Below are 56,097 nucleotides of genomic sequence, written 5' to 3' on the forward strand. Positions count from 1 at the left end.
GTGGCCCGAATCTGACTGGCGTGGGCATGCCAGCCGTGGGCCTGGTACAAGAAGCTACGCACGTAGACCGCACAGAGGGAAGGGGTGCGGACGCTGCCGTTGGTCTAGCCCTGCGAAATACTGACCAAGCTGCGGCGATGGTGTGCGCCTGGCGGAAACTTTCAGGATCGGGAAACCGGATCAGGGGACTGACGTGCACGAGGACGCGAACGGCGCGGAGCATCGGGGCGAACCCGAGGCGATGCCGAGTGGTGTGGACCAGGAGTTCCTGGCGCTGGAACGCGAGCTGACCGTTTTCCTGCGCCGGGCCCGCGCCAGCCAGGGCGAGATGGCCCGCGAGGTCCACCCGGACCTGGAGTCGGCCGCCTACGGCCTGCTGGTCCGGCTGGACGAGTGCGGCCGGCAGCGCGCCACCGAACTGGCCGCCTACATCGGCGTCGGCAAGGCCACCATGTCCCGCCAGCTGCGGGCCCTGGAGGAGCTGGGCCTGGTGGCGCGCGAGCCCGACCCGGCCGACGGCCGCGCGTGGCTGGTCCACCTCACCGAGGAGGGCCACCGCCGGGTGAGCAGCGTCCGCGACGCCCGCCGCGCCCGCTACGTCAGCAAGCTCGCCCACTGGAACCGCCGCGAGGTGGCCGAACTGGCCCGGCTGCTGCACCAGTTGAACCGCGGCATGGAGAAGTGACGGCCACCCCCTCCTAGGTCGCCGGCGGCGCGGCCGTGGGTCACCACTCCGCGTAGACCACCGTCGCGTCGTCGTGGGTCTTGTTGCGGCCCAGACGGGCGCGGGCCTGCGCGTCCGCGCGTTCCAGGGACCGGACGCGGGCCACCAGGGCCTGCGCGCCCTCCTTCTGGATCAGCCGGAGGCAGTCCGCCCAGTCGCCCTCGCCGAACTTCTCCACCCAGCGCGTCGCCCCGTCCGTCAGCGCGGCCAGCGCGGTCACCTCCTCGCGCGGCAGGGAGCCGGTGACCGCCCGGCCGGCGACCGAGGGGTCGGCCGCCGCCGTGAAGAAGCCGCCCTCCTTGTTGCGCAGGTGCGCGTCGATCATCTCGTCCGTGGCCAGCGCGGCCCGCGGCAGCCGGGCCAGCCGGTCGTCGAGGACCGCTGTCACCGCACCCGCCGGGGACTGCACCAGCAGGGCGGAATCGGACAGCACCAGGTACTCGACGACGGCTGCGGACCACCGCGCCACCACCACGGTTGCCTGGGGGGTACGCGGGTGAGAAAGGTCACAGGTCCGGGCGTGTGTGGCGGAGGCGCGCGCGATGGCGCGGGCAAGGACTTCCGCCAGGGGAACATCCGGGAGCGAAACGGTCAGTTCGGTCAGCGCTCCGCCGAGGCGAGCCGTGTACCAGGGGACGGAATGCAGACATCCCGTGTCCCCGTTGCGGGGCGGGGTCACCCCGTCCAGGACGACCAGCGACCCGCCCTGTCCGGAAGCGGGTACTCCGATGGCGGCGAAGTCCTCGTTGGGGCGGATCGGATCACCGGGTTCAGAGACGAGTTCCGTACGCATCCAGCCAGTCTGCACGAGCCCTTCACATGCTCCGCGAACGGCTGGCAACCGTCGCGGATTCACCGTACCCGCGCCCCCGCGCCGCCGGTTTTGGGGTGGAATGCTTCACTCCGCCGAGGCGTGGCGGCGAATCCTGCCAAAGCGCGCCGCCGACGTCCAACCGGCCCGCCGCGCAAGGGCGCTGCACGCGCCAGAGGAACTTGCCCGCCAACTCATCCCCGATGTTCACTCCTTCGGGTGGCGGGGCAGGTGATGCCCGCCCGCTGCCCACCGGCACTGGGAGGGTCGGGAACCGTACCGGACGTACGCGCCGATTGACGGGGTGTCATCCGGTCCCATGGCTACACGAGTACAGGAATGCGAGCACCGGTGCAGAAGATGCGGCCTCGGCGCACAGGCAGGCAGTCGGCCCCCGAAGGGGGCGCGCAGCCCCCCGTCGTCGGCAAGGGCCGCCCCACCCACGTCCGCAATCGGCTGATCGTCGCCGTCGCGGTGGTGGCAGCCGCCATCGCGGGCGCCGGCGCCCCGTCCGTCATCGCCGCCTCCGGGCAGCTGAAGGACACCCAGGACCTGGTCACCCTCGCCGGGCAGACCCAGCAGGCGCTGACCCTTGCCCACGCCCTCGCCGACGAACGCGACGACGTCACCTCGTACGTCGCCGCCGGCCGGCCCAAGTCCAAGGCGCCCGACGAGCAGCGCAGCGCCCGCGTCGACCGGCAGGTCGCGGAACTGCGCGCCGACACCGACCTGCCCGCCGCCCTGCGCACCGACCTCGACGGCATCGCAGCCGTCCGCCGGGCCGCGCTGACCGGGCAGAGCGGCGCCCTCGAGGCCCACCAGGCGTACTCGGCCGCGATCACCGAGCTGCACCGGCTCACCGAGCAGCTCGCCCAGCAGAGCCCGCCGCGCGCGGGTTCCGGTGCCTACGCCCTCGCCGAGCTGGACTCCGCCGTCCAGCAGGCCGCCGCCACCCGCGGCCTGCTGCTCGCCGCGCTGAACGTCCCCGGCGGCACCCAGAACACCATCGACCCGGTCACCGGCCTGCCCGAGACCGGCTCGGACTCCTCCTCGTCCGCCGCCAAGCAGCGCGACGCGCTCACCGCCGCCGCCCAGCAGGCCCGGCTGCGCTCCGACGCCGCCCTCGCCGGCTTCCACGAGACGGCGCCCCGGCAGGCGGTGACGTCGTACGACTCCACCGTCACCGGACCGGAGACCACCACCGCCGAGAAGTACCTCGCCCGCCTCACCGACCAGCCCGCCCTGGACGACAGCGAGCTCGACACCAGCACGCGCAAGCTCGACGCGGCCCTGTCCGCGCGGATCGAGCTGATGCGCGGCGCGGAGTCAGCGCTCTACGAGCACCGCACCAAGGCCCTGGAACAGCTGCGCGACGACGACGTCACCGCGCTGGAGATCCGCATCGCGATCCTCGGTGCGCTGATCCTGCTCGCCGTCGGCATCGCCACCGCCATGGCCCGCAGCCTCACCCGCCCCCTGTCGGTGCTGCGGCGCGGCTCCGCCCGGCTGGCCGAGGCCGAGGACCCGGCCACGCAGGAACCGGTGACGTTCACCGGCCGCAACGACGAGTTCGCCCAGGTCGTCCGCTCCGTCAACGCCCTGCACGCGCACGCCGCCGCCCTCGCCGAACGCGTCGCCACCCTGGAGTCCGACCGCAAGCACCTGGTCGGCCAGCGGCAGAAGATGGCCGACGCCCGCGAGGAACTGCGCGCCGAACTCGCCGAGTCCGCCGCCCAGCTGGACCGGCTGCGCACCAGCATCGGCTCCACCTTCGTCAACCTCGCCCTGCGCACCCTCGGCCTGGTCGAGCGTCAGCTCGCCGTCATCGAGGGCCTGGAGGAGCGCGAGCAGGACCCCGACCGCCTGGCCACCCTGTTCAAGCTCGACCACTTCGCCACGGTCATGCGCCGGCACAGCGAGAACCTCCTCGTCCTCGCCGGCACCGAGCACGTCCAGCAGCACGCGGGCCCGGTCCCGCTGGTCGACGTCGTCCGCGCCGCCGTCAGCGAGATCGAGCGCTACGAGCGCGTCCGCATCGCGGCCCTCCCGCCGCACGCGCACGTCGCCGGGTTCGCCGCCGACGACCTCTCCCACCTGCTGGCCGAACTCATGGAGAACGCCACTGCGTTCTCCCCGCCCGACGTGCCCGTCGAGGTCTCCGGCTGGCTGCTGGAGAGCGGCGAGGTCATGCTCTCCGTCCAGGACGAGGGCATCGGCATGACGGACGAGCGGATGGAGCGGCTCAACGCCCGCCTCACCGCCTTCGACCCGAACACGCCGTACGACCAGGAGGGCGAGGAGGGCCTCGGCCTCGGCCTCTACGTCGTGGCCCGCCTCGCCCACCGGCACGGCGTGCGGGTGCGGCTGCGCGAGCAGAAGCAGGGCGGTACGGCCGCGGTCGTCGTCCTGCCGCAGGCGCTGCTGGCCGCCGCCCCGCCGGCCGCGGTCGCTCCGCCCGCGCACACCGCGAGCACCACCCAGACGTTCTCCCTGCCGGGCGCCGACGCCGAGGCCAACTCCAACGTCCTCCACGGCCGCACCGGCGACGGCGACCTTCTGGTCGCGCTCGCGGAGAAGGCGGTGGCCGAGAAGGCGGTGGCGGAGAAGGCGGTACGGGAGCAGGGGCAGGCGCAGGCCGACGAGCGCGAGCCCGGGCAGGACACCGCCCGGCAGCCGGCGCCCGCCGACGGACAGGCGCCGGAGCAGCCCGCGGAGCCGACGCCGGCCGAGAGGCCCGTGGCGCACCCCGCGCCGCCGGTGGAGTCCCCGGCCGAGATGACGATGGAGCTGCTGATCCCGTCCCCGAAGACGGACGAAAACGCTCCCGAGCCCGCGCCGGAGCCCGTGTCCGAGCCCACGCCGGCCCCCGAGGCCGAGGCCGAGGCAGTGGGCGAGGCGGAGGCGGAACACGAGCGCATCGCGGACGAGGAAGACCAGTACACCGCGAAGGGCCTGCCCAAGCGCACCCCCAAGATCACCGCCCCCGCCCAGTCGGAGCGCCCCCGCACCAAGTCCGTGGACGCCGAAGCCCTGCGCAGGCGGCTCGGCGGCTTCCGCCAGGGTGCCACCGCCGGCTACCGCGACGCCCAGGCGGAGATCGCCGAGCAGACCGGGCAGACCAGGACACCCGCGGCGCAGCCCGCGGAGCGACGACCTACACCAGACGCCACGGGGGGCACAGTCGAGGAGGCAAGCAGTTGACCGCGCCCAGTACCTTCGGTCTGAGCAGTGAAGCCCGCAACCTGCACTGGCTGTTGAGCAACCTCGTCGAGGAGGTCCCCGGCATCCTCTCGGTCGCCGTGGTCTCCTCCGACGGCCTGCTGCTGCTCTCCTCCGACCAGGAGCGCAACGTCGAGGCCCGGCAGGCCCGGCGGACGACCCGGTCCGCCGGCCCCCGCGGTTCCGCCGCCGACCTCGCCACCATCGTCTCCGGCATCGGCAGCCTCACCATCGGCGCGGCCAAGCTGATGGACGGCGGCGCGGTCAAGCACACGATGGTCGCCATGGAGGAGGGCAGCCTGTTCGTGATGTCGATCAGCGACGGCTCGCTGCTCGGCGTACACGGCTCGGCGGAGTGCGACATGAGCGTCGTGGCGTACCACATGGCCCTCTTCGTCGGCCGCGCCGGACACGTGCTGACCCCCGAACTCCGCAGCGAACTGCGCAAATCCCTGGAGTCCTCCTCGACCGGGAGTGAGCGATGAGCAGCATGTCCCACGCCGCCAAGACGCAGCTGCCGGTGCGCGGCGGCGACCGCAAACCGGCCCGCGTGCGCCCCTACTCGCTCACCGGCGGCCGCACCCGCTTCGGTCACGTCCTGCTCGTCGAGACGTTCGTGGCCGCGCTGGACGCCCCGGAGGAGCGCAAGGAGCTGACGGGGGGTACGCTCGCCACCCGCGTGATGCCGGAGATGCGGGCCATCGTCGAACTGTGCCGCCGTATGCGCACGGTGGCCGAGATCGCCGCGCTGCTGAAGATGCCGCTCGGTGTGGTCCGCGTCCTGCTGAGCGACCTCGCGGACCAGGGAAAGATCCGCGTGTACGGAACGGGCACCGGCCACGGCACGGGCCGGCCGGAGCGCGCACTGCTGGAAAGGGTGCTGAGTGGACTCCGTCGTCTCTGACGCCGCTCGTGGCGTCTCCCCGTTCGCCGAGGCGGCCCGCGCCGCCGAGCCCGACGAGGAGCTGAAGTCCTGGCAGACGGACCGCACCCGTGCCCCCATCGCCACGAAGATCGTGGTGGCGGGCGGCTTCGGCGTCGGCAAGACCACGCTGGTCACCTCCGTCTCGGAGATCACACCTCTGCAGACCGAGGCGCTGATGACCGAGGCGAGCCAGGAGACCGACGACCTCACGGCCACACCGGGCAAGCTGACCACCACCGTGGCCATGGACTTCGGCCGGATCACGCTCGACGACGACCTGGTGCTGTACCTGTTCGGCACGCCGGGGCAGCAGCGGTTCTGGTTCATGTGGGACGACCTGGTGCGCGGCGCGATCGGCGCCGTCGTGCTGGCCGACACCCGGCGGCTGAAGGACTGTTTCCCGGCGCTGGACTACTTCGAGAGCTGCGGGCTGCCGTACGTCGTCGCGGTCAACCACTTCGACGGCACCGAGCGGTTCGAGCCCGAGGACGTGCGCGAGGCCCTCACGATTCCTCCGCACATACCTGTCATGATCATGGACGCGCGGCGCCGGATCTCGGTCATCGAGACGCTCCTCGCCCTCGTGGCCCACGCGCTCGAGGAAACCCCCGAGTAGTCCCACCGGTACCGACGGGTCCACCCCGACCCGAGAAGTCCATCTAGGAGAGACGTCCCCGCATGCGGAAGATACTCGTCGTAGGGGCCGGACAGTCCGGCCTCCAGCTCGCCCTCGGCCTGCAGGCGCACGGCTACGAGGTCACCCTGATGTCGAACCGGACCGCGGACGAGATCCGCTCCGGCCGGGTCATGTCGACGCAGTGCATGTTCCACACGGCACTCCAGCACGAGCGTGACCTGCAGCTGAACTTCTGGGAGTCCCAGGCCCCGAAGATCGAAGGACTCGGCGTCTCGGTGGCGGCCCCCGGCTCGTGGGACGAGGGCCCGGCGGCCCGCGCCATCGACTGGGTCGGCCGGCTCGACGGATTCGCGCAGTCGGTGGACCAGCGGGTGAAGATGGCCGGCTGGATGGAGACGTTCGCGCAGCGCGGCGGCCAGCTCGTCATCCACGGCGCGGCGGTCTCCGACCTCGACTACTTCTCCCGCGCCTACGACCTCGTCCTGGTCTCCGCCGGCAAGGGCGAACTGGTGTCGATGTTCGAGCGGGACGCCTCCCGCTCCCCGTACAGCGAGCCCCAGCGCGCGCTGGCGGTCGCGTACGTGCACGGCCTCGGCCCGCGCCCGGAACACCCGGACATCGACGCGGTCCGCTGCAACCTGGTGCCCGGCGTCGGCGAGCTGTTCATCATGCCGACGTACACCACCTCCGGCCGCGCCGACATCCTGTTCTGGGAAGGCATACCCGGCGGCCCGCTCGACGTCTTCAAGGGCGTCAAGGACCCGGCGGAGCACCTCTCCCTGACCCTGGAACTCATGGAGCGGTACACGCCCTGGGAGTACGCGCGGGCCACGAAGGTCGAGCTGACCGACGCGGGCGGCACACTGGCCGGCCGCTACGCGCCGACCGTGCGCAAGCCGATCGGGCACCTGCCCGGTGGCGGCGCGGTGCTCGGCGTCGCCGACGTGGTCGTCGCCAACGACCCGATCACCGGGCAGGGCTCCAACTCGGCGTCCAAGTGCGCGGCCGCCTACCTGGCGGCGATCCTCGAGCACGGCGACAAGCCGTTCGACGAGGACTTCATGCAGCAGGCGTTCGACCGCTACTGGCAGACCGCGCAGCACGTCGTGAAGTGGACCAACGCGATGCTGGCGCCGCCGCCGGAGCACGTGCTGAACCTCATCGGCGCGGCGGGCCAGCTCCAGCCGGCGGCCGACCGCTTCGCGAACGCGTTCAACGACCCGGCCGACTTCGAGAACTTCTTCTACGAGCCGGAGAAGACGGCCGCGTACCTGGCCTCGATCTCTGGAGCCTGACGGCCCTCTGGCCTGGGCTCCGGCCGTCGTCGACTGTCGTTACCGGTCGACGTCGGCCACCCTCGCACGGCCCAGAGACGGCCCCGGACGAACTGGGGCCGTCCTAGGTTGGCAGACAGTGCACGCGGTGGCGGTTGGCCTGGTGAGGGAGTGACTTGCGGTTTCAGGGCCGGAGTTGAGCCACGCCGCTTGTGCCGTCTGTTCGGGCGGGGGAGGGGCACGTTAGAGAAGCCTGATGATCAGTGGCGTGCACGCTGTCACTAGTGCTGCCACAGCGGTGATCAACGCCACCACATTGCTCGGCCTCCTCCACTCACTGCGGTTGTGTCGTCCGACATAACTCCGGTAGCCTCCCGGTAAGGCATTGCTATGCAATGCATTACGCGGCACGGTGGGTTGTTCCTGGGGTTCTTCTGGCAAGTTGACCTCCATGCAGTCTCCGAACCACGTCGCAGCCGTGAAGCGCCGAACTTGGTAGGGGACGCGCGGCACGGCTGGTTCGCGTTGCCTCACGGCAACTGCGCGGAAGCCTAGCGCAGTTGATGCTGCCAATACTCCGCCAGGCAGCCAGTGTGTGAGGTCAAGCACATTCAGGCTGGACCCGCGCACACTGTGCACGGGTCCAGTGGGTTGGTCATGCCGCCGGTAGCATGGAGCCTCCGAGCCGGTCCGTGAGCCAGTCCAGGCCCTTCGGTGTGAAGAAGGTCTGCTCCACCCAGCGACCGTTGGGCGTGGGTACGAATTTCACCTCGGCTCGGCCAGCCTTGGTGTGACACTCGTACGGCACGCGCGGGTTCTGGCGTTGCAGAAAGCGGATGTCGTCGCGGCGCAGCAACTCCATGAACTTCGTGCGCCCGAGGCCGCCTGTGAACTTGCTTAGAGCCTTCGCCGCAGCAGCCATGTCTATGAGCCCGTCAGAGTCGCAGAAGGCATCCCACTTGCCGGCCTTCGGCGCAGCGATCGCGAGTTCCTTCTTCGTGTAGACCAGTTCGCGTGCGGCTTCGAGGTACCTTTCGGCGAGCGCCAGGACGCCTTCCGGGTTGGAGACGTCGGCAGACTGTTGCGTAGCCTCCGCTTCCCGAGTCCTAACGGCGAAGTACGTCTGCGCCGACGCGATCTCAGGCTTGCGCGGGTCACCGTTCATGGCGATCAAGTAGCAGGCGTAGCGGGTGAGACGGTAGTCAGAAACCGTCTGTCTGCCCCACCGGCCGCCGTTGATAGCTTTCGAGGCGCCCCGGAAGTGATCAAGCGGGTTGAGCCCGCTGTTCTCGGCTGCGGCGATGGCCCGATTGATAGCCACCTCGAAACGTTCCCATCTCTCGTAGCCCATGGGCGCGTGAAGGTCGCGAGCTGACCAACACTCCTGGCCGTTGTGATCCAGGAGCATGAGTCTGTCGAAAAGGCTGCCCTGAGGGTTACCTCTTGCTGGTGGCACGGTAGGGTCCACGTTGGACAAGGTTGAACTCCCTTGAACTCCGGGCTCTCGGCGGCTCCACCCGCACGTGAGCTGTCCTGGCCGCCTTCACTTCGAAGGCGGCCATGTGACGTTCAGGTTACGGGACTCTCCTGACAGAGAGTCATCCTTTCGGCAGACACTCCGTGCCTCTCACGTCTGCCGGAGCCCTTGATTCCGTGGCGATGTCGCTGCTCGATGTCACGTCACGGCGTGCCAAGGCGGCCTAGGTCACTGTCTGCGTCCCGTGCTGCTGTGATGGAAGTCTCCCGTGGGTCGGTGAACCTACGCGCGTAACCTGCGTTCAAAAAGAGGCCGCTCACCCCGCAGTACTGATTACTTGATGTAGTGGGCAGGGTGTCGGCGCCAAGTTCGGCGAAGGCGGGGCCGAGGTGATCTGTTGCGGGGGCCTTCGTTTCGAAGGTCGGATGAGCCTGGTGCCTTGCCGTTAGCTCAGCCCACCACCCTCCCCAGCTCCCATCCCGTCCGCCGTCGACCCACACACCGTGGAGCGGGCGTGGTCCATGGCGTCCAGGTGGAGCGCGCCACTGTACGAACGACCTGGACGCCATGGGCCGCGTCTGCTCGGCTCTGCCTGGGTCGACGGTGGACGGGATGGGAGCTCCCCGCGCACGCCACAACGGAGCCGCAGTCGGCGACGGCGCCCCCTCCATCCCGGTGCCGGCCGATCCCCCGCCGGAGGCATTGTTCTGACCTGGACCGCGCATGCGGTGATCGACCCATGGCCGTAGGCCCTATCCACACGTGGGCGCGCGTCGGCGCAGCGCGGGCGGAGCGGGCCGGAGGCAGGAGCGGCGCCCGCAGCGGAGCCGGGAAGCGCGCCCGGCGGAGCGGAGCGCAGCCGGGTGCCTTGATGAGGTAGAGAAACCTGTAACAGCTTGCTGGCCCGGAGTCCGGAAACGGCTAGGCCGCCGGCGTCGCGGGGACTTCGCCGTGCTCGAGGTAGATGGGTGCAGCCTCTTCGCGAGCTTGAGCGGCGCTCCGGATACGGCGGGCTAGTCGGGGAATCGTCCGCTTCTCGATGTCCGCCAGAGATACGAAGTGGAAGGCGCGAAGCTCGTCGGCCCCCAGCTTGACCTGGTCGATCAGTTCCGGTGCGAGCTGCCCGCCGTCGAACAGGTACAGGACCTTGTCGCCCTCCGCGTCGTTGGGCGCCCAGTCGACCGCCAGCAGCCGCCCCAGCGAAACGGAGATCCCCAGCTCCTCCCACACCTCGCGAACGGCGGCCTGCAACGGTGATTCCCCTACTTCCACGTAGCCGCCCGGCACGTCCCAGTAGTCCTTGTAGGTGGGCTCGACCATCAGCACTCGGCCGTGGGGGTCAAAGAAAAGCGCACCCGCGGCCATACGCGGATGCGCCATCTTTGCTTCATGCTCGCTCGGTGCCATGGGGCCGAGCGTACCCAGCTCACACGACGTGCAGGCGGTCGGCCAGCTCCGCAAGAGTCCGGCTCGGCCGGCCGCGCTGGTTCCGCACCCACATCAGCACCAGCTCGCGGGCCATGTAGTGGCTTCGTACCTGCTCCGGTGCCCATTGCTCGGCTTCGAGGATCAAGGACAGAGAGTCGTCCATCCGGTTGTGAGCACTGAGGGCGCGGGCCACTTCGAGGTTGTGCCGCGTCCGCCGCTCAGTGGGCAGATTCTGGGTGTCGATCTGCGGGCCGAGGTCTACGGCGACCTGCATGTCCCCCAGCTCAGCCGCCGTGGCCACCCGGTGAATAGCGACGTTGGTCGGGCCGAACGCGGTCCACATGTGATTCGCATCGTGCCCGAGCTGCTGTGCTGCATGATCAGCTTCGGCGAGGAATGCGCGGGTCGTCGCCCGGTCGTCCGCGCGCGCGGCCGCCATCGATCCGGCGAGAAACAGTGTTCCGTAGATAGACAGGAACTCGGGGCCGGCGTCCCGGAGGCCGGGCCGAAGGTAGTCCGCAGCGTCGCTGACGAGCTGCACCGCGGCGTCGAACCGGCCGTTCGACAGAAGGCAGTGGGCCACAGATCGGAAGAGCGAGCCAGTCACCGCCGCGTTGTCGGACTGCTGGGCTGCGGCGAGCCCGCGGTCTGCCGCGATCCACGCAAGGTCCGTTTCCCCGACCTTGGTCAACACCATGGCCGCGCCCTGGTAGGTCATCGCCATCAGCTCATGCGCCCGCTCACGGTCCCGCCCGTCGTAGGCCTGGGCGGCGATCAAGGCGTCGGCGAGCACAAGGGGCAGGCGGCGGGTCGCGAACCCGTACCGCGAATCTTGGTAGGCGCTCCATACCTCCGCCACGCTGTTCTTCAGCTCGTCCAGCGGCGTCGCTTCTCCCTCGGTTGGGACGCCAAGCAGCGGGGTGAGCTGCCGGTAGTTCATCAGCGCGGAACGCAGGGCCGGAACGGTTCGCGTGCCACTGTCCGCCGTCCAGTCCATCAGCGTCGGCTCGGCGAGGAGATCCCCGAGCGTCACGTCCAGGGCGTCGGCCAGCGACTTGATCACCGACAGCCGGTCCAGCTCCAGCCGGTTGTTCTCGGCCTTGCTCAACCAGTCCACGGTCCGACCGACGAGTCCGGCCAGCACTTCCTGGGACATGCCGCGCCGGCGGCGGTACCAGGCGACGCGCTCACCGATCGTCAGGTTCGTTGTCATTCCTCGCATGGGAACAGCGTCTCCCCGTTCCTTCGCGCGACCCCGGAGAGATTTTCCGGGGTGGTGGATCGGACCGGATCTAGCGTTGCTGGCAGTTCATGGAGCTGTCAGACGGAAGTGCAACGAGGGGGCCGTGATGGGGCTGACCCCGGAAGAACGGCGGGAACTTGTGGATCAGATGGAGTCGCTGGCCAGCGAGGTGGGGCAGCTGGCGCGTCGTGCTGACGGGCTCGTCACCGCTCTTGGGCTTGCTGACGAACCAGCTCTTCCAACTGGTCCATCCGCTCGGCGAGACGGCGCACGTCCTGGCGAACCTCCGACAGGTACTCCGTGATCTGCTCGAACTCCGGGCTGCGCTTCACGGGGTGGTCCTTGCTGGGCAGCGAGGCGAAGCTTCCCTTCCCCTGGTGGGAGATCGCATACCCGTCCTCGCGAAGCCGGGAGATCGCCTGGCGGGCCACGGTACGAGACACACCGTGCTGAGACATCAGCTCAGCCTCGGAAGGGAGCTTCTCCCCTGGAGGAGTCTTCCCTGAACGGATCTGCTCTTTCAGCCCGTCAGCGATCTGTAGGTATGCCGCCCGTCCCGTGAACTCGGCCATAGCCCCTCTCCGTGGTTGTCGTACCAAGTGCACCACACAGGGGCGGTCGAGTCGAGAAGCTACTTGACACACTTGGCATGACAAGTGCACTCTCGAAACCGAACCCGACCTGACGTACTAAGTACGACAGGAGTCATCCGACATGACTAGGAGACGCAATGCCGTCCTTCAAGATCGACCTTCAGACTGCCGTCGTGTTCGTGGCCACCGCTCCGGTGCCGAAGCTGGCGAACGCCAAGACCGGTGAGCGGGCGATGGACCGGGAGACCGGGGCGCCGCTGTCGACCGTGGGCCTGCTGGTTTCCGACGAGGGCGAGGGCAACCTGTACCAGGTGACCATCCCGGAGACGGGCTACCCGGAGGGTCTGGCGCCGGGCATGCCGGTCAAGGTGATCGGACTGAAGGCGCGGGACTGGGAGAACGAGTTCAACGGCCAGAAGCGGCACGGGATCTCGTTCCGCGCGGTCGCGATCACCCCGGCGGCCTGACATGGCCGACGTGACGACGTGGTTGGAAACCACGGGAGCCTTAGCCGGTGCCGGTGGGCTCGGCTATGCCAAGGTCCGCGCCCCGCGGGTCTACTGGTCGCTGGTCGGGGCACCGCTCACCTGGAGCCGATTTACCTTCTCGTACCGCTCCACGATGGACGTGTGCGGGCTGACGGTTCAGCCGTCCGGCCTGCGGGCGTTCTTCACCCGGAACGTCGCTCGCCGGGAGGTGCAGCCGGTCCCGCCGAAGATCCGCCGGGTCCGGGTCACGTCAACCGGCTTGCGGGTCACCCTGCGCCTGCCCGCCGGCCTCGAACCGGCGGACGTGAAGGCGTCGTCCGAGCGGCTGCGTCACGCCTGGGGCGTGCACTCAGTGACCGTGGTGGAGACCCGGCCCGGATACGTCGAGCTGCGCATGACCGGCTATGACGTGCTCGGCCGGGTGAGGATGCCGCGCACGGCACGGCCGCGCGACATGGTGGTGCCGGTCGCGCTGCGGGAGGACGGGACCGCATTCGAGCGGGACTACCGCAAGGCGCCCATGGCGCTCACCCTCGGCGCGAACCACTCGGGCAAGTCGATGTACCAGCGCAACCTGATCAAGGGCCTGGCTCAGCTTCCGGTCGCGCTGGTCGGGATCGACTGCAAGCGCGGGGTGGAACAGTCCGCCTTCGCACCCCGCCTCTCGGCGCTGGTCACCACCCCGGACGATGCCGCGTCGCTGCTGGACGTGCTGGTGGCGGAGATGGAAGACCGTTTCGACCTGCTGAGCCTGCACGGTGCCTCCGACATCTGGGACCTGCCTGACGCGGTGCGGCCGGTGCCCGTCGTCGTCCTGGTCGACGAGGTGGCCGAGCTGTTCCTGATCTCCTCGCGCAAGGACGAGGAACGCCGGGAGCGGATCGTCACCGCGCTGATCCGGCTGGCGCAGATGGCCCGCGCAGTCGGCATCTACCTGGAGATCTGCGCTCAGCGCTTCGGCTCCGAGCTGGGCAAGGGCGCCACCATGCTTCGCGCCCAGCTCACCGGCCGCGTGGTGCACCGGGTCAACGACAAGCAAACCGCCGAGATGGGCCTCAGCGACGTCGTCCCGGACGCGGTCCCGGTCGCCAGCCTGATCCCGATGGAGCGCCCCGGTACCGCCGTGGCGGCGGACTCCACGGGCGGCTGGTCAAAGATCCGCACCCCGCACACCGCCCGGGATGAAGTGGTCGCCGTCTGCCGGGAGTTCGCCCACCTGGCCCCGGACTTCCCCGCGCTGGAGCCCTTCCGCCCGTTCGTGCCCGCCGAGACGCCGGCGCCCGGCCCGTCGCTGGCCAAGCCCCGCCCGGTCACCGACTGACGCCCGAAGGGAGGTGTCATGCCTCGCTCGATTCGCCCTGACGCCGTGCTCGTCCAGGCCGTCATCGCAGGAGCTCTGTCCTTCGCCCACCTCCACGACCTCGCCGCAGCCGCGGGCCAGTCCGGCTGGAAGGCCTGGGCCTACCCGGTCTCGGTCGACCTGCTGTTGGTCGCCGCCTGGCGTCGGCTGCGCACGGCCCGCCGTGACCGTTCGGCCTGGACCTGGTTCGTCATCGCCCTGGCGGCCTCACTCGGCGCGAACGTCGCCACTGCCGGGCTGCTCAACCTGGACCAGATTCCGGCCTGGCTGCGCATCCTCGTCGCCGGGTGGCCGGCACTGGCCTTCCTCGGCGGAACGCTCCTCGTCCATACACCGGCCGTGCCTGTACAGCCTGTCGACGACGAACCGGCTGTGCCAGAAGTCGCCATGGACCGCGCCGACACCCCGGAACCGACCCCGGCTCCGGACCCGGCCCCGGAGGTTCCCCAGCTGACTCCGGCCCGGCCTGCGTCGGCCGCTCCCGAGCCTGCGCCTGCCGCTCCTCAGGTCCCGGCCGCGCTGCTGGACCACGCCCGGAAGCTCGCCGACGCGCACCAGGCGTCCACCGGCTCTCCGATGCCCGCCGACGCGCTGTCGGCCCGGCTCGGCCTGCCCGCGCCGATGGTCGACGCCATCGCCGCCCAACTCCAACTCGCCTAACCCCGGAAGGGACATCGCTCGTGGCCGTGTACCGCAACTTCCGCGACCGCATCCGCATCGGCCCCGTTCAGGTCGCCACCTACTACGACGGCCGGGGCCGCGACAAGCACACCGCCGCCTGCACCGCCCCCGGCTGCGGCTTCTCCGCCGACTACCCCGACCGCTCCGCCGCCGAACTCGCCGCCCGCACCCACCGCTGCAAGGCATAGGAGAGACCGCATGGACGTCCCGCTCTGGCTCGCCCTCCTCGTCGTCGGCTACCTCGGCATCAAGCTCATCCGCCCGCCCTGGTGGCTCGTGATCGTGCTCCTCCTCGGCGGCTACCTCGTCGCCGACAGCTTTCTCAGCCCCGTCATCGGCACCGCCCTCCACAAGTGACCTGAAGGGAGAACCACCGTGCTCACCCCGAAATACCCGCCCCAGGACACCGCCCCGCCCACGGCCGACCCCGCGCCGCACACCCCCACCCCGGCGCCCGCCGTCCCGGCCCCGGCCGTTCCGGCTGCGGTGTCGAACCGGCCCACGGTGCAGCTCACCCCGGGCAGCGCGCTCGCCTTCGCCGCCGGCGGTGGTGCCGTCGTCCTGGTCGTCGGCGCGGTCCTGGTCTCCATGCTCCTCGCGGTCGCCATCACCGGCGTATCCGTCGCCGTGGTCGCCGTCGTCCTCCGCCTGCTCGTCAAGGACCTGCAGAGGGGGCGGTGACCAGCATGGACACCCACGTCATAGCCGCTGGGTTACCGGCCCTGGGCTGGGCCCTGCACGGCGGACTGCTCACCCGCCGCCTCTCGACCGCGCGCCGCGACCCGCTCACCGGCCTGCACACCCGCGCCGGATGGACCACCCGCGCCGAACACCTGATGGCCAAGCACCCGAACGCCCTCGTGGTCCTGGTCGACCTGGACGACTTCAAGGCCATCAACGACACCCACGGCCACGCCGCCGGCGACACCGCACTGACCGCGACCGCCCGCCGCGTCGCCGACTGGTGCGGCCGCCACGGCATCGCCGCCCGCCTCGGTGGAGACGAATTCGCCGCCATCGTCACCGCCCCCGACCGTACCCCCGGCCTCCACGCGCTCCAGCTCGCCCTGGACCAGCCGGTGACACACAACGGGCACGTCCTGCCCGTGGCGGCCTCGGTCGGCCACTGCCACCGCGCCCATCTACCGGTGCCGACTCTCACCGACGCTCTATCCGCCGCCGACGCTGCGATGTACGCGGCCAAGGGCCATGGCAGGCGCAACACACGCTGAGCGGCCCCCGGAGCGGCCTCGGTCGCCAAACTTCGTCCGCTCCGGGCGCCTGAACCCCTTCCGAACCCAACGGATCCGAAAAGGGAGCCCCATCATGCCCCAGCACACCTTGAACCGGCGGATCTGCCGCGACTGCGACGGCTTCGCCGCCGCCGCCATCACCACCGGCACCCGCCACCCGGATGGCACCCGCGCCACCCTCCGCGTCACCTGCCCCAGCTGCAAGGGCACCGGCCACCAGCTCGCCGCCGCAACGGTTGCCCGCGCCGGGAGGTGACCAATTGACCGACACCGCCACCATGGCGGGCCTGGACCCGGCCACCCTCGCCGACGTACTGAGGCTGGCCGGGTCTGACGGCTTCGACCGCATCCAGGACCAGATTCGCCGCACCGGCGGCTGCTCCCACCCCATTCACCTGCAAGGCTCCGTCGTCGTCCGCGACGCCCAGACCCGGCACGTCCTGCACCGCTACTCCACCGACACCGAGCCTGGTGGACGGCTCCGCATCGCGTGCGGCAACCGGCGTGCCTCCCGCTGCCCCGCCTGCGCCTGGACCTACGCGGGCGATACCTACCACCTCATCCGCGCCGGCCTCGTCGGCGACCCCGCCAAGGGCACCCCCGACACCATCCGTGATCACCCGCGGGTCTTCGCCACCCTCACCGCCCCCTCCTTCGGCCCGGTCCACAACCGGCCCGGCAACCGGCCCTGCGCCTGCGGCACCCGCCACGCCGAAGACGCCCCCGAGCTGGGCACCCCGCTCGACCCCGACGCGTACGACTACGCGGGTGCGGTGCTGTGGAACAACCACGCCTCCGACCTGTGGCGCTACTTCACGATCTACCTGCGCCGCGAGATTGCCCGCCGCGCCGGCCTCACCCAGAAGGCGGCCCACGAGCAGTCCCGGGTCTCGTTCGGCAAGGTCGCCGAGTATCAGAAGCGCGGAGCGGTCCACTTCCACGCCGTGATCCGCTTCGACGGCCCCGAGGGACCCGACACCCCGCCCCCGGCCTGGGCCACCCTCGACCTGCTCACCGACGCCATCCGCGCCGCCGCCGCCCGCGTTGCGGTCGACGTGCCTCCGGCTCGGTATCAGCCGGACCCCGATCAACCGGCAAGGACCGCGCCTGCCCGCACGCTGCGCTGGGGCACACAGCTCGACGTCCGCCCGATCAAGGCCTTCGGCGACGGCCAGGACATCACCGAACAGGCCGTCGCGTCCTACGTCGCCAAGTACGCCACCAAGGCCGCCGAGACCACCGGCACCGTCGACCGCCGCATCGGCAACAAAGAGGCCCTGGCCCTCCTCGGCGTCCCCGACCACCCGGCCCGGCTCATCGCCGCCTGCCTCGACCTACACCCGCTCTACCCCGACCGCAAGCTCCGCGACTGGGCCCACATGCTCGGCTTCCGCGGCCACTTCTCCACCAAGTCCCGCCGCTACTCCACCACCCTCGGCGCCCTGCGCCAGGTCCGCGCCGACTACCGCGCCGCACAGCAACGCGAAGCCCTCGGCCTGCCCGACCCCGACGACCAGGAGGCAACGACCCTGACCCTCGCCCACTGGACCTACGCCGGCCACGGTCACACCCCCGGCGAGTCCTGGCTCGCCGCCAACATCCGCCGCGACATCGAGCACAACCGCGAGATCGCCCGCGAGGAACTGCCGAACCTGCTCTCCGACGAAAGGAACTGCTGACCATGGCCTCAGAGCTGCCGAACCGGTTCCTGACTCCTGAGGACCTGGTCGAGATGTTCGAGCTGCCCAGTGTTGAGACGGTCTACCAGTGGCGCCGCAAGCACACTGGTCCCCGAGGCTTCCGCGTTGGCCGGCACCTGCGCTTCGACCCGTGCGACGTGCGGGCCTGGGTGGACTCCCAGCTTGGGGAGGCTGCCTGATGGCCGGCCACATTCAGGACCGCTGGTACAAGACCGAGACCGGGCCGGATGGCAAACCGGTGCGGGTCAAGACCGAGCGTTACGGCACTGGCATGCGCTACCGGGCTCGATACGTCGGCCCCGACGGCACTGAGAAGTCCAAGAGCTTCCCCGACCGCAAGAAGCGGGAGGCTGAACGGTGGCTGGACCGCACCGCAGCGGACATGGCGACCGGTCACTACGTCGACCCGGGTGCGGCCAAGGTGACCTTCCAGGAGTACACCGAGAAGTGGCTCACGACACTCGGAGCTGACCCGAACACGATCGAGTCCATGAACTCGCAACTGCGGCTCCATGCCTTCCCGTACATCGGGACCCGCCCGCTCGGATCGTTCAAGCCGGAGCACATCCGAGAGTGGGTAGCGGCTCTCGAATCTAGGGTGCCGGGCTCATACGGGCGGATCATCTATGCCAACGTGCGAGCGGCCCTGAGCGCTGCTGTTGATGATGGATACCTGAGCCGCAACCCGGTCTCCGCTCGATCCGTGAAGCCGCCGGCGCTTGAGCCGAAGCGCGTGGTGCCCTGGTCGGCTGAGCGAGTGTTCGCCGTACAGGCAGCGATGCCGGAACGGTACCGAGCCATGGTCGACCTGGGCGCGGGTTGCGGCATGCGCCAGGGGGAGATCCTGGGAATCGCCGTGGATGCCATCGACTTCGAGTCCGACACGCTGCACGTGGTGCAGCAGCTCAAGCTCAGCCGGAGCAAGCCCGTGTTCGCGCTGCCCAAGGGCGGCAAGACCAGGGACGTACCGCTTCCCGGTCCCGTCGCCGATGCGCTCAGGGCCCACATGAAGCAGTTCCCGCCGGTTGAGATCACGCTGCCCTGGAAGACACCGGACGGGCCGAAGGTGACCCGGCAGCTCATCTTCATGGCGCCTGGGGGCAACCACGTGTGGCGCACATCCCTGAACGAGGAAGCGTGGAAGCCTGCGCTCGTCGCGGCCGGCGTCATCCCCGCGCCGAAGACCAAGGCGGCTGGCTACGCGGCGGCCCGCGAGCACGGCATGCACGCGCTGAGGCACTTCTACGCGTCCGCTCTCCTGGACGGCGGTGAGAGCATCAAGGCGGTGAGCGAGTACCTCGGGCACAGCAACGCCGCCCTGACGCTACGGATCTACGCCCACCTCATGCCGAGCAGCCAGGAGCGAACCCGTACGGCAATCGCCACGGTCTACGCCAAGGCACAACGTCCAGTCTGACGGCCCACAGACGGCCCACGGCCCCGCGAAGGCTGATCAGTTCGGTGGAAACCGCTGGTAGAAGCCTTGCGGGGCCGTCGGTTTACTTCTCCGAGCCGGAGAAGACGGCCGCGTACCTCGGGTCGCTGACGGGCGGACCGGCCGACGGGCCGACGGGCTGACGGGCTCGGCTAGAGGGCGATCGGCTTTTCCTGGAGCACGAGGGGTGCCGGTGCCGGGCTCGTCGGAGCCGGGGGTGCCGGGTTCTTCGGGGCCGGGGGTGTCTGCTCCTTCGGGAGCGGGTGGGCCGGGGGTGCGGGGAGCGGGCGGGCCGGGGTCTTCGGGTCCGGGCGTACCGCTCCCAGGATCGGGTGGGCCGCGATCGGGGAGAGTTTGATCTTCTCGCCGGTGCGCGGTGCCTCGACCACCTTGCCGCCGCCCACGTACAGCGCCACATGCGTGGCCTGCGGGAAGTAGACCACCAGATCCCCGGGGCGCAGCGCGCGCAGCGGAACGTGCCGCAGCCGCGCCCACTGCTCCTGGCTGGTGCGCGGGATCGTCGTACCGGCCGCCTGCCAGGCCTGCGAGGTCAGGCCGGAGCAGTCGTACGACGCCGGGCCCTCGGCACCCCACGCGTACGGCTTGCCGATCTGCCGCTCGGCGTACCGGACGGCGCGCTCGCCCCCGGTGGACGACGGCTTGTCGTCGCCGTCCAGCGCGCCGGACGCGACCAGGCTGCGCTGCGCCTGCGCGGCACCGGTGCGCTCCAGCGCCGTCAGGGCGCTCAGCTGCTCGGCGGTGAGCGAGGCCAGGAGCCTCTCGACGTCGGACAGCCGGCGGCGTACGTCGTCGCGCTGCTTCTTCTGCCGTTCGGTGAGCGTCAGCTGCTCGTCGAGGGCGGTACGGGCGCGGCGGGCGAGGTCCGCGGCCTTGCGTTCGCTGCCGGTGAGGCGGCCGATGGTCTGCGCTCGCTCGCGCGCGAGCCGGCCGATCACATGGCCCTCGTCGAGGGCGTGCTCGGGGTCGGACGCGAGCAGCAGGCGCAGGTACGGGGAGAGGTCGCTGCTGTTCTGGTACTGCTGCCGGGCGAGCCGGCCGGCGGCGCCGCGGCCGTTGTGCAGGGACAGCCGGGCCTCGGCCAGCTCGGCGTCCAGCCGTGCCACCTCGGCGCGCTTCTTCCTCAGCGCCTCCTGTGTGGCGTTGTAGGCCTCGGTGGCCTGCTCCGCCTGCTGGTACAGCGTCTGAAGCTGCGTCAGGAGGGCGGGCAGGGACTTCGGGGCGTCGGTGGGCGCGTCGGTGGCTGCGTCCGAGGGTGCGTCTGGGGATGCGTCCTGGGGTGTGTCCGCGGGTGCGTCCGTGGGTTGTTGTTGTTGTTGTGCGTCCGCGGGTGGTTGTGGCTGGGGGTCGGGTACGGCTGCGGCATGCGTGGGCGCGAGCGCTAGTTGCGCCGCCGCCATCGTCGTACCGACGAGACGCAGCAGCTTTCCTGACACGTCATCACCTCCGGTGCGGGGCAGCCCCTCTGCTCCGCACCGTGAGCTTGGGACCGGTCCGCGAGGTGCGCGCGCGGGGGTGCGCGGACCGGCGCAAGGGTGTCACTCGTCCGGGTCGTGCGGTTTGCCGTCCGGCGTGGTGTCTGGCGTTGCGTCGGGTGTGGTGTCTCGCGTGGCGTCCGGTGTGGTGTCCGGTGTGGTGGCCTGAGTGCGGTGGGGGCCGGGGGCCGGTTTCGACCAGTGCCAGCGCGGGCGGCCGGTGCCGGTGTCGCCCGCCGGGTCGAAGGTGTACTTCCAGCCCTGGACGAGGTTCAGGCGCTTGCTGTGGCCGCGCGGGACCCGGCGGTAGACCAGCACGGTGGGCGGGCCGCCGGCGGCGTCCGGGACCGGGATGCGGTACGTCTTCGGGGGGTGGCCGGTCGGGCCGACGAGCACGGGGAGGACCCGGCCGTCCATGGGGCCGCCCTCGAAGGGGGTGTCTTCGCTCTTCACGCCACCAGTCTCAGACATCCCCGGAGAGCGCGGCGAGCACGTCCGCGGTCTGCGGGTCGCGTCCCGCGGTCACGCCGAGCGCGGCGACGAACTGCTCCACGAGCCAGTCGCGCAGCTCGGCCGCGGGGGGCTGCTTGTCGTCGTCCAGCCACATGAGGGAGGCCGCCTCGACTGCGGTGATCCACATGCGGACGGTCATGCGCAGGCGGGGGCCGGGGGCGCGGACGGCGAGGTGGCGGTAGATGTGGTCGGCGGCGGCGCGGCGGACTCCGTCCACTATGGCGGTGGTGCGGGAGGTCTCCACGACGCTGCCGCCCTGGAGGAGCGCGCTGAAGCCGGCGTCGTGCTCGTCGACGAAGGCGAGGTAGCGGTCGAGGGCGCGGGAGAGACGGGTGAGGAGGGGGCCGGTGCGCGGTTCGTCGAAGCAGAGCTGGAGCTGGTCGGCGGCGGAGCGCAGGGCTGCCTCGTAGAGCTGCTGCTTGCCGCCGGGGAAGTAGCGGTAGACCAGGGGGCGGGAGACTCCGGCGGCCTCTGCCACGTCGTCCAAGGACACCTCCTCCGGGGCCCGGTGCGCGAACAGCGACAGGGCGGCGGTGAGCAGCTGACTGCGGCGTTCCTCGACGCTGAGGCGGCGGTAGGCGGGGGTGGCGGAGGGGGTCATGCTTCGCAGCGTAGTCGCGTCCGCGGGTGGGTGGGGGTGGGTGCGTTGTCTGCTGTGGGTGCGTTGTGGCTGGTCGCGCAGTTCCTCGCGCCCCTTTTTGTGCCTGCGGCGGCCCGTCACCGTCCGGTGGCTGGTTGCGGTCCTCGCCTCCGGCCGGTTTCTGAGTCGGGGCCGGGGTGGGGGGTGTCCGTCCTCGGTCCGGCCACCCGTTCCCGACGCGGGCACCGTGTCCCGGTGCCGGCCGCTGCGGGCGGACACCCCCCACCCCGTCCCCTCCCCGCCGAGGGCGGGTGCACCGACGCGGTGGCGCGCGCAGCGGCGGTTGCCCTATCGCCGGAGCTGCGGGCAGTCGTGCCGCTGGGGCGGCACGGGTGGGCGCAGCGGCACCGGCAAGCGCCGGCGAGCGCACCCACCCCCGGCCGACCGAAGGAGCGGCACAAGTAAACGCCAGGCGCGCAGCCCAACGGGGCGCCGTGAACGCCGGGCGCGTAGCCCAGCCCGCGCCGGAGGCCCTACGCCAGGAGGCCCGAGGATTTCCAAAGGCGGCGGCCCACTCCTCGGAGGACACCGATGTCGTCCAGGAAGTCCGTCAGGCGCTTGGCGCCGGTCTGCATCACCTCGCGGCGGTGCCCGCTGGCCTTGACCTGGGCCATCGCCTCCCGCTTGTCCAGGCCGACGTTCGTGTAGACGTCGGGGTTGATGAAGGCGATGGAGAAGACCCGGGCGAACTCACCGGAGGTGACCCGCGTGAACTCCTGCGACCACTTCGGCGCCGTCAGCATCTGCCGGCGCAGCTCCTCGCGGGCATAGCGGACGTGGCGCGCCTCTTCCACGACGTGGATCCGCGTCACGCCCCGGATCAGCGGCTGGACCCGCTCGTCCGGGAAGGTCAGCCGCTGCATCCAGTCCAGCACCTCCTCGCCGAGCAGCGTCGCCGTGAAGGACCCCGGGGTCGTCGAGATCGTCTTGAACACGCGGCCCAGGTTCTGGTGCACCCGGCTGACCGGGTACCACGGCGTGCCGCCCCGGGAGATCACCCGGGCGAACATCTTCGAGTGCCGGCACTCGTCCTCGATCTCGGTGAGGGCGTAGCGCACGTGCGCGCTCGTCGCCGCCTTGTCGTAGATGTGGCGGACGAGCAGCTGCATCAGGATCAGTTCGAACCAGATGCCGAGCGAGGCCAGCGCCGCGGCCTCGTGCTGGGAGAGCGCGATCCGCTGCTCCTCGCTCATCCGCTTCCACAGCGGTGTGTCGTAGAGCGACACCAGCTCCGGCGGCCAGAACCACTTGCCCTCCTCGAAGGGCGCGTCCCAGTCCAGCTCCTTGTCCGGGTCGAAGGAGTGCTTCGCGGAGGAGGCGAGGAGGCGTTCGGCCACCTGTTCGCGGTCCTTGAGCAGGCCGAGCGCATCGCGCAGGCCGTCGAGCGCCTCGGCTTCCGTCAGGGTCGTCGTCATGGCTGATCCACCTCGTCGTGCGGGGGGCAGGGCGGAGTTACCCGCCGGTCACTCCTCTTATAAGACTGCTTGTCAGCAAGCCCGTCAATCCCCGTGCAGCAACTCGCTTCCTCGGTGTGCCGAGGAACTCGTTGACCCCGCGCCCACCCCGTGTGAGCCTGCCGTTCATGCCGACCTTCGACCTGTACGCCGACGATCCGGGCGCCCCGCACTGGGAGGTGCCCGCCTCCGGCGCGGCCCGCTTCAGCTGGGAGTACGACGACGGCCGCGACCGCCTGCTCGCCCTGTACCAGAAGGGCAAGGACAAGCAGTGGGACGGGGCCAAGCGCATCGACTGGGATCTCGAGGTGGATCCCTACGACCCGCTGGGGACGCCGGACGAGGCCATGTCCGTGTACGGAAGCCGGTACTGGGACAAGATGTCCGACCGGGACCGCAATGAGCTGCGCCGGCACTACGCCTCCTGGCAGTTCAGCCAGTTCCTGCACGGCGAGCAGGGCGCCATGATCTGCGCGGCGCGCATAGTGGAGTCGGCGCCGGACATGGACGCGAAGTTCTATTCCGCGACCCAGACCATGGACGAGGCCCGGCATGCCGAGATCTACGGCCGTTTCCTGCACGAGAAGATCGGGCTGGTCTATCCGGTCAACGACAACTTGCAGTCGCTGCTCGGGGACACACTGCGGGACAGCCGGTGGGACATGCCGTATCTCGGCATGCAGGTGCTGATCGAGGGACTGGCGCTGGCCGCCTTCGGCATGATCCGGGACACGACGAACAAGCCGCTGCCCAAGCAGATCCTCGCCTACGTCATGCAGGACGAGGCACGGCACGTCGCCTTCGGGCGGATGGCCCTGCGCGACTACTACCGGCAGCTCACCGACGCCGAACTGCGCGAGCGCGAGGAGTTCGTCATCGAGGGCTGTTACCTGATGCGGGACCGGCTGCGCGGGACCGAGGTGCTGGAGAACTTCGGCATCCCCAAGGCCGAGGCCGAGCAGCTCAGCGAGAACTCCGAGTTTCTGCGGCTCTTCCGCAAGCTGCTGTTCAGCCGGATCGTGCCGTGCGTGAAGGACATCGGGCTGTGGGGCAAGCGACTGCAGCAGGCCTACGTCGACCTCGGCGTCCTGGAACTGGGCGACTCCGACCTGGACCTGCTGATGAACCAGGACGAGGAGATAGCCGAGCGGCTCGACGCCGAGCGCTTCGCGGCGGAGGAGAAGGAACGCGTCGCCGAGGTGAGCGCGGCGATCCTGGAAGGGGAAGGGGAACCGGGAGGAGAAGGGGAAAGGGGAGGGGCGGGGGTGGTCGGGGCCTGACGGCTCACCCGCGTGGAGTACGGTTTCGGCGTGTCCACGCCTCCCGAGAATCCTTACGGTCAGCAGCCTCAAAGTCCCTACGGGCAGGGGCCCTACGGCCAGAACCCATACGGCGCGCAGCAGCCCCAGGCGCCGTACGGGCAGCCGCCGGCCCCCGGCGGACAGCCGCCCTACGGGGCCGCCTACGGCCAGCAGCCGCCCGGCCCCTACCCGCCGCAGCCGCACGGCTGGGGCGCGCCGCCGCCGCCCAAGAAGCGGCGCGGGCTCGTCATCGGCATCGTCGGCGGTGCCGTCGCCCTGATCGTGGTGGTCGTGGCCGCGCTCGCGCTGGTCGGCTCCAAGGGCGGCGGTTTCCCCGAGGCCAAGAACAAGCTGGTGCTGTCCAAGACCCTGCTGAACGGGCGTTACACCCTCAGCCAGGACCTGTCCGGCTCCGAGGGCAAGAAGATCGAGGACGAGGCCGACGGCTCCTGGGACGCCAAGGACACCCACGCCGTCGTCGGCCAGTACGCCCTCGGCGGCGACCAGACCAAGGGCACCCTGGTGGTCTCCGGCATGTACGGGCGGTTCAAGCACCCCGACCAGGCCCGCGGCAACATGATGAAGGGCGCCGGCGAGGGCGAGGCCAAGGTCGTCGTGCCCCCGAAGGACTTCCACCCCGACAACTCCGGCATCACGGTGACCTGCGAGGTGCTCACCCAGGTGCAGATGGGCACCACGCTGACCGTGCCGATGTGCGGCTGGGTCGACGACAACACCGGCGCCTCCGTCGCCGAGATCACCGCCGAGACCATGACGCAGGACCCGCAGAAGGTCGACCTGGAGGCCGCCGCGAAGACCGCGCTCCAGGCCCGCACCGAACTCCTCAAGCCGGTCTGAGCTACACCGGGCACCGAAGGTCGTCGGCGGTGACGCCCCGCCCGGGCGCGTCGCCGAGGACCGGGTCCGCGTGCTGCGCCGGGAACGACGTGCGCAGCGTGAAGGCGTACGGCGTCGGGCCGTGGGCCCGCAGGTGCAGCAGCCGGGCCTCGGCCTCGGCGACCGTCGGACGGTGCCCCGCCGGCACCCACCACAGCGTCGCCATGGCTTCCTGGACCCGCTCGAACCATTCCCGGCGCCGGGCCAGCATCTCCCGGTGCCGGCCCTGGTACATGAACGCCGTCAGGGCGTCCGAGTCCCGCCACACCGACATGTTGACGATCAGCCACTCGTCGCCGAAGACGGCGATGTCGGTGGCGTCACCGCCCTCGCTCTGCAGCCGCCACACGAAGCCGTCCGCCGTGTCGGCGTCGGCGTTGACCGGGTCGAGGCTGTCGACGAAGTCCTTCAACTCCGGGGAGTCCAGCGGGAATCTCAGGCGCGCGATGTTGACCTGGGCGAGTTCGTACGCGGCGTCAGTCATGACCGAACGGTAGGTCGGGGCGTCCGTCCCGCGGAAGCCCCCGTCTCACGAGTCGAGCACCGCCTGCATCACCGCACGGGCGATCGGCGCCGCCGTACCGCCGCCGCTGATCTCGCCGCGGATCGCGGAGCCGTCCTCCACCACCACCGCGACCGCGACCCGTGCCTCCATGTCCCGCTCGTCCTGCGCCCACGAGACGAACCAGGCGTACGGCGTACCGGAGTTGCCGAGGCCGTGCTGCGCTGTGCCGGTCTTGCCGCCCACGATCGCGCCCGGGATCGCCGCGTTGGTGCCGGTGCCCTCCTGCACCACGCCCTCCATCAGCTTGCGCAGCTTCGCCGCCGTCGACGGGAGCATCGCCTGCCGCGTCGGACGCGGCCCCGCCGTGGTGACCGTCGCACCGCCGCGCCGCGTGGTGCGCTCCACCAGGTACGGCGTGCGCAGCCGCCCCCCGTTGGCGACCGCCGCGGCGACCATCGCCATCTGCAACGGCGTGGCCCGCGTGTTGTACTGGCCGATCGACGACAGCGCCAGCTGCGCCCGGTCCACGCTCGTGTCGAAGGTGCTGGGCGCCACCGAGAACGGGATGCGCAGCCGCTTGTCGTTGAACCCGAAGGCCTGCGCGGTACGGACCATCCGCGCCGCCCCGACGTCCACGCCGAGCTTGGCGAACACCGTGTTGCAGGACCACTCGAAGGCGTCCCGCAGCGACACGTCCCGGCAGCCGTCGCCCTCGTTGGTCAGCCGGGTCGTCGTCCCCGGCAGCCGGTAGGGGTCCGGCGAGGTGGTCGGCTCGTCCAGGTTCCGGATCAGGCCCGCGTCCAGCGCCGCCGCCGCGGTGACCACCTTGAAAGTGGACCCCGGCGGATACGTCTGCCGCACGGCCCTGTTCAGCATCGGCCGGTCCGGATCGGTGTTCAGCCGCGCCCAGGCGCGCGCCGCCGCCGGCCCGTTCCCGGACAGTACCCCCGGGTCGTACGACGGAGCGGACACCAGAGCCAGGATGCGCCCCGTGGCCGGTTCGATCGCCGCCACCGCGCCCTTGCGCCCCGCCAGCCCCTCGTACGCCGCCCGCTGCGCCTGCGGATCGAGGGTGGTCACCACGTCGCCGCCCGGGTCACGGGCCCGGGTGAGGTCGCCCACCAGCGGCAGCGACGCCAGCAGCGGATCGGTGCCGGCCAGTACGCCGTCCTCGGTGTGCTCCAGCAGCGTCGTGCCGTACTCCTGGGAGGAGAACCCGGTGACGGGCGCGTACAACGGGCCGTCGCTGTAGGAACGTTCGTAGCGCAGCTGCTCGCCGGAGTCCCGGGAGCCGGTGACCGGCCGGCCGCCCACCACGATGTCGCCGCGTGGCTGGGCGTACCGGGCGATGGTGGGGCGGCGGTTGGCCGGGTTGTCGTTGTAGCCGCCGGAGACGACGAGCTGGACGCGGGCCGCGTTCACCAGCAGGGCGACGAGCAGCAGGGCGCAGAAGGCGGCGGAGTGGCGGATGGTGCGGGTCATGGCGCCTCCGGGGTGGCGCCGGGCCGCCGGGCCGAGTCGCTGACACGGATGAGCAGGGCGAGGATGGCCCAGTTGGTGACCACGGAGGAACCGCCCTGCGCGAGGAACGGCATCGCCATGCCGGTCAGCGGGATCAGCCCGGTCACCCCGCCGGCGATGACGAAGACCTGGAGCGCGACGATCGAGGCGAGCCCGACGGCGAGCAGCCGCCCGAAGGGGTCCCGCAGCGCGAGCCCGGCGCGGTAGCCGCGCTCCACGAGCAGGCCGTAGAGCAGGAAGACGGCCGACAGCCCGGCGAGCCCCAGCTCCTCCCCGGCGGTGGCGAGGATGAAGTCGGACTTGGTGGCGAACCCGATGAGGACCGAGTGCCCGAGGCCGAGCCCGGTGCCGAGCAGGCCGCCGGCCGCGAACGCGAACAGCGACTGGGCGAGCTGGTTGGCGCCCTGCCCGGCCTCGATGGAGGCGAACGGATGCAGCCAGTCCTCGATCCGCGCGTGCACATGCGGTTCCAGCTGCCCCACGGCGACGGCCCCCAGCGCGGCGAGCAGCAGGCCGACGGCGATCCACCCCTTGCGCCCGGTGGCCACGTAGAGCAGGACGACGAACAGCCCGAAGAACAGCAGCGAGGTCCCGAGATCCCGCTCCAGCACCAGCACCCCCACGCTCACCAGCCACACCGCGACGATCGGCCCGAGGACCCGCCCGGTCGGCAGCTGCATCCGCCACACACGCCGTCCGGCGTACGCCAGCGCGGTGCGGTTGGCGGCGAGGTGGGCGGCGAAGAAGACGGCCAGCAGCACCTTGGCGAACTCGCCGGGCTGGATGGAGAACCCGGCGATCCGGATCCAGATCCGGGCCCCGTTCACGGCGGGGAACAGGATCGGCAGCGTCAGCAGCGCGAGCGCGGCGGCCACGCACACATAGGCGTAGCGCTGGAGCACCCGGTGATCGCGGAGCATGGCGACGACGACGATGAAGAACGCCACCCCGAGCGTCGACCACACCAGCTGCGTGGGCGCCGCCCGGTCACCGGGCGTCTCCAGGTCCAGCCGGTAGATCAGCACCAGCCCGAGCCCGTTGAGCAGGACGCCGATCGGCAGCAGCAGGGGATCGGCGTGCCGCGCGCGCAACCGGACGATCAGATGCGCGAGCAGCGCGAGAACGCCGAGCCCGGCGCCGTAACCGGCGGCGCCGGGCGGCACGGCACCGGTGCGGCCCAGCCCCACCACGCAGTAGCCGCAGACCGACAGCAGGACGGCGACGACGATGAGGGCGAGTTCGACACCACGGCGCCGGGGCAGGGGGACCGGGGGAGCGGGGGTGTCCGCCACGGCCACGGTGATTCCGGTTCCGGCCTTCGTCATGTCCGGAACTTACCCAAACGGGACGACTTGCGCCGCGTCGGAAGGGCGAGCGGGTGAGGGTGTGTCAGCGGTACCGGTGGTGTCAGCACCAGCGGGGCGAGGACCCGAGGACCTGGATGTAGCGGGCGGAACCCCAGGCCCAGGTGCCGTCCGTCAGCAGGTACCACAGGCGGTCACCGTCGACGCTCTGGCCGCGGGTCTGGCAGTAGATGGAGACGATCTGCCCGCGGTGCACGGAACGGATCACCTGGCTGCCCCGGTTGGGCGCACTGCGCAGCAGCAGTGTCCCGGCCGTGACCCGCCCCCGGGCAAGCCGCGACTCGTGCCCACCACCCCCCTGCTCCCAGCTCCCACCACCGTCGCCGCCCCCCTGCTGCTGCCAGCTCCCGCCGCCGTCGCCACCGCCTTCGTTTCCGCCGCCTTGCTGCTGCCAGCTTCCGCCGTCGCCGCTGCCGCCTTCGTTGCCGCCCTGCTGCTGCCAGTTGCCGTCGTCGCCGCCCCCACCGCCCCCGCCGCCCTGGCTGGAGACCGAGGGGCCGTCCTCCCCCCAGCCGTCATCGGCGACAGCGGGCGTACCGGCGACGGCACCGACGAACACGACGGTGGCAGCAGCTATGGCGAACCGGGCGAGACGGGGGCGATAAGACATGGGGTACCTCCACGAGGAACCTGAGGGGCCAAAACCTGACTAACCGCCACGTTAGGAGCCCCCGAAGCCCGATGCCCGAAATGCTGGGCCATCGGGAGGGGGGTGGGGCGCAGCCCCACGCGGGGGTCACGGGGCGGGGCCTGCCGGGGGTCCGGGGCGGAGCCCCGTGGGGTGGGCTCTTGGCCGACCGAGTGGGTGGGCGGGTGGGCAAACACCCCCCCTCGGGTCCGGGGCGAAGCCCCGCGACGGCACCCCTTGCGCAAGGTCACGTCAACCCCGGCCACCTCCACCCCTTGCGCAAGGTCACGTCAACCCCGGCCACCTCCACCTCTTGCGCAAGGTCACGTCAACCCCGGCCCCTAACCCCTCGCGCAAGATCAACCGGAACCGGCGGAACCCCCACGCGGAGCCCCCGGCAGGGAGAGCGTCGCCAGCGCCCCGCCCCCCACCGCGTTCGCGAACGTCAGCCTCGCGCCCAGTACCTCCGCCTGCCCCAGCGCGATCGTCAGCCCCAGCCCGTGCCCCGTCGCGCCCCCCTCCGTACGGAACCGCTGCGGCCCGTGCGCGACGAGGTACTCCGGATAGCCGTCCCCGTGGTCCCGCACGGTCACCACCGGCCCGTCCACCGTCACCACCACCGGCCCCTTCCCGTGCCGGTGCGCGTTGGACACCAGGTTCCCCAGCACCCGCTCCAGTCGCCGCCGGTCCGTCTCCACCCGCGCGTCCCGCAGGACCCGGACCTCGGTGGGCGTCCCCGACGCCCGCACCACCCGCTCGGCCAAAGCCCCCAGCTTCTCGCTGTCCACGTCCAGCCGCTCCCGCCCGGTGTCCAGGCGCGAGATCTCCAGCAGGTCCTCGGTGAGCGTGCGCAGTGCGGCCACCCGGTCGCGCACCAGCTCCGTGGGCCGGCTGGGAGGAAGCAGCTCGGCCGCCGCGTGCAGCCCCGTCAGCGGCGTACGCAGCTCGTGCGCCACGTCCGCCGTGAACCGCTGCTCCGCCAGCAGCTTGCCCTGCAACGACGAGGCCATGGAGTCCAGCGCTCCGGCCACCGCCGCGACCTCGTCCTGCGGCCGTGAGGGATCCCCGGCCCGCGGGTCGTCCACCCGCGCGTCCAGGTCCCCGGCGCTGATCCGCCGCGCCACCCGAGCCGTGGCGTGCAGCCGCCGCGTCACCCGGGTCACCGCGAACGCCCCCACCAGCACGGTCGCCCCGATCGCCAGCGCCGACGACCACAGGATCGCCCCGTCCAGCCCCTGGATCGTGCGGGCCTGCTGCGCGTAGTCCACGCGTACGGCGAGCGCGTGCCCGCCCTCCACCGGCCCCGCCGCCCACATCGCCGGCTCCCCGCGGTGCTCGCCGACCATCGTGCCCCGTTCCCCGGCCGCCGCCAGCGTCCGGAGCCGCGCGGGCAGTTCCGGGGGATCGACCCCGGCGTTCGGCAGCAGCGTGTCCCCGGCCTCGAAGGCCTGCGTGGCGTCCGCCAGCCGGGCGAGGGCCAGGTCGCGGGCCTGGCCGACGGTCTGGTTCGTGACCTGCACATGCACCAGCACGCCGAGCAGCGCGGCCAGCGCGCAGGACATCACGATGATGAAGGCGGCGGCCCGCACCGCCAGCGGCCCGGACCACTGCGGCAGCACGGGCCTCATCGCCCACCTGCCGACCCGGACACCGACGACGAAACGCCCCCCGCCGCAGACGGCGCCACACCCCCCGCAGCCGGCCCCGAGGCGGCCCCCGAACCTGCCCCCGAGGCGGCCCCCGAACCCGCCCCCGAAGCGGCCCCCGAACCCGCCCCCGAGGCCGAAGGCGAAGCCGACCCCCCGGCCGACGGCGACGCGGCCGGCTTGCGCTGCGGATGCCCCGGATGCACCCCGCTCCCCGTGCGCACCATCTCGTCATGGGTGAGCAGCATCGCCTTCTGGTCCGGATCCCAGGTCCACTCGAGCCGGTACTCGTAGCGCGCCAGATCGGACGGCGAGCTGAGCACGAGCGAACGCCCGGCCACCTCGACGGCGCTCACGGCGTCCTCCCACTTCATGATCTGCACCAGCCGGTGACGGTCCACGGTGTACACCCGTACGGCCGTCATGGGCCCGGGCAGCAGCCGGAACCCGAGGGCCAGGTCGTCGTGCCCGTCCCCGGTCAGATCCCGGTAGTACGGCTTGAGCACCGGGCAGCGCCCCCGCTCGGGCCCCTGCCCGCAGGCGTCCCGCACCAGCCGGGCCGTCTCGGGGAACGTCTCCCCGCTCTTGCCGCCGGCCTTGTACCGGTCGGGGTGCGCCGCGATCTCCGCGCGCACGATCGCCGCCGGATCGACCCTGCGGATGTCGTCACCGGGCACGGACACGCCCTTGACGACCTCCCGCTCGACCTCGTCGATGTCGTACGCCGGAGACGACGCCGGGGTCAGCTCCGGCCACAGCCGGGCCGGGCTGACCGCGACCTGCGTGGGCCCGGCGCCTTCCAGCGACCCGGTGTCACCGCAGGCGGTCAGGGCAGCACCCAGCAACACGGCCAGGACGGAGAGCAGGGCACGCGGGCGGCGAGGGGGCACGGGACTCCTGTGGGTAGGGATGTTCGAGGGCCCCGTACACCATATTCGTAGGTAAGTCCTTTTTGCTGTTCGGGAACCTGCTCGGGAGCCTGCTGGAGACGTGTTCGCGAGCCTGCTCGGGGCGCGCTCGGAAGCCTGCTCGTGAACCTACTCGGCGAGCTCCTCCAGCAAGCGGACCGTCGGCAGCCCGGCCCGCAGGTACGCGACGAACAGCTCGTTGTGCAGGGCCCACGGCGAGCGACGGGACCGTATCAGCCGTATGGCGTCCTCCACCGGGTGCCCCCGGTGGACCAGCGCCTGCGCGACGACCAGGCCGGAGCGGTTGTAGCCGTGGTAGCAGCGCACCAGCACCCGCCGGCCGTCGTCCAGCGCCTCGCCCACCGCCCGGGCCAGCCGCAGCACCCCCGCCAGCTGGGTGCCGTCCAGCGGCCCGTCCGGGATGTCCCACACATGGTGCTCGACCCCGGGGTCCGGCCCGTGCCCCGGCAGCCGCAGCAGCGTCTGCACCAGCTCGAACTCGTCCCGTACGACCGCGAACTCCAGCCGCCCGGACGTCCCCCGGAACTCGTGCCCGCCCATCCACAGGCCCGGCACGATCTCGCTCCACGGGCTGTCCGGAGCGGGCACATCGGGTTGTCTCCCACGCGTACGCAACGGTGCCTCCCCAACCCCGCCCACCACGGTCCCGCCCGCGCAACTCCCTCCCAAGGTAGCCGCCTTCTTGCCCCGGGAGCACCCTGCCTGTTCCCATGGTCGTGGGGTGATGGGGCATGAGCCGACTGCGTGTCATACCGACCTACAGACACGGCCGCGAACGGCTGTACGTCTGCTCCACGGACGGACGGAACATCGCCTGGTACGACCGTGAGGCCGGCCGGGTGAACCTGCTCAGCGAAGACCACCGGGAGGCCGTCCTGGACGCCCTCGGCCCGTTCCTCACCGGCCAGGTCGCCGTGGGCCCGCCACCCGTGCCCACCCCGGCCGAGCTGGCCCGGCTCAGCCTCCACCCCGACGACGACCTCGCCCCCAACCGGCCCGGCGAGGCCCTCCTGGTCGCCCTGGAACGCGATCCGGGCCCCGCGCACCGGCTGCGCCCGGACCCGCGCCGCCGGGCGCTGGAGGCGGAGCAGTCCGTCGGCGAGGCGCTCGACCGGCTGGACGGGGCGGGCTGGCACGCGCTGCACTCAGTACCGCTGCCCGGCGGCGACCGCGTCCACCACCTGCTGATCGGCCCCGGCGGACTGTTCGCGCTGCACGCCGTGCACGCCCGCAAGCAGAAGGTCACGGTGGACGGGCCGCTGCTCACCCTGGGCCGGCGCGACCCCGTGCCGCTGCCGCGCGACGTCCGCGCGGTCGCAGCCCGCGCCTCCTACGCGCTGACCGCCGAGGTCCGCCCGGTGCTGTGCCTGCTCGCCCCGGCGTCCGTCCAGGTCGCCGCACCGCCGCGCGAGGTCCGTGTCGTCACGGACACGGACCTGCCGGAGCTGGCCCGCCAGGGCGGCGTACTGAAACCGGCGGACGTCGAGGCCCTGCACGCGATGGCCCGCGACCGCAACACCTGGGCCCGCGTCTGAGGACGTGGTCCCGCGTCTGAGCACGTGGCGAACCGCGCTCAGGGAACCGAGCCCGCGCGCCCCGGCTCCAGCAGGGGCGCCAGCAGGTCGCCGTGGTCCTGGAGCCGGGGCGCGATGTCGGCGGCACCGAACGCCAGCTGCTCCGGCGTCCCGCAGTCCTCGATCTCCTCCCAGGTCACCGGCGCCGACACCCAGGGATGCGAGCGGGCCCGCAGCGTGTAGGGCGTCGCGGTGGTCTTGCGGGCGGCGTTCTGGCTCCAGTCCACGAACACCTTCCCGGGCCTCAGGCTGCGCGTCATGCGGTGCAGCGCGAGGCGCGGCATGGCCTTCTCCGCCTCGACGGCGAGCTGCTTGGCGTACTCGGACGTGCGCTCCGACGGCGCCGGATCCACGGCCGCCAGCAGATGCAGCCCCTTCGACCCGGACGTCTTGGCGTACGCCTCGATCCCGTCCCGCGCGAGCCGCTCCCGCAGCCACAGCGCGACCTCGCAGCACTCGACGACGGTCGCGGGCGGCCCCGGATCGAGGTCGAAGACGATCCGGTCGGCCACGTCCGGGGTCTGCACCCGCCACTGGTGCGTATGGAACTCCGCGACCTGGTTCGCCGCCCACATCAGGCTCGCCAGGTCCTGGACGACCACCATCCGCGTCGGCCCCTCCGACCGGGGCACCGGGGCGGTCGTGACCCAGTCGGGCGTACCGGGCGGCACGTTCTTGGTGAAGAACAGCTGCCCGTCAGGACCGTCCGGGTAGCGCAGGAAGGACACCGCGCGGTCCCGCAGATGGGGCAGCAGCGCCTCGGCCGTGGTCGCGTAGTAGTGCAGCACCTCGGCCTTGGTGAACCCGGTCGCCGGATACAGCACCTTCTCCAGGTTGCTGAGCGCGATCCGCCGCCCCTCCACCTCTGTGATCGGCGTCATACGATGAGAATTCCCAGTAATAGGGAGATATCCGTAGCTAAGTGGACGAACCCGACCGAAAGGGTGTGCACGTGAGATCCATCTGGAACGGCGCCATCTCGTTCGGCCTGGTCAGCATCCCGATCAAGCTGGTCAACGCGACCGAGAGCCACTCCATCTCCTTCCGCCAGATCCACACCGAGGACGGCGGCCGCATCCGCTACCGCAAGTTCTGCGAGCTGGAGGAGCGCGAGGTCACCCAGGCGGAGATCGGCAAGGGTTACGAGGACGCGGACGGCTCGATCATCCCGATCACGGACGAGGACCTGGCCAGTCTGCCGCTGCCGACGGCGAAGACGATCGAGATCGTGGCCTTCGTCCCGGCCGACCGGATCGACCCGCTCCAGATGGACGCGGCGTACTACCTCGCCGCCAGTGGCGCCCCGGCCGCCAAGCCGTACACCCTGCTGCGCGAGGCGCTCAAACGCAGCAACAAGGTCGCCATCGCCAAGTACGCGCTGCGCGGGCGCGAGCGCCTCGGCATGCTCCGGGTCGTCGGCGACGCCATCGCCATGCACGGCCTGCTGTGGCCCGACGAGGTGCGCGCCCCCGAGGGCGTCGCTCCCGACGCCGATGTCACCGTCCGTGACAAGGAGCTGGACCTGGCGGACGCCCTGATGGACACCCTCGGCGAGGTCGACATGGACGACCTGCACGACGAGTACCGCGAGGCGGTGGAGGAGGTCATCGCCGCCAAGGTGTCCGGCGTGGCCCCGCCCGAGGCCCCCGAGCCCGCGGCCGGCGGCACGGTCCTGGACCTCATGGCGGCCCTGGAGAACAGTGTGCGAGCGGCCCGCGAGTCCCGCGGCGAGGGCGGTCGCCCGGAGGCCGGTGCCGAGGCGGAGGCCGAGGTCAGGCCGCTGCGGGGACGCAAGACGGCGGCGAAGAAGGAGCCGGCGCCGACGTCGGCGAAGAAGACACCGGCCAAGAAGTCCGCCGCGAAGAAGACCACGGCCGCGTCGAAGAAGACGACGGCGAAGTCGGCGCAGAGCACCGGCGCGAAGAAGACCGCGGCCGCGTCGAAGACCACGGCCAAGAAGACCCCGGCGAAGAAGACGGCGTCCCGCAAGCGGAGTGCGTGAGGGTGCGTGAGGGACGCCCGACTTCTTCCCGGGACGTACTCAGGCGGCGGCGAGGCGCCTCAGCGCCAGCACGGCGTTGTGCCCGCCGAACCCGAAGGAGTTGCTGAGCACGAGATCACCGTCCCGGGGCAGCTGACGAGCCGCACCGGTGACGACATCGAGCCCGATGGCGTCGTCGATGGTCGTGGTCCCGACCGTCGGCGGTACGACACCGTCGCGCAGGGTGAGGACGGCGGCGACGGCCTCGACACCACCGGCGGCACCCTGCAGATGCCCGAGGTGCCCCTTGAGCGCGGTCACCGGGACGTCCCGCCCGCCGAGCACGCCCCGCAGCGCGGCGGCCTCCGCGAGGTCCCCCTCCACGGTCGCCGTGGCATGCGCGTTGACATGGACGACGTCGACGACATGCCCGCCAGCGTCCCGCAGGGCCCGCCGCAGCGCAAGTGCGACGCCACTCCCGCTCGGATCGGGTGCGGCCATGTGGTGGGCGTCGGCGGACAGCCCCCACCCGGCGGCCTCGCAGTAGATCCGCGCACCCCGGGCCCGGGCGTGCTCCTCGGCCTCCAGGACGAGCACCCCGGCGCCCTCCCCGTTGACGAACCCGTCGCGGTCCGCGCCGAAGGGCCGTGAAGGCGAGACCCCGTCCTTCAGCTCATGGGTGGACAGCGCCCGCATGGCGGCGAAGGAGGCCATGATCGCCGGCGTGACGACGGCCTCGGCGCCCCCGGCGAGGGCGACGTCGATCCGGCCGTACCGGATACGGTCGATGGCCTCCCCGATGGCCTCGGTCCCGGAGGCACAGGCACTGGTGACGGTCCGGGCCTCCCCGGTGATGTGCAGATCGAGGGAGACCTGCGAGGCGGCCTGCGAGGGCACGGTCATGGGCGTGGTGAGCGGCGAGACCGCACGCGGCCCACGCTCCCGCAACTTCCGGTCCCCACCGACGAGCACGGACGCATCCCCGAGAATGGCACCGAGGCAGACGCCGACCCGCGAGGGATCGACCCCACTGGCCTCGGTCCCGCCCTCCTGGAACCCGGCGTCGCCCCACGCCTCCCGCCCGGCCAGCACGGCGAACTGGGCGGCCCGGTTCATGCGCCGAGCGACGGCCCGCGGCAGCACCTCACCCGGATCGACGGGTACGACCCCGGCGGTCCGCACCGGCAGATCCCCGAACTCGGGATCATCGACCTCCCGTATCCCGTGCCGCCCCTCCATCAGCCCCCGCCACAACTCCCCGACCCCGAGCCCGAGCGGAGTGACGGCCCCGAGCCCGGTGACGACGACGCGCCGGGCCCGCGGAACGGAGCTTTCGGCGCGGGGCCTCGCCCGATACCGCACGACGACCTCATCACCGCGCAGGGCGTCACCGGCCCAAGCACGCACCTCCTCATCGGAGTGAGCGACACCACTCCCGTCATCGAGATCCCGATGCCACACCCCCCACCGCCGCACATACGTCTCCTCGACGGCCCCCGGATCCACGACCCGCAGCAGCCCGACCCGATCCCCGTCCCGGAACCGGGCCCCCGCCACATCGTCGGACTCGACGAGCCCCACGCCGGCGGGATCGACCCGATACCCGGCGACGGTGAGCCGCGCGTCCCGTGCGACCAGGCGGTCCCGCTCCCTGCCCCCGAGCACGGGCCGCAGGAAGAGCCGTATCCACTCGGGGGCCTCCGGCACGGTGTGCACGACGACATACCAGCGGGCCTGCGCGCCCCCGTCGGCGCCGGTCGAGAGATCGACGAGGTCCCCGGGCACCACCTCGGCGGCACTGACGGAGTGAGGGTCGAGAGCGAGTCGGTTTTCCGGTGTTCCGTGCGAATGGGACATACGTCACCACACTTCCTGAGCCCGAACTGGCGTAAAACGGACGGAAATGAGTGAAGCGGGCGCGGCACGGAAAATCCACAGTTGAATACTGAATCTGCGAACTACGTCACATGAGTGATGTAGACGCATTCACCCGACGAAAAGTCAAAAACCCTCAATATGGCCCGGATCGCACAAAAGCGCCCAAATCAACCGTGTTGGACGTCACACGGCCGTGCCGAGCAGCCGACAGCGGTCGAGCAGCTCATGAAGGTCCGCCGCGGACAAGGCCGGGTTGGCCGCAGCCCCCTCCGCGGTGTCCGGGTCCTCCAGCAGCGCTGTGACGAGCTCACGAGGCAGCAGCGGGTTGGTGGCGGCGGCGCGGCGCACCCCGGGATCGGTGTCGCTGAGCAGGGCCAGGGGCGGCCGCTCCAGCGAGGGATCGGCGGCGGCCAGGGCGCGCACCTGCGGATCCGCGTGCCCGAGCAGATGCTGCAGACCGGTGCGGGGCAGACCGGGAAGGGTGAGAAGGAAGGGACGCTGCCGCGGCAGGGCGAGGAAGGCGTCCAGGACGATGGAGGGCGGGGCGAGCGGGTGGTTGCAGGCGAGGAGATGCCGCACCTCGGCGTCGGAGTCACCCGCCAGCCGCGTCACCAGCTCCGGCGGCAGCCCAGGGGATACGGCGGCAGCCCGCCGCAGCAAGGGATCAGGTGAGCCGGCACACATGCGGTACCAGCCGGCATCCGGCTCCACCAGCAACTCGCCCGTCGGGCCGATGTCCTCGGCGGCGTGGCCGACGACCTCGTCGAGGGCCGCACGCTGGGCCCAGGTACGGGGCAGGGGATGCAGCCGGGCACGAGTGCGCACGGTCACGTCCGGGTCCTCGGCGAGTTCCGCCAGCAGCGTGGGATCGAGATCGGCGCGAGCGGCCACGCGCTCCCGCACCTGAGGATCGGGGTCGCGGGCGAGACGGGCGACGGCACCGGCGGGCGTATGGGGGTTGTATGCCAGGGGCCACAGGTCCCGCCCGTCGGCGAGACACGCGTCGACCACGGACTGCGAGACGGCGTAGTTGACGAGCAGGAGCGAGCGCTGATGGCAGTCGAACTCCGGAAGCTCGGCCTCCATGGCCGCCGGATCGAGGACCCGGCTCTGCTGGTGAGCGGCCTCACGCACGGCGGCAACAGGATCGTCGAGGAGGGCGTCACGCTGCGCGGGCGTGAGCCAGAGCCACCGCCCGGCTGCGTAGGCCCGCAGCTCGGGGTCCGGGTGTTCCCACACTCCTCGGTAGAAGGACATGGGTATCTGCTGGGAGAAGACCAACTCCTGCGCTATCTCGGCGGCCGTGACCGTCTGATCCCCGACGCGGCCGTGCCGCCCGGTCAGCAACCGCTCGATGACACCATCGGGAAGCGGCTCGACGCGCCCGAACCGCGGATTGGGCCCGCCGGCGAGATCGGCGACGACGAGCGAGTCGACGTCTTCGGCCAGACGGCTCCGCTGAGCGGCGGACACGTACCGATTACGGGCGAGGCCCCGGCGCACCGCCCGCTCCGAATGCCCGATCATCGCGTCGACCACGTCCCGCGTCAGCCCCCGCCGCTCCCGGCACAACACGGTCCAGGCGGCTCGCCCGCCCGACTGCAGGAGCCGCAGCAGAACACCTGGCGGTGCAGCAGGATTGACGGCAACACCACGAAGCCACGCTTCGGCGGGGGAGAAGGGCATCGCAGCATGATGCCAGCGAGAGCACCTCTGACGGCCCGTCAAGCCGCCGTAGGGTCGGTGGCCTTCCGGGTCTGAAGGCCGCCCCCTCTTGCCCTCCTGCCACATGTGGCAGGAGGCTCGGCTCCTGGCGCTTCCGCCGCCTGTCGCCGCCTCGCCGTTCGCGAGCAGTCCGTAGGACCTCCGGCACTCAGCACTGTCCACTCGGCTCGAGGTCCTACTGGCCCATACGCGAAGTGCCCCGACAGGCACCACGAGATCGCCAACCGACGTATGGAAGGTCTGCCGCGCGAGCACGACTGATTCGGCCCGGACAATCGGGGACCGCAACGTGATGCGGCGGGTCGGGCGCGCCACGGGGCGATTGACCGTTCTACATCTATCCGATCGTTGTATCGACGGCGTGGATAGGACGTTCAGGGAGAGAATCCGGGGCCGGTACCAGAGGCGAACGCGCTGGGTTGTGGGTCCTCCGGGTGGCGAATAGCCTGGTCGGAGGGGATCGGTTCGATCGGAGGACCGCCCATGAGTAAGTACAAAAACCGTGCCGGGCGCGCGATCGGAGTCATCGCCACACTCGCCACGGCCACAGCGATCGGGTTCGCCGCTCCGGCTCACGCTCAGGCCACCGCTCAACTCCACGCGTACGTTTCTGACGGCTGGGGTGGCGGAACCATCACCAGCAGCCCCGCCGGGATCAACTGCCACATCTCGGCTTGGGATCCGTACGCCGGCGACCCGGCGCCGAGCCCGACCGGTACCTGCACCGCGAGCTTCGCGATCGGGACGACGGTCCACTTCAGTGCCACAGCTGACGCCGGTTCTTACGTCAACTTCCCTCCCGACCCGAACCCCGTGACCATACGGTCCGGCTACAACTACACGGGCGTTGTGTTCTGCCCCAACGACGGCCTTTGCTCGGCAGGCTAGTCGCCCGTGAAAGCCCGAGGCGTGGGGCCACGCTGCCCCGCCAACCGGCGCGGCCTGACGTCCTCTTGGAGGAGCGTGCGGACGACGGCCAGACCGATGGGGCACTGGGGCCAGGTCAGTAACTTGAACAAGGGCAGGCATGTTGCGGAGTGGACGAGGGTGCCCATACGCATTGGCGCAAAAAGGAGGGGCAACTCCCGTGCGTCTGCTCGGATTGAGCCCGCAGCTCCAGAGGGCAAGATCACGGCGTGGCCGGCCTTCGCCCGGGGAGCGAACGAACTGAGCTGCGGCGGTCGAAGTCATAGCCCTTGCCGACGTGCAACTTGCCCGGACGACGACGGCGCGGGCCACGTCCGTGTCTCCGCTGACGGGGTATTTGGCCGCCTCCTGCTGGGTGCCCCGGCAGTATTCGATCCCGCGCACACGGCTCCGGAGGCCGTCGCTGCGCAGAAGGTAGCCGCAGTTCAAGTGGCCGATCGCGTGAAGGAGGTGCCTGCTGGTCCACGAATGGCCCACCAGCATGAAGTGTCGCATTAGACCTCGCGAGCGATCTCTCACCTTGGCGCGCTGCTGCCTGTCAGTACCGACCGCCGTCTCTCGGCACCTGCTTGTTCAATCGGGACGATGTGAGGAGCCAAGGCACGTAGTGTGATCCCTTGTACTAGCCCGGGAACCCCGGGCGCGAGACGCACGCGAGGGTGGGGACACGTGATGGATGGCGCCGGAAATGTTGAGACGACTGCCGTTCAGATCATGCTCGACTCGAGTGACGCCTTCGACGACCACATGGCGTTGACCGAGTGGCTCCGTCACGAACGCGGCCTTCAGGGGCACGTACGGGTCCTCCCCACCACTCCCGCCGAGGGTGAGTTGGGTGCCGTTCTCGGACTTCTCAGCGTCTCCCTCGGTTCCGGCGGGATCGCAACCGTGCTCGCCGGCTCCCTCGCCACCTGGCTGCAGAGCCGCCGCACTCCGACCAAGGTGCGCATCACCATCACGCGGGCCGACCGCACTCTGGAAGTTGAGACTGGCGACGCCAAAGAGGCCGAGGCTCTGATTCGGCGCTTCTTGGGCGAAGACGCCGATGGCGTCTGACGACACCGCCGTCCTTATCGGCGTCTCGCAGTACCGCGATCCGTCGCTCCCCAACGTGCCCGCAGTGCTCAACAGTCTGCAGGCCATGCGCCAACTTCTCACTGACCCCGACTTGTGCGGGTGGTCAGAGGACCAGGTACTCGTCCTGGACGACCCCACTGGAGCCACCGAGCTTGCGCTGCAGCTGCACCGCCTGGCCGAGGAGACCACTGGCACCCTACTGATGTACTTCGTCGGCCACGGGATGGTTAGCAGGACCGGCGCGCTCTGTCTGGCCACCGGTGACACTCAACTCCGCTACCCCGACCTGACGGGCCTGGAGTACGACAAGGTCCGCACTGCCCTGCTCGACTCGCCTGCCCAAGTGAAGCTGGTGATCCTCGACTGCTGCTACTCGGGCCGCGCCATCCAAGGCCTGGCGGGCGCCGACGATAACCAGCTCGCGGACGCCACCGACGTCCGCGGCGTCTACACGCTTACGGCGGCCGACCAAATCGCTCATGTGCCACCATCGGAGGAACAGAAGACAGCCTGCACGTCCTTCACTGCGGCGCTGCGCGATGTAGTTAGAGATGGCATACCCGGAGCCCCACCGATGCTCGCCCTGAGCGACATCTACCCGTCGCTCAAGCGTACGCTCAAGGCTAACGGCCTCCCCGAGCCGAACCAGCGTGGGTCGGACACCGTCGAGTCATATGCCTTCAGTCGCAACGTCGTGTATTCCGGAGGCACGGGGTTCCGACTGATCCCTCGGGACCACACGGACCTTTTCCTAAGAGTCCTTGCTGCGCAACCGCTCCACGACCTCACGGCTCCGAGCATCGATAAGTTGGAGGACTGGCCTGGCGTCTACCTCCTCCACCGGAAACTCGGTGGTGGCGCCAGGGAGATCGTCTACGTCGGAAGAGGCGATCGCTCGATTGCCACCCGTCTCAAAGACCACTTGCGGAAGATAGACGGGCGCCACTATGTCGACTCCAGCTGCATCTCATTTAGCTACCTCAAGCTTGACGACGACCTCAGTTATGTCGCCCCGGAGCGTGTCGTACTCCGGCACCTGCACGATCAGGGGCTCACCTCGGCATGGAACCAAAACGGCTTCGGTAACCGGGATGCCGGGCGGGCGCGAGATTTCACCCGACTCAACAGCCAACACTTCGACGTACTCCACCCGGTTGACCTAACGTGGCCCCTTCGCACCGACGGGCCTACCCTTCATCTGACGGCACCCGAACTGGCCACGTATCTGAAGACTGAACTTCCCTACGTCTTCCGCTATGACCACCGAGTTGCCGCGGTTGAAGGGGCCCGCCTCACTATCCCGGAGGGCCCCCTCTCCGCAGACCGGGCCTTCCGCCTACTCGCGGCCGCCCTGGGTGATGAATGGCAGATCAGCGCCCTAATGGGCCAAGTCCTGATGTACCGGGAGCAGAACGCGCGATATCCGAGCGCAATCCGCTACTACGTGGGCACGGAGGCGATGGGGGCGGTCCCGGACGTCTACGAGGTCGCTGACTCCCACGAGGACGTATAGGGCTACTCTCTGCGGCCATCGGAGAATTTCATCGAGGCTGGCTGCGAGTAAGGCAGGAGTGGCGTGACCGCGAGGTCGTCAGCCGCCGAGTGAGCAGTAGAAGGCGCTTGGTAGGTAGTGCGTCACCCAATCGCTGACCTGCTGTTCTTACCGCACCGCGCGCCTCATCTTCTGGACTTCGACACGCATTCGACCCGGCTCGTACTACTCGTACATCGTCGCCGCTTGCAGAGCTCGCGCGAAGAACGTCCAGTCACCGTCAGGCGGCAACTCACGGCTGCCGTTGTGGTACCAGCCGTCCGCGTCGTCGATCCAGGCGCCCAGGGCCTCCAGGAAGCTCGGAAGGTCCGGGTTCTCCCACGAGCTTGCGTCCTCGGCGTGACTGCGCCGCAGGGAACGAACGAAGGCTGCCAGGTCTTCTCTGCTGTCGACGCGGTCAGGCGAAGTCGTCATGCTGCGGACCCTACTTGGCACGCCAAGTTGAAGGCGCCCTGGGGCGGAGCTAGCGGTTGATCGGGATCTCGTAGACGATCTCGCAGTGTGCGGCGGGCACCACGATGTCCGCTGTCTCCACGGGCCGTCCCTCGTCGCTGTAGTACGTCCGCCTGATGTGCGTGACGACGCCTTTGTCTTGCCTGGTCCTGATGATCGCGAATTGCCGACCGAGATTGCCAACACCTTGGACTGGGTCGCCAAGGCTTCGCGGCCCCTGTCCGACCTCGGCGACGCTGCGATAGGCAGGGCGGTCCTGGACTCCCTCAAACTGAAGCTCGACGGGACGGCGGCGGCTGCGGAAACTGTTCGGCGCAAGCGTCGGACACTCGTCAACGCACTGCACTACGCAGTGGATCTCGGGGAGTTCAAAGAGAATCCGATCACTGCCATCCGCTGGAAGAAACCAAATGTGGCCGGGGAAGTAGATCCCAGGGTAGTTGCCAATCCGGAGCAGGCGCGGTCCCTGCTGACTGCAGTCTCGTACGTTGGTGGGTACGGCCGGGCACGTGGTCGTCGACTTGTCGGCCTGTTCGCCTGCATGTATTACGGCGCCCTCCGCCCCGCTGAGGCTGTCGCCCTCACCCGTGCGGACCTGAAACTGCCCGAGACCGGATGGGGGACGGTGCTGCTGAACCGGACGCGCCCCAGTGTCGGCAAGCAGTGGACGGATTCCGGCGAGACCCACGACGACCGCGGCCTGAAGAACCGGCCGGCCGAAGAGGTCCGGCTCGTACCGATCCCGCCCCAGCTCGTCGCCATCCTTCGGCAACACCTCGACACGTTCGGAACCGCTGAGGACGGGCGCTTGTTCACGAATGAACGTGGGGGAGTGGTCGGCTCCTCGACGTACTACCGCGTCTGGCAGGAGGCTCGGGCGCTGGCGCTCCCGCCGGCCACGGTCGCCTCCCCGCTCGCTGCCCGGCCGTACGACCTCCGGCACTCGGCGCTGTCCACCTGGCTCAACTCCGGGGTGGACCCCACCGAAGTCGCCGAGCGAGCAGGCAACAGCGTCGAGGTTCTGCTGAGCCGCTATGCCAAGTGCATCGACGGACGGCAGGAGATCGCCAACCGGAAGATCGAAGAGCTGTTGCGCGAGTACGAGTGATCGTGCCCGACGCTAGGCTTCCGGCCCCTGGACTTGTCCGGGGGCCTTGCCGTTTGCCGTGGCTGACCTGGGCTGATGCTCCAAGATCCTGTCCACGAATAGTCCACAGACCGCGTCCCAGGGTCGCTTAGGGCTGCATACGCTTGCACATACGCGAAGACCCCGGCCTCAGCGTTTCCGCTGGTGACGGGGTCTTTAGGCACCTGAATCAAGGTGCCCCCGGCAGGATTCGAACCTGCGCACACGGCTCCGGAGGCCGTTGCTCTATCCCCTGAGCTACGGGGGCGTGTCGTCCGCTCGGTCGCGGTGACGGGTAGAACACTACCAGCTCCCATGGGGTGGTCAGGAACGGGTTTCGGGGTTCGTGTCGATCTTCCGGAGGTGCTCGGCGTCAGCTTCGTGAGCCGACATCCCTCGCACGGGGTGGAAGTCACCAAAAGCCGGACGCGATGGCCGGTCCGGACCTACTCTCGAGTTGTGTCAGGCGCGTCGGGCCGGGTGCTTGTTGTGGACGACAACAAGGTCATCCGGCAACTGATCAGGGTCAACCTCGAGCTGGAGGGTCTCGAGGTCGTGACCGCGGCCGATGGTGCCGAGTGTCTGGATGTCGTGCATCAGGTGCAGCCCGATCTTGTGACCCTCGACGTCGTCATGCCCCGGCTGGACGGGATCCGGACCGTCGCCCGGCTGCGTGCCGACCCCCGGACCCGGGATCTGCCCGTCGCCATCGTCAGTGCCTGTCCGGAGTACGAGGTCGACGCCGGCCTCGACGTCCGCGTCGACGCGTTCCTCGCGAAGCCCTTCGAGCCGCACGAACTCATCCGGGTCGTCCGGGAGTTGATCGAGCGCGGGCGTGAGGGCGGTGGTCGTGGGGAGGGCTCGGGGGAGCGTGACTCCGTCGCCTCCGTGGACACCGATGACGTTCCGGCCTCCGACGACCCCGAGCGCACGACACTCGGCGAAAGCTGACCGTCGGGGGCGGAGAAGCGGGCGGTCCCGAGGGCGGTCACGAGAGCGGTCCCAGGGGGCGGCTCACCGTCGGGGGCCAAGCCGAATGTCCGGTCGACGACCGAAGCCGGCCGCCCCAAGAACGCCGACCCGTCCACATCCCGGGGCCCCCGAAAGCCGGCCGCCCCGAGAACGTCGCCCCCCGTCCACATCCCGGGACCCCCCGAAACCCGCTCGCCTACCCACCCCCCTCCTCCCCTACGCTTGTCCCGTGACCCCCGTCGAGCTCTCCCATACCGTGCTGTGCGCGGTGCGTCGTGCTGTCGACGAGGGGGAGCTGACGGTGAGCGTGCCCGAGCGGGCCGTGGTCACCGTGCCGGGGCCCGGAGGGTGCGGCGACTACGCCACCAACATCGCCCTCCAGCTCGCCCGCCCCGCCGGCCGGCCCCCGCGTCACGTCGCCGAAGTTCTCCGCGACCGCCTCGTCCACGCCGACGGCGTCACCCGCGTCGAGATCACCGGGCCCGGTTTCCTCAACATCAGCCTCGACAACACGAGCGGCACGCAGCTCGTCCGGCGCATCCTCGACGAAGGGCTCGCCTACGGGCACAGTGACGCCCTTGCCGGGCACACCCTCGCCCTCCGCGTTCCGTACGAGATCCGTGCCGAAGTCGTCGCCGACGCCCTCGCGCGGATCGCCGCCTCACAGGGCGCGCGCGTCGAGATCGCCCACGCGGACGCGCAGGACGTGAATCTCCGTCCCACCTCCGCCCCCGAGGACCCCACCCCCCTCGGCCCCGACGCCGCCCGCTGGGCTCTGCTCCACCCCGCCCCGCACGACCGGCCCCGGATCAGCGCCGACCACCTCGTTCAGCGGGAGACCAACCCCCTCTTCCGCGTCCGGTACGCCCACGCCCGCACCCGGGCCCTGCACCGCAACGCCGCCGATCTCGGCTTCGGCCCCGAGCCCGCCGACCTCGGCTTCGCCCCCGAGCCCGCCGATCTCGGGTTCGCCCCCGAGCCGGGAGTCGTCGAGGCGCACGCCCCGTCCGGCGACCCGCACCGCCAAACCACCGACCGGCACACCCCCGCCGTCGCCCCCCGCACCTCCCTCCTCACCGCCCTCGCCGACCACCCCCGCGTCCTCCGCGCCGCCGTCACCCACCGCGGCCCCGACCGGCTTGCCCGGCATCTCGTCGCCGTTGCCGATGCCACCCTTGCGGTGCTGCCCGGTGTGCTGCCGTGTGGTGAGGAGAAACCCTCGGCCGCCCACCGTGCCCGGCTCGCGCTCGCCGAAGCCGCCGGGACGGTGCTGGCCGGCGGCCTGTCCCTGCTCGGCATCGACGCACCCGATCACCTCTGAGCCAAAAAGAGACCCAGACATGAGCCGTTCCGCACATCCCGCCGGGCCCCGTCACGCCGACGTCCTTCCCGAGGGCCACTACTCCGCCCCGCCCACCGACCTCAACGCCCTCGACCCCAAGGTGTGGGCCCAGACCGTCGAGCGCGGCGAGGACGGCGTGCTCACCGTCGGTGGGATCGATGTGAAGACCCTCGCCGAGACGCACGGCACCCCTGCCTACATCCTCGACGAGTCGGACTTCCGGGCCCGTGCGCGTGCCTGGCGCACCGCCTTCGGGCCCGACGCCGACGTCTTCTACGCGGGCAAGGCGTTCCTGTCCCGGGCCGTCGTGCGCTGGCTGCACGAGGAAGGGCTCAATCTCGACGTGTGCTCCGGCGGGGAGCTCGCCACCGCGCTGTCCGCCGGGATGCCCGCCGACCGCATCGCCTTCCACGGGAACAACAAGTCGAGCGAGGAGATCCGGCGGGCCGTCGAGGCCGGGGTGGGGCGGATCGTGCTGGACTCGTTCCAGGAGATCGTGCGGGTCGCCCACATCGCCCAGGAGCTGGGCACCCGCCAGCGCGTGCAGATCCGGATCACCGTCGGTGTCGAAGCGCACACCCATGAGTTCATCGCCACCGCGCACGAGGACCAGAAGTTCGGGATTCCGCTCGCGGGCGGGCAGGCCGCCGAGGCCGTGCGGCGGGCGCTGCAGCTCGACGGGCTCGAGCTGATCGGGATCCACTCGCACATCGGGTCGCAGATCTTCGACATGTCCGGGTTCGAGGTCGCCGCCCACCGGGTGGTCGGGCTGCTGAAGGACATCCGGGACGAGCACGGCGTCGAGCTGCCCGAGATCGACCTCGGCGGCGGGCTGGGGATCGCGTACACCAGCGACGACGACCCGCGGGAGCCGCACGAGATCGCCAAGGCGCTCACCGAGATCGTCACCCGTGAGTGCGAGGCCGCGCGGCTGCGGACTCCGCGGATCTCCGTCGAGCCCGGGCGGGCCATCGTCGGGCCCACCGCCTTCACGCTGTACGAGGTCGGCACCGTCAAGCCGCTCGACGGGCTGCGCACCTACGTCTCCGTCGACGGCGGCATGTCGGACAACATCCGCACGGCGCTGTACGACGCCGAGTACAGCGTCGCGCTCGTCTCCCGCGCCTCCGACGCCGAGCCGATGCTGGCCCGGGTCGTCGGCAAGCACTGTGAGAGCGGCGACATCGTGGTGCGGGACGCGTTCCTGCCGGCCGACCTGGCGCCGGGCGACCTCATCGCCGTCCCCGCGACCGGGGCGTACTGCCGGTCGATGGCCAGCAACTACAACCATGTGCTCCGCCCGCCGGTCGTCGCCGTGAAGGACGGCGAGGCCCGGGTGATCGTCCGGCGGGAGACGGAGGAGGACCTCCTCCGTCTCGACGTCGGGTGACGCTCGATCGTCGGGCGACGCTCGATGCGGGGTGACGCCCCATGCGCGGCGTGACGGACGGATGAACTCCGGACGGCGGCGGAAGATCTTCCGGCTTCCACCCCGTCCGGAAATGAAATAAACGTCTCACAATCCGGACCAAGGGCAGAAAATCCCGTCCGGTGAGTGAGACTGGTCGAACCGTAGACGGTATGAGGAAACGAGGTCGGATGATGCGTACGCGTCCGCTGAAGGTGGCGCTGCTGGGCTGTGGAGTGGTCGGCTCAGAGGTGGCGCGCATCATGACGACGCACGCCGACGACCTCGCCGCCCGGATCGGGGCCCCCGTCGAGCTCGCCGGGGTGGCCGTACGGCGTCCCGGCAAGGTCCGTGAGGGCATCGACCCCGCCCTTGTCACCACCGACGCCACCGCCCTCGTCAAACGCGGCGACATCGACGTGATCGTCGAGGTCATCGGCGGTATCGAGCCCGCCCGCACCCTCATCACCACCGCGTTCGAGCACGGCGCCTCCGTCGTCTCCGCCAACAAGGCCCTGCTCGCCCAGGACGGGGCCGCCCTGCACGCCGCCGCCGAGGAGCACGGCCGTGACCTCTACTACGAGGCCGCCGTCGCCGGTGCCATCCCGCTGATCCGGCCGCTGCGCGAGTCCCTCGCCGGTGACAAGGTCAACCGGGTGCTCGGCATCGTGAACGGCACGACCAACTTCATCCTCGACAAGATGGACTCCACCGGCGCCGGCTACCAGGAGGCCCTGGACGAGGCCACCGCGCTCGGGTACGCCGAGGCCGACCCGACCGCCGACGTCGAGGGCTTCGACGCCGCCGCCAAGGCCGCCATCCTCGCCGGGATCGCCTTCCACACCCGCGTGCGCCTCGACGACGTCTACCGCGAGGGCATGACCGAGGTCACCGCCGCCGACTTCGCCTCGGCCAAGGAGATGGGCTGCACCATCAAGCTGCTCGCCATCTGCGAGCGGGCCGCCGACGGGCAGTCCGTCACCGCGCGCGTGCATCCCGCGATGATTCCGCTGACCCACCCGCTCGCCTCCGTGCGCGGCGCGTACAACGCCGTGTTCGTCGAGTCCGACGCGGCCGGTCAGCTGATGTTCTACGGCCCCGGCGCCGGCGGTTCTCCGACCGCCTCCGCCGTGCTCGGCGACCTCGTCGCCGTCTGCCGCAACCGGCTCACCGGGTCCACCGGGCCCGGCGAGTCGGCGTATGCCGCCCTGCCGGTGTCGCCCATGGGCGACGTCGTCACGCGCTACCACATCAGCCTCGACGTGGCGGACAAACCGGGTGTGCTCGCCCAGGTCGCGACCGTCTTCGCCGAGCACGGGGTGTCGATCGACACCGTGCGCCAGCAGGGCAAGGACGGCGAGGCCTCTCTCGTCGTCGTCACCCACCGCGCGTCCGACGCGGCCCTGAACGGGACCGTCGAGGCGTTGCGCAAGCTCGACACCGTGCGGGGTGTCGCCAGCATCATGCGGGTTGAAGGAGAGTAACCAGCAATGACCCACCAGTGGCGCGGAATCATCGAGGAGTACCGGGACCGGCTGCCGGTATCCGACACCACGCCGGTCGTGACGCTCCGCGAGGGCGGCACGCCGCTCGTGCCCGCGCAGGTGCTCTCCGAGCGCACGGGCTGCGAGGTCCACCTCAAGGTGGAGGGCGCGAACCCGACCGGGTCCTTCAAGGACCGCGGCATGACCATGGCCATCACCCGGGCCAAGGAGGAGGGGGCCCAGGCGGTCATCTGCGCCTCCACCGGCAACACCTCCGCCTCGGCCGCCGCCTACGCCGTGCGCGCGGGCATGGTGTCCGCCGTGCTCGTGCCGCAGGGCAAGATCGCGCTGGGCAAGATGGGCCAGGCCCTCGTGCACGGCGCGAAGATCCTCCAGGTCGACGGCAACTTCGACGACTGCCTCACTCTGGCCCGCGCGCTGAGCGACAACTACCCGGTGGCGCTGGTCAATTCGGTCAATCCGGTGCGGATCGAGGGGCAGAAGACGGCCGCCTTCGAGATCGTGGACATGCTGGGCGACGCGCCCGACATCCACGTCCTGCCGGTCGGCAACGCGGGCAACATCACCGCGTACTGGAAGGGCTACAAGGAGTACGCCGCCGACTCCATCGCCTCGCACACGCCCCGCATGTGGGGCTTCCAGGCCTCCGGCAGCGCCCCGATCGTGCGCGGCGAGGTCGTCAAGGACCCCTCCACCATCGCCACCGCCATCCGCATCGGCAATCCGGCCTCCTGGGAGTACGCCCTGGCGGCGCGGGACGAATCGGGCGGCGCCATCGACGAGGTGACGGACCGTGAGATCCTGCGCGCCTACCGGCTGTTGGCCTCGCAGGAGGGCGTGTTCGTGGAGCCCGCCTCCGCGGCCTCCGTCGCCGGTCTGCTCAAGGCCGCCGAGCAGGGCAAGGTCGACCCGGGCCAGAAGATCGTGTGCACCGTCACCGGCAACGGCCTGAAGGACCCCGACTGGGCCGTCGCCGGCGCTCCGCAGCCGGTCACCGTCCCGGTCGACGCCGCCACCGCCGCCGAGCGCCTCGGCCTCGCGTAGTCCGTGCCCTGCGCGCCCGGGCCTCATCGAGGTCCGGGCGTGAACGGCCGGCGACCTGGGGGAGTTCCCCAGCGCGGGGGCACAGGGGGCTCGCGACACGCATCGTGCGCCTCCTGTGCGCCCTATGTCGCCACAGAACCTTCCTTCGATAGGCTGTACTCAACCCGCCCGCCGCATATGCCCCCCACCGCATGTGCCGCAGCGCCGCGCGTCTCGTGCGGCCCAGGGTTCTCGGCACCGATCGAGAGTCATTCGACCATCACGCAGCTCAAGGAGAGTCAACGAGCGATGGCCGGTCCAGCGTTCCGCGCCGCCGCCGTCCGGGTGCGCGTCCCCGCCACCAGCGCCAACCTCGGCCCGGGCTTCGACGCCCTCGGCCTGGCGTTGGGGCTCTACGACGACGTCGTCGTCCGGGTGGCCGACTCCGGGCTGCACATCGACATCGCCGGGGAGGGCAGCGAGACCCTGCCGCGCGACGAGAGCCACCTCCTCGTCCGCTCCCTGCGCACCGCCTTCGACCTTCTCGGCGGTCAGCCGCGCGGCCTGGAGATCGTCTGCGCCAACCGCATCCCGCACGGCCGCGGCCTCGGCTCCTCCTCCGCCGCCATCGTCGCCGGCATCGTCGCCGCCCGCGCGGTGACCATAGGCGGCGAGTCACGGCTCGACGACGCCGCCCTGCTGGAGCTCGCCACCGAGATCGAGGGGCACCCCGACAACGTGGCCCCCTGTCTGTTCGGCGGTTTCACGATCGCCTGGATGGAGTCCGGCGCCGCCCGGTCGATCCGGCTCGAGCCCGCCGATTCCGTCGTCCCGGTGGTCTTCGTGCCCGGAAAGCCGGTTCTGACGGAGACCGCCCGCGGCCTGCTCCCGCGCACCGTTCCGCACGTCGACGCCGCCGCCAACGCCGGCCGCGCCGCCCTGCTCGTCGAGGCCCTCACCCGGCGCCCCGAGCTGCTGCTGCCGGCCACCGAGGACCGCCTGCACCAGGAGTACCGCGCCCCCGCCATGCCGGAGAGCGCGGCACTGGTGGAGCGGCTGCGCGCCGACGGCGTCCCGGCGGTCATCTCCGGTGCCGGACCCACCGTCATGGCGCTCGCCGACGCGGCCGGCGCGGACAAGATCGAGGCTCTGGCGGGCGCGGACTGGGCGGCCAACCGGCTGAGCCTGGATCTGCAGGGTGCGAGCGTGCTGCCGCTCGCGACCTGACACACGCTTGCCGGATTAGGAGAGGGGGAATGTTTGTTGGATCCGGTAGTGTTAATCTCAAGTCTGCACCCGACCCCACCATGGCGAGGTGCCTCGTGTCCCCGTCCGGGACAGACATTCTTCCGGGAGCTCCCCACGCCGCACCGTGTTTCGTACGTCGTATCTGGGCAGTACGGCGTATGCGGACACTGAGCGGACCGATGGAGGGGGTACCCCCTCTGGGGGCACTCCGGAATCGGTGCGACCACGCCACGTGACACCGGGTGCCACGGCTCGAGGTAGCGCCATCACCAGAAATCTCTTCCGCCTCTTTGGCGGACCACCGCCCCGGCTCCGTCCACACAGCAAGGACCGGAGTCGGACAGCACAACCGGTCGCCGAGCCAGACAGGCCGACGTCCGCTCCAGGGAAGGACCCTTCGTGAGCGACACCACCGATCTGATGGGCGCACGTGTCGAGGAGACCGCTGCCGCGCCCGCCACGGACGCCTCCGCGCCTGCCTCCGGTGCCGGCTCCCGGCGGCGCCGCGGTACCGGCCTCGAGGGCATGGTGCTGGCCGAGCTGCAGCAGGTCGCCTCCGGCCTCGGCATCAGGGGCACCGCGCGGATGCGCAAGAGCCAGCTGATCGAGGTCATCAAGGAGGCGCAGGCCTCCGGCAGCGCTCCCAAGGCCGCCGAGCCCGCCACCGAGAGCAAGCCGAAGCGCCGCGCCACCTCCAAGGCCCGCACCGGTGAGGCCGCCGTGGACGGTGAGCAGAAGGCGGAGAAGGCCACGCAGGCCCCGGCCGACAAGGCCGTCGCCCAGCAGCAGATCGAGATTCCCGGCCAGCCGGCGTCCGACGACGCCCCGAGCGAGCGCCGGCGTCGCCGCGCCACCGCCGAGGCCGGCAGCCCCGAGACGGTCGCCACCGAGGCCAAGAGCGAGCCCAAGGCCGACACGCCCGCGCAGCAGCCGCAGGGCGACGCCAAGGGTGACGCCGGCGAGGGCGGCGAGGGCCGCCGCCGCGACCGCCGTGAGCGCGGCCGTGACCGCGACCGCGACCGTGACCGCGGCGACCGCCGCAAGGGCGACGACCAGCAGGGCGGCCAGCGCGGTCAGCAGCAGGGCCAGCAGCAGGGCGGCGGCCGTCAGGACCGCCAGGACCGTCAGGACCGGGGCAACGGCCCGCAGGACGACGACGACTTCGAGGGCGGCCGCCGTGGCCGTCGCGGCCGCTACCGGGACCGCCGTGGCCGCCGTGGCCGCGACGACATCGCCGCCGAGCCGCAGCTCGCCGAGGACGACGTCCTGATCCCCGTCGCGGGCATCCTGGACATCCTCGACAACTACGCCTTCATCCGGACGTCCGGCTACCTGCCGGGCCCGAACGACGTGTACGTCTCCCTCGCCCAGGTCCGCAAGAACGGCCTGCGCAAGGGCGACCACATCACCGGCGCGGTCCGCCAGCCGAAGGAGGGCGAGCGCCGCGAGAAGTTCAACGCGCTGGTCCGCCTGGACTCCGTCAACGGCATGGCGCCCGAACACGGCCGTGGCCGCCCGGAGTTCAACAAGCTGACCCCGCTCTACCCGCAGGACCGCCTCCGCCTGGAGACGGACCCGGGCGTGCTCACCACCCGCATCATCGACCTGGTGTCGCCGATCGGTAAGGGTCAGCGCGGTCTGATCGTGGCCCCGCCGAAGACCGGCAAGACCATGATCATGCAGGCGATCGCCAACGCGATCACCCACAACAACCCCGAGTGCCACCTGATGGTCGTCCTGGTCGACGAGCGTCCGGAAGAGGTCACCGACATGCAGCGGTCGGTCAAGGGCGAGGTCATCTCCTCGACCTTCGACCGCCCGGCCGAGGACCACACCACGGTCGCCGAGCTGGCCATCGAGCGCGCCAAGCGCCTCGTCGAGCTGGGTCACGACGTGGTCGTCCTGCTGGACTCCATCACCCGTCTGGGCCGTGCGTACAACCTGGCCGCCCCGGCGTCCGGCCGCATCCTGTCCGGTGGTGTCGACTCCACGGCCCTCTACCCGCCGAAGCGCTTCTTCGGTGCGGCCCGCAACATCGAGGACGGCGGCTCGCTGACCATCCTCGCCACCGCCCTGGTGGACACCGGGTCCCGCATGGACGAGGTGATCTTCGAGGAGTTCAAGGGCACCGGCAACATGGAGCTCAAGCTCGACCGGAAGCTCGCCGACAAGCGCATCTTCCCGGCGGTGGACGTCGACGCGTCCGGTACCCGCAAGGAAGAGATCCTGCTCGGCAACGAGGAGCTGGCCGTCGTCTGGAAGCTGCGCCGCGTCCTGCACGCGCTGGACCAGCAGCAGGCGATCGAGCTGCTCCTCGACAAAATGAAGCAGACGAAGTCGAACGTCGAGTTCCTGATGCAGATCCAGAAGACGACGCCGACGCCGGGCAACGGCGACTGACGTCAACTGCGCATAAAGATGAGGGCCGCCCCACGCAAGGGGCGGCCCTCATCTCTTTGCTGCGATGTGTGCCACAGCGGCCTGTTTGCACGCGTTCCGCGACCGTCGGGGAAACACGCAGGTGAGCGGCGTAAGACCCGCTCTCTTCGTGACGGAGGGTGATCGTATTTGTGCGCTTCGGTCACACCCTGTTGTGCAACCCTTTCCCGAGTTTCCCCGTCTGACCAATCGGGGCGACCATGGATCCCAGACGAGCTGAGGAGCACATGACCGCCGAGAGCACGCCGGGCCCCGGCATACCCGAGGCACCCGGAGACAGCAGCGGCCCGGGCCGTCGAGCCAAGGGCCGCCGCCGCAAGCCCCGCACCAGACGCAAAGGCGTCCTGATCGCGGCCTGGACGGCGGCGGGCATCGTCGTGCTGGGTGGTACGGGACTCGGGTACGTCTACTTCAAGCTCAACGGCAACATCAAGAGCATCGACATCAACCAGATGCTCGGCACCGACCGGCCCCAGAAGGTCGACAACGGTTCGCAGAACATCCTCGTCCTCGGCTCCGACACCCGCTCCGGAAGCAACAAGGGGCTCGGCGGCGGCACGGACGACGGCAGCGCCCGGTCCGACACGGCGATGATCATCCACGTGTACAAGGGCCACAAGAGGGCCGGCGTGGTCTCCATCCCGCGCGACACCCTCGTCGACCGCCCCGCCTGCACCGACGCCCAGGGCACCACCCACGACGCCGCGCACGGCGTGATGTTCAACTCCGCCTACTCCACCGGCGGCGCGTCCTGCGCCGTCAAGACGGTGGAGTCCCTCACCGGCGTCCGGATGGACCACTACCTGGAGGTCGACTTCGCCGGCTTCCAGAAGCTCATCGACGAACTCGGCGGCGTGCAGATCACCACGACCAAGGACATCGCCGACCACGAGAGCCATCTGAACCTCAAGGCCGGCACGCACCGCCTCGACGGCCGGCAGGCCCTCGGCCTGGTCCGCACCCGGCACGGCGTCGGCGACGGCTCCGACCTCGGCCGTATCCAGCTCCAGCAGGCGTTCATCAAGGCCCTGGTCAAGCAGGTCAAGGACATCGGGGTCTTCACCAGCCCCAAGAAGCTCTACGACCTCGCCGACACCTCCACCAAGGCCGTCACCACCGACTCCGGCCTCGGCTCGGTGAACTCCCTGATGTCCTTCGCCAACGGCCTGAAGGGCATCAGCCCCGCCCATATGACGATGGTCACCATGCCGGTCCAGTACGACCCGTCCAACGGCAACCGCGTCCTGGTCGAGAAGACGAAGGCCGAGATGGTCTGGAACGCGCTGAAGAACGACCGGCCCATCCCGAAGTCGGCCACGACGGGAACGGCCACCGGCGAAGCCGACGGGGTCGTCACCGGCTGAAGGCACGCGGGCATGTGCCCGTGGGCGCACCGCAGGAATAGAACAGCCGCACCCCCGGTTTGGGAGGATGGCCCCAGTCCTGGCAGACTGGTACGTCGGCTCCGGTTCACGCCCCCGCACCCCGCGGCAGGCGACCCGGCGCCCTCCCGAAACCTAGGAGACACCTTGAAGCGCGACATCCACCCCGCGTACGTCGAGACGCAGGTCAGCTGCACCTGCGGCGCGTCGTTCACCACCCGCAGCACCATCGACTCGGGCACCATCCGGGCCGAGGTCTGCTCCGAGTGCCACCCGTTCTACACGGGCAAGCAGAAGATCCTCGACACCGGTGGCCGTGTGGCCCGCTTCGAGGCCCGCTTCGGCA

Annotated in this window: 53 protein-coding genes, 1 tRNA gene and 2 pseudogenes (1 of these 56 only partly in view); 34 read left to right on the plus strand and 22 right to left on the minus strand. The window is 70.6% G+C overall.

The annotated features are described in order from the left end of the window. Positions 1 to 193: 193 nt before the first annotated feature. Positions 194 to 685: a MarR family winged helix-turn-helix transcriptional regulator gene (locus ACZ64A_RS14660; RefSeq protein ID WP_469810559.1), complete on the plus strand. Its 492-nt coding sequence runs from the start codon at positions 194 to 196 to the stop codon at positions 683 to 685. A gap of 40 nt (positions 686 to 725) precedes the next feature. Here the strand turns inward: ACZ64A_RS14660 and ACZ64A_RS14665 are convergent, their stop codons facing one another. Further along, positions 726 to 1,517: a protein phosphatase 2C domain-containing protein gene (locus ACZ64A_RS14665; RefSeq protein ID WP_469810560.1), complete on the minus strand. Its 792-nt coding sequence runs from the start codon at positions 1,515 to 1,517 to the stop codon at positions 726 to 728. A 378-nt stretch (positions 1,518 to 1,895) separates the two neighbouring features. Here ACZ64A_RS14665 and ACZ64A_RS14670 point away from each other — a divergent pair, with 378 nt between their 5' ends. The 5 genes from ACZ64A_RS14670 (at position 1,896) to ACZ64A_RS14690 (ending at position 7,611) form a co-directional block, all read left to right on the plus strand. Continuing rightward, positions 1,896 to 4,736, plus strand: coding sequence for a nitrate- and nitrite sensing domain-containing protein (locus ACZ64A_RS14670; protein ID WP_469810829.1), 2,841 nt, complete (start codon positions 1,896 to 1,898; stop codon positions 4,734 to 4,736). Continuing rightward, positions 4,733 to 5,239 carry a roadblock/LC7 domain-containing protein gene (locus tag ACZ64A_RS14675; RefSeq protein ID WP_469810562.1) on the plus strand — a complete coding sequence of 169 codons (507 nt, stop codon included), beginning with the start codon at positions 4,733 to 4,735 and terminating at the stop codon, positions 5,237 to 5,239. Before ACZ64A_RS14670 ends, ACZ64A_RS14675 begins: the two co-directional genes overlap by 4 nt. After that, positions 5,236 to 5,658: a DUF742 domain-containing protein gene (locus ACZ64A_RS14680; RefSeq protein WP_469810563.1), complete on the plus strand. Its 423-nt coding sequence runs from the start codon at positions 5,236 to 5,238 to the stop codon at positions 5,656 to 5,658. Before ACZ64A_RS14675 ends, ACZ64A_RS14680 begins: the two co-directional genes overlap by 4 nt. Further along, the gene (locus ACZ64A_RS14685) at positions 5,639 to 6,295 is read left to right on the plus strand and encodes a GTP-binding protein (protein WP_469810564.1); all 657 of its coding nucleotides are present in this window, start codon (positions 5,639 to 5,641) and stop codon (positions 6,293 to 6,295) included. The genes ACZ64A_RS14680 and ACZ64A_RS14685 overlap by 20 nt, the downstream gene beginning before the upstream one ends. A 62-nt stretch (positions 6,296 to 6,357) precedes the next feature. Further along, a complete protein-coding gene (locus ACZ64A_RS14690; protein ID WP_469810566.1) occupies positions 6,358 to 7,611 on the plus strand; it encodes a styrene monooxygenase/indole monooxygenase family protein in 1,254 nt (417 codons plus the stop codon). 634 nt (positions 7,612 to 8,245) lie between these two features. On the opposite strand, the gene ACZ64A_RS14695 is transcribed toward ACZ64A_RS14690, so the two are convergent. The 4 genes from ACZ64A_RS14695 to ACZ64A_RS14710 all read right to left on the minus strand — a co-directional run bounded on the left by ACZ64A_RS14695 (position 8,246) and on the right by ACZ64A_RS14710 (position 12,310). Next, on the minus strand, positions 8,246 to 8,941 hold the full coding sequence (locus tag ACZ64A_RS14695; RefSeq protein ID WP_469810567.1) for a phage antirepressor KilAC domain-containing protein: 696 nt from the start codon (positions 8,939 to 8,941) through the stop codon (positions 8,246 to 8,248). A gap of 1,047 nt (positions 8,942 to 9,988) precedes the next feature. After that, a complete protein-coding gene (locus ACZ64A_RS14700; RefSeq protein WP_391828269.1) occupies positions 9,989 to 10,474 on the minus strand; it encodes an NUDIX domain-containing protein in 486 nt (161 codons plus the stop codon). A gap of 19 nt (positions 10,475 to 10,493) precedes the next feature. Further along, positions 10,494 to 11,708 carry a helix-turn-helix domain-containing protein gene (locus ACZ64A_RS14705; RefSeq protein ID WP_469810568.1) on the minus strand — a complete coding sequence of 405 codons (1,215 nt, stop codon included), beginning with the start codon at positions 11,706 to 11,708 and terminating at the stop codon, positions 10,494 to 10,496. A gap of 233 nt (positions 11,709 to 11,941) precedes the next feature. Further along, positions 11,942 to 12,310, minus strand: coding sequence for a GntR family transcriptional regulator (locus ACZ64A_RS14710; RefSeq protein WP_384212274.1), 369 nt, complete (start codon positions 12,308 to 12,310; stop codon positions 11,942 to 11,944). 158 nt (positions 12,311 to 12,468) lie between these two features. On the opposite strand from ACZ64A_RS14710, the gene ACZ64A_RS14715 reads away from it, so the two are divergent. From ACZ64A_RS14715 to ACZ64A_RS14765, 11 genes are all read left to right on the plus strand, one after another. Continuing rightward, complete coding sequence (locus ACZ64A_RS14715; RefSeq protein ID WP_189479687.1) at positions 12,469 to 12,798, plus strand: SCO3933 family regulatory protein; 330 nt, start codon at positions 12,469 to 12,471, stop codon at positions 12,796 to 12,798. A 1-nt stretch (position 12,799) separates the two neighbouring features. Further along, the gene (locus ACZ64A_RS14720) at positions 12,800 to 14,140 is read left to right on the plus strand and encodes an FtsK/SpoIIIE domain-containing protein (protein ID WP_469810569.1); all 1,341 of its coding nucleotides are present in this window, start codon (positions 12,800 to 12,802) and stop codon (positions 14,138 to 14,140) included. 18 nt (positions 14,141 to 14,158) lie between these two features. Continuing rightward, entirely contained in the window at positions 14,159 to 14,839 is a 681-nt protein-coding gene (locus ACZ64A_RS14725; RefSeq protein WP_469810570.1) for a DUF2637 domain-containing protein, read from the plus strand. Positions 14,840 to 14,859: 20 nt separating this feature from the next. Continuing rightward, positions 14,860 to 15,048 carry a mobile element transfer protein gene (locus tag ACZ64A_RS14730; RefSeq protein WP_392383061.1) on the plus strand — a complete coding sequence of 63 codons (189 nt, stop codon included), beginning with the start codon at positions 14,860 to 14,862 and terminating at the stop codon, positions 15,046 to 15,048. A 10-nt stretch (positions 15,049 to 15,058) separates the two neighbouring features. Continuing rightward, positions 15,059 to 15,217, plus strand: coding sequence for a hypothetical protein (locus ACZ64A_RS14735; RefSeq protein ID WP_384212266.1), 159 nt, complete (start codon positions 15,059 to 15,061; stop codon positions 15,215 to 15,217). 18 nt (positions 15,218 to 15,235) lie between these two features. Beyond that, a complete protein-coding gene (locus ACZ64A_RS14740; protein ID WP_469810571.1) occupies positions 15,236 to 15,541 on the plus strand; it encodes a SpdD protein in 306 nt (101 codons plus the stop codon). Between the two features lie 5 nt (positions 15,542 to 15,546). Further along, positions 15,547 to 16,092, plus strand: coding sequence for a GGDEF domain-containing protein (locus ACZ64A_RS14745; protein WP_469810573.1), 546 nt, complete (start codon positions 15,547 to 15,549; stop codon positions 16,090 to 16,092). Positions 16,093 to 16,186: 94 nt separating this feature from the next. Next, positions 16,187 to 16,369, plus strand: a complete 183-nt coding sequence (locus ACZ64A_RS14750; RefSeq protein ID WP_384212259.1) for a hypothetical protein — start codon at positions 16,187 to 16,189, stop codon at positions 16,367 to 16,369. 4 nt (positions 16,370 to 16,373) lie between these two features. Beyond that, entirely contained in the window at positions 16,374 to 17,792 is a 1,419-nt protein-coding gene (gene repSA / locus ACZ64A_RS14755) for a replication initiator protein RepSA (RefSeq protein ID WP_469810574.1), read from the plus strand. A gap of 2 nt (positions 17,793 to 17,794) precedes the next feature. Further along, positions 17,795 to 17,992 (plus strand): helix-turn-helix transcriptional regulator, encoded by a 198-nt coding sequence (locus ACZ64A_RS14760; RefSeq protein WP_469810575.1) that lies wholly within the window; start codon positions 17,795 to 17,797, stop codon positions 17,990 to 17,992. Next, on the plus strand, positions 17,992 to 19,230 hold the full coding sequence (locus tag ACZ64A_RS14765) for a tyrosine-type recombinase/integrase (RefSeq protein ID WP_469810577.1): 1,239 nt from the start codon (positions 17,992 to 17,994) through the stop codon (positions 19,228 to 19,230). Before ACZ64A_RS14760 ends, ACZ64A_RS14765 begins: the two co-directional genes overlap by 1 nt. A 170-nt stretch (positions 19,231 to 19,400) precedes the next feature. On the opposite strand, the gene ACZ64A_RS14770 is transcribed toward ACZ64A_RS14765, so the two are convergent. From ACZ64A_RS14770 to ACZ64A_RS14785, 4 genes are all read right to left on the minus strand, one after another. Continuing rightward, complete coding sequence (locus tag ACZ64A_RS14770) at positions 19,401 to 20,702, minus strand: C40 family peptidase (RefSeq protein WP_469810578.1); 1,302 nt, start codon at positions 20,700 to 20,702, stop codon at positions 19,401 to 19,403. A 102-nt stretch (positions 20,703 to 20,804) separates the two neighbouring features. Continuing rightward, positions 20,805 to 21,194, minus strand: a complete 390-nt coding sequence (locus ACZ64A_RS14775; protein WP_469810580.1) for a hypothetical protein — start codon at positions 21,192 to 21,194, stop codon at positions 20,805 to 20,807. A 10-nt stretch (positions 21,195 to 21,204) separates the two neighbouring features. Next, positions 21,205 to 21,855: a TetR/AcrR family transcriptional regulator gene (locus ACZ64A_RS14780; protein WP_469810581.1), complete on the minus strand. Its 651-nt coding sequence runs from the start codon at positions 21,853 to 21,855 to the stop codon at positions 21,205 to 21,207. Positions 21,856 to 22,367: 512 nt separating this feature from the next. After that, complete coding sequence (locus ACZ64A_RS14785; protein ID WP_361631660.1) at positions 22,368 to 23,309, minus strand: AurF N-oxygenase family protein; 942 nt, start codon at positions 23,307 to 23,309, stop codon at positions 22,368 to 22,370. Positions 23,310 to 23,476: 167 nt separating this feature from the next. Between ACZ64A_RS14785 and ACZ64A_RS14790 the strand changes: the two genes are divergently transcribed. Both ACZ64A_RS14790 and ACZ64A_RS14795 read left to right on the plus strand, forming a co-directional pair. Next, positions 23,477 to 24,628: a ferritin-like domain-containing protein gene (locus ACZ64A_RS14790; RefSeq protein WP_469810583.1), complete on the plus strand. Its 1,152-nt coding sequence runs from the start codon at positions 23,477 to 23,479 to the stop codon at positions 24,626 to 24,628. A 30-nt stretch (positions 24,629 to 24,658) separates the two neighbouring features. After that, positions 24,659 to 25,507 (plus strand): hypothetical protein, encoded by an 849-nt coding sequence (locus tag ACZ64A_RS14795; protein ID WP_469810584.1) that lies wholly within the window; start codon positions 24,659 to 24,661, stop codon positions 25,505 to 25,507. Between the two features lies 1 nt (position 25,508). On the opposite strand, the gene ACZ64A_RS14800 is transcribed toward ACZ64A_RS14795, so the two are convergent. From ACZ64A_RS14800 to ACZ64A_RS14830, 7 genes are all read right to left on the minus strand, one after another. After that, positions 25,509 to 26,030 (minus strand): DUF3291 domain-containing protein, encoded by a 522-nt coding sequence (locus ACZ64A_RS14800; protein WP_469810585.1) that lies wholly within the window; start codon positions 26,028 to 26,030, stop codon positions 25,509 to 25,511. Positions 26,031 to 26,075: 45 nt separating this feature from the next. Further along, positions 26,076 to 27,533 (minus strand): penicillin-binding transpeptidase domain-containing protein, encoded by a 1,458-nt coding sequence (locus ACZ64A_RS14805; RefSeq protein ID WP_469810586.1) that lies wholly within the window; start codon positions 27,531 to 27,533, stop codon positions 26,076 to 26,078. Next, positions 27,530 to 28,897: an FtsW/RodA/SpoVE family cell cycle protein gene (locus ACZ64A_RS14810; RefSeq protein ID WP_469810587.1), complete on the minus strand. Its 1,368-nt coding sequence runs from the start codon at positions 28,895 to 28,897 to the stop codon at positions 27,530 to 27,532. Before ACZ64A_RS14810 ends, ACZ64A_RS14805 begins: the two co-directional genes overlap by 4 nt. A gap of 82 nt (positions 28,898 to 28,979) precedes the next feature. After that, positions 28,980 to 29,546 carry an SH3 domain-containing protein gene (locus tag ACZ64A_RS14815; RefSeq protein WP_469810589.1) on the minus strand — a complete coding sequence of 189 codons (567 nt, stop codon included), beginning with the start codon at positions 29,544 to 29,546 and terminating at the stop codon, positions 28,980 to 28,982. 377 nt (positions 29,547 to 29,923) lie between these two features. Further along, positions 29,924 to 31,192 carry an ATP-binding protein gene (locus tag ACZ64A_RS14820; protein WP_469810590.1) on the minus strand — a complete coding sequence of 423 codons (1,269 nt, stop codon included), beginning with the start codon at positions 31,190 to 31,192 and terminating at the stop codon, positions 29,924 to 29,926. Next, positions 31,189 to 32,100 carry a hypothetical protein gene (locus ACZ64A_RS14825; RefSeq protein WP_469810591.1) on the minus strand — a complete coding sequence of 304 codons (912 nt, stop codon included), beginning with the start codon at positions 32,098 to 32,100 and terminating at the stop codon, positions 31,189 to 31,191. Before ACZ64A_RS14825 ends, ACZ64A_RS14820 begins: the two co-directional genes overlap by 4 nt. 147 nt (positions 32,101 to 32,247) lie before the next feature. Next, positions 32,248 to 32,754 carry a protein-tyrosine phosphatase family protein gene (locus ACZ64A_RS14830; RefSeq protein ID WP_469810592.1) on the minus strand — a complete coding sequence of 169 codons (507 nt, stop codon included), beginning with the start codon at positions 32,752 to 32,754 and terminating at the stop codon, positions 32,248 to 32,250. Between the two features lie 116 nt (positions 32,755 to 32,870). Between ACZ64A_RS14830 and ACZ64A_RS14835 the strand changes: the two genes are divergently transcribed. Then, the gene (locus ACZ64A_RS14835) at positions 32,871 to 33,674 is read left to right on the plus strand and encodes a nuclease-related domain-containing protein (protein ID WP_469810594.1); all 804 of its coding nucleotides are present in this window, start codon (positions 32,871 to 32,873) and stop codon (positions 33,672 to 33,674) included. Between the two features lie 38 nt (positions 33,675 to 33,712). Here the strand turns inward: ACZ64A_RS14835 and ligD are convergent, their stop codons facing one another. Beyond that, a complete protein-coding gene (ligD, locus tag ACZ64A_RS14840) occupies positions 33,713 to 34,594 on the minus strand; it encodes a non-homologous end-joining DNA ligase (RefSeq protein WP_469810595.1) in 882 nt (293 codons plus the stop codon). A gap of 71 nt (positions 34,595 to 34,665) precedes the next feature. On the opposite strand from ligD, the gene ku reads away from it, so the two are divergent. Further along, the gene (ku, locus tag ACZ64A_RS14845) at positions 34,666 to 35,715 is read left to right on the plus strand and encodes a non-homologous end joining protein Ku (RefSeq protein WP_469810596.1); all 1,050 of its coding nucleotides are present in this window, start codon (positions 34,666 to 34,668) and stop codon (positions 35,713 to 35,715) included. 39 nt (positions 35,716 to 35,754) lie between these two features. Here ku and ACZ64A_RS14850 read toward each other — a convergent pair whose 3' ends face one another. Continuing rightward, positions 35,755 to 37,551: a beta-ketoacyl-[acyl-carrier-protein] synthase family protein gene (locus ACZ64A_RS14850; protein WP_469810597.1), complete on the minus strand. Its 1,797-nt coding sequence runs from the start codon at positions 37,549 to 37,551 to the stop codon at positions 35,755 to 35,757. Between the two features lie 204 nt (positions 37,552 to 37,755). Next, positions 37,756 to 39,099 (minus strand): hypothetical protein, encoded by a 1,344-nt coding sequence (locus ACZ64A_RS14855; protein WP_469810599.1) that lies wholly within the window; start codon positions 39,097 to 39,099, stop codon positions 37,756 to 37,758. 681 nt (positions 39,100 to 39,780) lie between these two features. Here ACZ64A_RS14855 and ACZ64A_RS14860 point away from each other — a divergent pair. The 3 genes from ACZ64A_RS14860 (at position 39,781) to ACZ64A_RS14870 (ending at position 42,814) form a co-directional block, all read left to right on the plus strand. After that, entirely contained in the window at positions 39,781 to 40,185 is a 405-nt protein-coding gene (locus ACZ64A_RS14860; RefSeq protein ID WP_469810600.1) for a hypothetical protein, read from the plus strand. Between the two features lie 711 nt (positions 40,186 to 40,896). Next, positions 40,897 to 41,280 carry an effector-associated constant component EACC1 gene (locus ACZ64A_RS14865; protein WP_469810830.1) on the plus strand — a complete coding sequence of 128 codons (384 nt, stop codon included), beginning with the start codon at positions 40,897 to 40,899 and terminating at the stop codon, positions 41,278 to 41,280. Then, positions 41,270 to 42,814, plus strand: coding sequence for a caspase, EACC1-associated type (locus tag ACZ64A_RS14870; protein WP_469810602.1), 1,545 nt, complete (start codon positions 41,270 to 41,272; stop codon positions 42,812 to 42,814). Before ACZ64A_RS14865 ends, ACZ64A_RS14870 begins: the two co-directional genes overlap by 11 nt. A 204-nt stretch (positions 42,815 to 43,018) precedes the next feature. On the opposite strand, the gene ACZ64A_RS14875 is transcribed toward ACZ64A_RS14870, so the two are convergent. Both ACZ64A_RS14875 and ACZ64A_RS14880 read right to left on the minus strand, forming a co-directional pair. Beyond that, positions 43,019 to 43,267, minus strand: a complete 249-nt coding sequence (locus tag ACZ64A_RS14875) for a DUF7660 family protein (protein WP_469810603.1) — start codon at positions 43,265 to 43,267, stop codon at positions 43,019 to 43,021. A gap of 49 nt (positions 43,268 to 43,316) precedes the next feature. Further along, a pseudogene (locus ACZ64A_RS14880) lies at positions 43,317 to 43,448 on the minus strand (GntR family transcriptional regulator); the annotation flags it as partial. Here ACZ64A_RS14880 and ACZ64A_RS14885 point away from each other — a divergent pair. Beyond that, positions 43,425 to 44,414: pseudogene (locus ACZ64A_RS14885) on the plus strand (tyrosine-type recombinase/integrase); the annotation flags it as partial. The pseudogenes ACZ64A_RS14880 and ACZ64A_RS14885 sit on opposite strands and share 24 nt — an antisense overlap. 214 nt (positions 44,415 to 44,628) lie before the next feature. Here ACZ64A_RS14885 and ACZ64A_RS14890 read toward each other — a convergent pair. After that, positions 44,629 to 44,700: transfer RNA gene (locus ACZ64A_RS14890), tRNA-Arg, on the minus strand. 137 nt (positions 44,701 to 44,837) lie between these two features. Between ACZ64A_RS14890 and ACZ64A_RS14895 the strand changes: the two genes are divergently transcribed. The 9 genes from ACZ64A_RS14895 to rpmE form a co-directional block, all read left to right on the plus strand. Then, positions 44,838 to 45,383, plus strand: a complete 546-nt coding sequence (locus tag ACZ64A_RS14895) for a response regulator (protein ID WP_469810831.1) — start codon at positions 44,838 to 44,840, stop codon at positions 45,381 to 45,383. 250 nt (positions 45,384 to 45,633) lie between these two features. Beyond that, positions 45,634 to 46,725, plus strand: a complete 1,092-nt coding sequence (gene nrtL / locus ACZ64A_RS14900) for an ArgS-related anticodon-binding protein NrtL (protein ID WP_469810604.1) — start codon at positions 45,634 to 45,636, stop codon at positions 46,723 to 46,725. A gap of 19 nt (positions 46,726 to 46,744) precedes the next feature. Continuing rightward, positions 46,745 to 48,136: a diaminopimelate decarboxylase gene (lysA, locus tag ACZ64A_RS14905; protein WP_469810606.1), complete on the plus strand. Its 1,392-nt coding sequence runs from the start codon at positions 46,745 to 46,747 to the stop codon at positions 48,134 to 48,136. A gap of 212 nt (positions 48,137 to 48,348) precedes the next feature. Next, the gene (locus tag ACZ64A_RS14910; RefSeq protein WP_469810833.1) at positions 48,349 to 49,638 is read left to right on the plus strand and encodes a homoserine dehydrogenase; all 1,290 of its coding nucleotides are present in this window, start codon (positions 48,349 to 48,351) and stop codon (positions 49,636 to 49,638) included. Positions 49,639 to 49,644: 6 nt separating this feature from the next. Next, entirely contained in the window at positions 49,645 to 50,703 is a 1,059-nt protein-coding gene (gene thrC / locus ACZ64A_RS14915; RefSeq protein WP_469810607.1) for a threonine synthase, read from the plus strand. Positions 50,704 to 50,991: 288 nt separating this feature from the next. Beyond that, positions 50,992 to 51,909, plus strand: a complete 918-nt coding sequence (thrB, locus tag ACZ64A_RS14920; protein WP_469810608.1) for a homoserine kinase — start codon at positions 50,992 to 50,994, stop codon at positions 51,907 to 51,909. Between the two features lie 420 nt (positions 51,910 to 52,329). After that, positions 52,330 to 54,330 (plus strand): transcription termination factor Rho, encoded by a 2,001-nt coding sequence (gene rho, locus ACZ64A_RS14925; protein WP_469810610.1) that lies wholly within the window; start codon positions 52,330 to 52,332, stop codon positions 54,328 to 54,330. Positions 54,331 to 54,596: 266 nt separating this feature from the next. Then, positions 54,597 to 55,733: an LCP family protein gene (locus ACZ64A_RS14930; protein ID WP_469810612.1), complete on the plus strand. Its 1,137-nt coding sequence runs from the start codon at positions 54,597 to 54,599 to the stop codon at positions 55,731 to 55,733. A 165-nt stretch (positions 55,734 to 55,898) separates the two neighbouring features. Continuing rightward, positions 55,899 to 56,097 carry the 5' portion of a 50S ribosomal protein L31 gene (gene rpmE, locus ACZ64A_RS14935; RefSeq protein WP_190013247.1) on the plus strand. Its footprint extends 23 nt past the window's final position, so only the first 199 of its 222 coding nucleotides appear in the window; it begins with the start codon at positions 55,899 to 55,901; its stop codon lies off the right edge, out of view.

The organism is Streptomyces sp. NPDC104814, from assembly GCF_055583185.1.

Excerpts from the sequence above, each read along its gene's own strand:
- ACZ64A_RS14665 (WP_469810560.1), bottom strand. The coding sequence starts at position 1,517 with ATGCGTACGGAACTCGTCTCTGAACCCGGTGATCCGATCCGCCCCAAC.
- ACZ64A_RS14670 (WP_469810829.1), top strand. The coding sequence starts at position 1,896 with ATGCGGCCTCGGCGCACAGGCAGGCAGTCGGCCCCCGAAGGGGGCGCG.
- ACZ64A_RS14680 (WP_469810563.1), top strand. The coding sequence starts at position 5,236 with ATGAGCAGCATGTCCCACGCCGCCAAGACGCAGCTGCCGGTGCGCGGC.
- ACZ64A_RS14690 (WP_469810566.1), top strand. The coding sequence starts at position 6,358 with ATGCGGAAGATACTCGTCGTAGGGGCCGGACAGTCCGGCCTCCAGCTC.
- ACZ64A_RS14695 (WP_469810567.1), bottom strand. The coding sequence starts at position 8,941 with ATGGGCTACGAGAGATGGGAACGTTTCGAGGTGGCTATCAATCGGGCC.
- ACZ64A_RS14700 (WP_391828269.1), bottom strand. The coding sequence starts at position 10,474 with ATGGCACCGAGCGAGCATGAAGCAAAGATGGCGCATCCGCGTATGGCC.
- ACZ64A_RS14705 (WP_469810568.1), bottom strand. The coding sequence starts at position 11,708 with ATGACAACGAACCTGACGATCGGTGAGCGCGTCGCCTGGTACCGCCGC.
- ACZ64A_RS14710 (WP_384212274.1), bottom strand. The coding sequence starts at position 12,310 with ATGGCCGAGTTCACGGGACGGGCGGCATACCTACAGATCGCTGACGGG.
- ACZ64A_RS14715 (WP_189479687.1), top strand. The coding sequence starts at position 12,469 with ATGCCGTCCTTCAAGATCGACCTTCAGACTGCCGTCGTGTTCGTGGCC.
- ACZ64A_RS14720 (WP_469810569.1), top strand. The coding sequence starts at position 12,800 with ATGGCCGACGTGACGACGTGGTTGGAAACCACGGGAGCCTTAGCCGGT.
- ACZ64A_RS14725 (WP_469810570.1), top strand. The coding sequence starts at position 14,159 with ATGCCTCGCTCGATTCGCCCTGACGCCGTGCTCGTCCAGGCCGTCATC.
- ACZ64A_RS14735 (WP_384212266.1), top strand. The coding sequence starts at position 15,059 with ATGGACGTCCCGCTCTGGCTCGCCCTCCTCGTCGTCGGCTACCTCGGC.
- ACZ64A_RS14745 (WP_469810573.1), top strand. The coding sequence starts at position 15,547 with ATGGACACCCACGTCATAGCCGCTGGGTTACCGGCCCTGGGCTGGGCC.
- ACZ64A_RS14750 (WP_384212259.1), top strand. The coding sequence starts at position 16,187 with ATGCCCCAGCACACCTTGAACCGGCGGATCTGCCGCGACTGCGACGGC.
- ACZ64A_RS14760 (WP_469810575.1), top strand. The coding sequence starts at position 17,795 with ATGGCCTCAGAGCTGCCGAACCGGTTCCTGACTCCTGAGGACCTGGTC.
- ACZ64A_RS14765 (WP_469810577.1), top strand. The coding sequence starts at position 17,992 with ATGGCCGGCCACATTCAGGACCGCTGGTACAAGACCGAGACCGGGCCG.
- ACZ64A_RS14780 (WP_469810581.1), bottom strand. The coding sequence starts at position 21,855 with ATGACCCCCTCCGCCACCCCCGCCTACCGCCGCCTCAGCGTCGAGGAA.
- ACZ64A_RS14785 (WP_361631660.1), bottom strand. The coding sequence starts at position 23,309 with ATGACGACGACCCTGACGGAAGCCGAGGCGCTCGACGGCCTGCGCGAT.
- ACZ64A_RS14790 (WP_469810583.1), top strand. The coding sequence starts at position 23,477 with ATGCCGACCTTCGACCTGTACGCCGACGATCCGGGCGCCCCGCACTGG.
- ACZ64A_RS14800 (WP_469810585.1), bottom strand. The coding sequence starts at position 26,030 with ATGACTGACGCCGCGTACGAACTCGCCCAGGTCAACATCGCGCGCCTG.
- ACZ64A_RS14805 (WP_469810586.1), bottom strand. The coding sequence starts at position 27,533 with ATGACCCGCACCATCCGCCACTCCGCCGCCTTCTGCGCCCTGCTGCTC.
- ACZ64A_RS14810 (WP_469810587.1), bottom strand. The coding sequence starts at position 28,897 with ATGACGAAGGCCGGAACCGGAATCACCGTGGCCGTGGCGGACACCCCC.
- ACZ64A_RS14815 (WP_469810589.1), bottom strand. The coding sequence starts at position 29,546 with ATGTCTTATCGCCCCCGTCTCGCCCGGTTCGCCATAGCTGCTGCCACC.
- ACZ64A_RS14820 (WP_469810590.1), bottom strand. The coding sequence starts at position 31,192 with ATGAGGCCCGTGCTGCCGCAGTGGTCCGGGCCGCTGGCGGTGCGGGCC.
- ACZ64A_RS14835 (WP_469810594.1), top strand. The coding sequence starts at position 32,871 with ATGAGCCGACTGCGTGTCATACCGACCTACAGACACGGCCGCGAACGG.
- ligD (WP_469810595.1), bottom strand. The coding sequence starts at position 34,594 with ATGACGCCGATCACAGAGGTGGAGGGGCGGCGGATCGCGCTCAGCAAC.
- ACZ64A_RS14850 (WP_469810597.1), bottom strand. The coding sequence starts at position 37,551 with ATGTCCCATTCGCACGGAACACCGGAAAACCGACTCGCTCTCGACCCT.
- ACZ64A_RS14855 (WP_469810599.1), bottom strand. The coding sequence starts at position 39,099 with ATGATCGGGCATTCGGAGCGGGCGGTGCGCCGGGGCCTCGCCCGTAAT.
- ACZ64A_RS14860 (WP_469810600.1), top strand. The coding sequence starts at position 39,781 with ATGAGTAAGTACAAAAACCGTGCCGGGCGCGCGATCGGAGTCATCGCC.
- ACZ64A_RS14865 (WP_469810830.1), top strand. The coding sequence starts at position 40,897 with ATGGATGGCGCCGGAAATGTTGAGACGACTGCCGTTCAGATCATGCTC.
- ACZ64A_RS14870 (WP_469810602.1), top strand. The coding sequence starts at position 41,270 with ATGGCGTCTGACGACACCGCCGTCCTTATCGGCGTCTCGCAGTACCGC.
- ACZ64A_RS14875 (WP_469810603.1), bottom strand. The coding sequence starts at position 43,267 with ATGACGACTTCGCCTGACCGCGTCGACAGCAGAGAAGACCTGGCAGCC.
- lysA (WP_469810606.1), top strand. The coding sequence starts at position 46,745 with ATGAGCCGTTCCGCACATCCCGCCGGGCCCCGTCACGCCGACGTCCTT.
- ACZ64A_RS14910 (WP_469810833.1), top strand. The coding sequence starts at position 48,349 with ATGCGTACGCGTCCGCTGAAGGTGGCGCTGCTGGGCTGTGGAGTGGTC.
- thrC (WP_469810607.1), top strand. The coding sequence starts at position 49,645 with ATGACCCACCAGTGGCGCGGAATCATCGAGGAGTACCGGGACCGGCTG.
- thrB (WP_469810608.1), top strand. The coding sequence starts at position 50,992 with ATGGCCGGTCCAGCGTTCCGCGCCGCCGCCGTCCGGGTGCGCGTCCCC.
- ACZ64A_RS14930 (WP_469810612.1), top strand. The coding sequence starts at position 54,597 with ATGACCGCCGAGAGCACGCCGGGCCCCGGCATACCCGAGGCACCCGGA.